Origin of the sequence: Hymenobacter segetis (assembly GCF_038448715.1) — a bacterium.
In the GTDB taxonomy this organism is placed as follows: Bacteria; Bacteroidota; Bacteroidia; order Cytophagales; family Hymenobacteraceae; genus Hymenobacter; species Hymenobacter segetis.
This window is the reverse complement of the sequence record NZ_JBCEVZ010000041.1, coordinates 1-46,066: the sequence shown is the minus strand read 5'-3', so window position 1 is coordinate 46,066 and position 46,066 is coordinate 1. Positions and strand designations below refer to the sequence as shown.

Genomic DNA, 46,066 nt, shown 5'->3' with positions numbered 1-46,066 from the left:
TCGGTGAGTAGCCCCGCTTCCTGGCCATCATCAGTGCGAATCATCTGCTCAATTTCGCCCACATTGGTGGATATCACGGCTTTGCCGCAGAACAGGTACTCCGCGATGGAATTGGGCAGGCTTTCTTTCAGGGACGAGGCCAGAATGCCCACATCGAAAGCGGCGGCACAATCGACGGGGTTGTTCACGAAACCCAGGAAGCGCAGGTCCTCGTCGGCAGCATGGGTGGCCCGGAGCTGGTCGAGGAACGCACTGGCCCCCACCAGCACCAGTTTCATGGGGCGTGGCACGGTGGCGCGCAGCTGCTGAAAAGCACTGATAACGGGCTCCCAACCCTTTTCCGGCACGCCGCGCGCCACCATACCAAACACCAGTTCGTCGGGGCCAATGCCCAGCGCCGCGCGAGTGTAGCTGGCGGCTTCGCTGGAGAAGCGGCCTTCCATGCCATTGTAAATCCGGCGTACCTGAATGTGGGTGGCGGGGCCAATGCCGGCGGCGGGCTGAATTACCTCCAAATTTTGCTCCGACAAATACGCGATGCCGTTGATGCGGGCAATGGTTTCTGCCAGCTTTTGCGGGTAGTTGGGAATGGCGTACTGCTGCTGTTGCCGGTAAAAAACCAGGAACTGTTCGTAATCACCGTGCATGGTCACCACCAGCGGCACACGCGGAAACGCCTGGAGCGCCTGCGCCTGCAAATGGTCGCACTTGAAGGTATTGCTGCTGACAACGTCAATTTTCCGGGTCCGGATAACCTCGCGCAAGTGTTTTAGCAGCACCCGTTTGCGCAGGCTTACCGCCCAGCCCTTGCGCTGGAACCAATCGTCGGCGCGGGAAATCAACAAATCCAGCTTTTCGTTGGCCGGCTGGTACTGCAGCAACTCCACATCCGGGGCCAGGCGCTTAACCAAATCGTGCTCCGTGTACTGCCAGTACATGTTGTATAAATACACCTTGTTTCCGGCCTCGTGCAGGGCCTGAGCCAGACGTAAGGCAAAGGTTTGGGCACCTCCAATACGAAACTCCTCAACGGCAACCAGAATATTCATCATCAATTATTTGGGGTGGCAGCCGGCAAATGCGTGAGGCCATAATTACGGCCGGCCGACTGGTTTTCCAGCATTCGGACCACGGCTATTTCGAGCATGTTTACCTCTACCGGGTACTCCTTACCCGCCCGCATGTTGCCACCGACCACCACGTCGTAGTAATGCATGCCCAGGGTATGGGCTTGCCAGTAGTATTCCGGCATCAGGCGATTGCGGGGCATAATTTCAATCACATGCCCTTGCGCGTAAGTCATGAAAAACTGTTGAATCAGGCCAGCCCCGGTCAGGGCTACCAAATACTTGGTTTCCTGAAAGAGGGCCGCCTGTTGCTCAATATTCAGGTTCTCCGCAAAGACTTCTTCGAAACCGTGGCGCTTAAGCATGGCCACTACTTCGTCTTCGTTGTCGAGGTAGCGGCCATAGCGCCGCCGGTCGCGGTTGAGAAATACCTTGCGCCACGGTGCATTGTTTGGCAAATTATAGAGCGCCCGCATGTTGCGCCACGATGCGGGGCTGAAGGCGGCGGTATTAAACTTGTACAGCTTTTTTACCTTCACCCACTCCTTAGGGCCTACCACATACCAGTTTAGCTTCTGCATTTCGGGGCTGCGCCGATACAGATACTGGAAAAAATCCATTTCATACATCTGCCGGGTAATAAGCAACGGCGTATCCGCTGGCAAACCACTCTGTTCCAGCAGTTGCAGGCTGCTCAAGGCGTCCACGAAGTGGTGGTAATAATTACGTGTTGCCGACCCGTCGTACCAAATAGCCACATCAAAGCTGGTGCACTTAGCCGGGCGCAGCAAATTGGGCAATATGAACGGATATTGCCGGTCGTGCTTATACACAATGGTTTGCTCCACTAGCTGGCGGCCTTCCCGGCTCCCCAGCAAACGCTCGGGCTCCAATAGCACATCCGTCACTTCCACAATCGTGCTTTCCTGCATCGTCCACCGTTTGGTGTCCTTCGCAATAAACTCGCTAAAGCCGGGGTCCGTGAATTGCGTTGGCATGCCGGCGAATACATCGTCGGTCTGACGGAATAAGAAACGGAATCCATCCCCCTGCTCCCGATTTTTCCAGTAGCGAGCAGCGATGTACTGCCCCAAACCAGTACGCCAAAGAAAGGAGCGGGTAGCTTTAGTGAAAAAGTTGGTACTAGTGGTCATAGAGCTGAAGCGAAGGCCTAAACAGGGTGAGCAGATTAGGAATTAATAAACAAATAACGCCGGAAACGTTCGGGGATGTATTCACCCAGGGGCACACGCAGGTACAGTAGCCACACAAATGCCGCCATGATGCCCGTGGCGACCACGCCGGCCGGCGCAAACCACAGCCAGTGATTGAACGCCGGCTGCCGGGCCACCAATTGCACCAGCAGATATACGCCCGTTCCGGCAAGGCTAATGCCCAATACCGGCCAGATAATTGGCCGCACCACCGAGTCCATGGGCGCAATGTCCAGATGCTTATAAAGCAGATAAGGCACGTACCAGAACGATGTAAGCAGCGAGGCCAGAATGGTGCCGAGCAGAATCCCGCTCATCCCCATCTTGTATCCCAGCCCAATGGATAGCGCCAGATTGAGCGCGGCTTCGACCATTGCCACGAAGCTCAAGGCGCGGGCAATGCCTTTGGCATTGAGGAAAAAGGCCCCCGTGCGGGTAATAGTTTGCTGCACCATGATGATGAGGGCCAGCACCAGCACCTGCTGCCCGGCAAAGAAATCGGCCCCCACCCAGAGCCGGATAAACCATTCATCCAACGCCAGCATCAGCCAGAAGGCCATCATGCTCAGCGCCACAATCAGCAGCATCATGCGGTGGAAATAGAGCCGGGCCCGGGCCGGCCCTTCGTGCACCACAATTTCGGCTACCGCCGGGAGTGAGTTTTCAGTGATGCGCCCCAGCAGACTCATGCCCACTTCCGGAATACGCACCGTGAGCGAGAACACCGCTACCAGTGCCAGCGACAATACTTTGCCAATTACCAGGCGGTCGGTGTACAAAATCACCTGCGTGGCCAGCCCCTGCAGGAACATAAAAAACCCATAGTCGAGCATGGATTTGGTCAGTTCCTTATCGTAAAAGCGCGGCCGGATGCGCAGTTCCGGATAATACATGTGTAGCAGTACCAGTTGCATGGCAAAGCTGGTCAGCATCTGAAAAACGTTAGCGTACACAAACGTCCAGAGGCCCACCCCGCGTGAGAGCAACAGCAGCGTGAGGCCGGTAGTGAGCAAGCTCACCACAAAGTTGGGCGTAGCAATCAGCGTCTGCCGATGATGGGCGAAGAAAATGCCTCCCAGCCCCCGCTGGATAAACTGCCCGCCCACCAGCAAGCTCAGGGTAATCACAATGGGAATAGCCGGGGCAGCTAGGTCGGCACGCAGGTGGTAAACATGGGGCAGCAATGGCGCAAAGCAAATGCCTATCACCGTCACCAGTAGCCCAAAAGCCGCCGCCACCAGCACCCCCGTCGACATGATTTTGTTCACCATCAGCCGGTTGTGGTCGTCATCGCCCCGATGCAAAGCAAGGTTGCGGATTACGGCCGTCGACAGCCCAAAATCAAACAGGGCCAGATAGTTGATTATTTGAAAGAAAATAATGGATAGCCCATAGGCATCTTTATCCAGATACCGCACCATCAGAGGAGTGCTGACGATAGACACCACCATCGAAATAATGGTGAATGCCTGGGTAGATATTATTCCCCAGAAAGCAGATTTGGTACGAGAAATTTCAGGCATGAGATATATGTTTCAACTGCTATTACGCGATGAGTGCCGCTACGTATTGATATGCATATTTCAGCAGGTCACCCAAAGCTCGGCTGGGTCAAATTTGGTAGAAGTGCAAATGTCAGATACAATCGTTTACAATTCGCATCAAATCCACGCTGCTTTTCCTACGCTTTTTTACGTGAATTAATGATGTTTATACCAATTAATAATGCGTTGCCCCGAATATCTTATTTGTTTTATCCAGCTATATCGGGCTGTCGATAAATGCTGCGGCGAGTGCAATAATTGTTTCATTACCAGCGAATAATCTTCCATTATCAGGTCAAGCATCTGTGTCTTGTATTCCAGCAGAAAGCTATCAAGACGAATCGCGTCCATTCTGGACAACATTTGCAAACAATCAAGTAGTTGCTTAAGTAATTTCTGCTTCACTTCGCCTTTAAATTCTTTTCGCAAGTAATAAATAGCTTCAAAATACATGATAACCCGGCCAGAATCGTCTTGACGAGTCCAAATTCCTCCATCATGAATACGATAAGCCCCCATTACGTCTGGGAAATACATGACTTTCCCGTGCCGTGCAGCGAGCATGTGCAAGCAATAGTCCCCTATTTTAGTATGCACGAACCAATCAGGTAATCCAGTAGGATTTGGCCCGGCAGTGAAAGTATTACGATAAATGCAGGAAGCAGTTAATAACACATTAGCAATAGCCAGGTTTTCCAGCGTATAAGTTGTCGGGATTTTTTCAGGACGTATTAAATCATTGATGGCCTTACCAGCAGCATTGATTACACTGAGATTGTGGGCACTTACAGCATAATCGGGATTATTCTCTAAAAAATCGACCTGTTTCTGGAGTTTATGCGGTACCGTCCAGCAATCATCTCCCTCTAGCATAGCAATATACTTACCTTTACAAGCTAAGAATGTTCTCGTAAAGTTCTGCTGCGGACCCACATTAGGCCCTTTTGGGATTAACCGAATACGCTTAGGATAACGCCGAACATAATCCTCAATTATCCCTCTGGTATTGTCAGACGAGGCGTCTTCGCCCACCACTAATTCTACTTGAAAATTCGTCTTTTGCCCAAGAACAGATTCAATTGCTTTTCCAATATATGCTTCATGCATATAAGTAATCATGCAAACGCTAACGGTAGGTTCCATTAATAAAAATTGATTCAAGTTCTAGCAAATGACGGCTACGGTCTCGTATTTTACGAGCGGGAACACCACCTACTAATGTAAAAGCGGCGGTATCATGTGCCACGAGAGAATGAGCCCCAACTGCAGTGCCTTCTGCGAGGGTAACTCCTGGCAAAACGGTAGAGCCTGTGCCAATAAGTACATGCTTCCCCGCAATAACAGGGGCAGTTATTGTACCCAGTAACTCGCGTGGTATAGTTGCGTTCGCTAAATGCTTACCGCTATAATCATCAGATGAGGTGAATATGCTTACATAAGGGGCCGTGGTGAAATAATCTGAGAGAATAATATCACCCATCCCATTAATGAAATTGAATGCTGAAATCTGCGAATTATTACCAATAACTAATTTCCCTGTCCCCGATGGTGCAATGACACAAAAATTATCAATCCGAACATTATTCCCAATGCTAATATTACTCAAATTATAGATAGTAGCCGTTTTGGAGATAAGTACATGCTCCCCTACGGCAGCAAAACCTAATTCACGCAGTTCCGCATCGGAATAGTAGCCTATCATATAAAAAAATTTAAAAAATCACGCTATCCACAATCTAGTATCCCAACTATGATTGCAAATTGCAAATGCTGATTGCATTTGCAATTTAACACAATTAATATACATACTATCCTTCCGCTGCTCGAAGAGAATAGCTCTGAAGAAGGCTATGAATCTCAGGTTTAGAGTTATGCATCAACGCATCGACTATTGAAAGCCCGGGCACGAATTCACCATTTTTCACTTGCTGTGGATAGGGCGGCAACTCGGGTTGAATAAATTTGAGGGAAATGCCCGCTTGTTGAAATGTTTCCCCATCATAGAGCGCGCGCCCACCCATTGCGTTGATGTAGCAGGTTGCCCCTTCCTGCTGGCAGATATCGACTACCCGCGCTTGCGCGCGAAGGTGGGCATTATTGTAAATATCAGAGCTTGGAATGAGTTGCACGGGCAGGTTTAGATATTGCACTATTTGCTGTAGGCTATTACGAACTAAATCGGCGATGGTACGGGCATCGGCCTCAAATATTTGTTTAATCAGTTCAAAGACCGGTTCGTAGTGAGGGGCCCGCCGATAGTTCTGACTTATGGTTTGCAATAACTTTGGCTGCCACAGGTCGCGTGGCCGCAATTCAATGTCCCGAATTAGTCGATTGGGGCTAGGCTGGTCAAGCGGCACGGTGAACATCCACGGCTGGCCATTGACTAACAGTTGATTACGATTTATCCATCCGCCCTTAATAAACTGCACATCATCATACACGACAAAACGGTCGGCAGCTGTCAGCAATTGAAAGTAGCCCACGTATGGAAACAAGTAAGGCTGCATAATGACGAGATTCATCGGCAGGCTGCTTGGATAAGTTGGGCAATGCGCCGGACATCTGCGGGTGCCAGGTCCTGATAGAATGGCAGGCACAGCACGCGCCGGCTGATATCTTCGGAAATGGGGCAATCGGCTCCGGTGTGGTACGGCAGCTTATTGAGTGAAGGGAAAAAGTAGCGGCGCGTACTGATTTCGTGGCTCAGGAGATACTCTTTCACCTGATGCATCTGGGATTCGCTGGCAAATACAATGGGGAAGTAAGCGTAATTATATTCCAGGCTCGGCTCGGCCGGCGCGGGATATTGCAAGCCCAAACCGGCCAGTTCGGAGGTGTAGATAGTGGCTAGCTGCTGGCGCTGGCGAATAAATTCCGATACTCGTGGCAGATTACAGAGGCCCATCGCAGCATGGAATTCAGAGTTTTTGCCATTCACCCCCAAGGTAAAATACTCATCGCCAATGTGCCCAAACGACTTGTAGAGCCATACGTTGCGTGCCAGCTCTTCGTCGTTCATCACGATAGCACCGCCCTCTACAGTATGAAAAAGCTTGGTGGCATGGAAGCTACAAGTAGCCAAATCGCCGTAGCTAAGAAGTGGGCGGCCATGCACGCGCACCCCAAAGGCGTGGGCACCATCGTAAATCACTTTCAGGTTATGACGTTGGGCAATAGACTCTATTGCCAGCACATCGCAGGGGTATCCGTACACGTGCGTAGCCAGAATTGCTGTAGTGCGGGGGGTAATTGCGGCTTCAATTTTAGCAGCATCTATGCAAAAGGTCTGGTCTTCGATATCTACGAATACAGGCTCGCAGTTCTCCCAAAGTATAGCAGTTGTTGTGGCAACGTAAGAAAACGGAGTGGTGATAATCTCTCCCGATAAATCCAGCGCTTTGATGGCAATTTGCAAAGCAATTGTGCCATTAGACAGGAATTGAACCTGTGAGCCATCCAGGTACTGATTCAAGTCGGTTTCAAGTTGCTGTACCAAAGGCCCGTTGTTAGTAAGCCACCCTCTTTCCCAAATGCCTTCTAAGTATTGGGAGTATTCTGCAAGCGGCGGCAAATATGCTTTTGTAACATTTATCATAAACAGAAAGTCGATTCAAGACATTGAATCACATAGTACCCTCGAAGGTAATACATGCTTACCAGTGTACTCCGGATGGTATATCTGAAGTGGCCGGTCAAAGCGGGATAGAATGGAGTCGCAACTTTCCTTACGTTCGAAAGACAGGGCAATACCAGACAAACCACGCAAGCATGATGCGGCCTTCCACGCCACAGCCTTGCTTCTGGACGACTGGACAAGCAGAGCACTCAATCGAGTTTTTTGAACTAGAGAAATGGTCCTCGTCACCGATTCTCCCGACTATTCTACTGTAATCACCATTGCTGACACTTCAGCATCAGCGACAAAACTTCCTGCGCCACTCATCAGCACTTCAAATAACTGCTCAGCCTGCATTCTTTTATATCCGAGGCTTAAGGGCCAACAGTTGGCGTATCACTTTGTAACTTATTCCCAAACGGGCCAGGACCCAGAATACTCCTATCTTATTGCTCTTTGATTCGCGAAAGGCATACCATAGTTTTTCTCGGGCTGCAGGGCCTACGCTGGCGTAATAGTGTTCGGCCTGGTCGGCCAGATTGTGGCGGGCGGCGGCCCATTCGGAATCCCCCTCGAAGTAAGCTTTGTTGTAGATGCGGAAGTATGTCTCGTTCAAGGCTACCCGGTTGGTATGAATCGCGGAAGCGTTGTGCACCCGATACCCCCCCAGACTACCTGGCAGGTAGGCAAAGCGAAAGTGCCGGGACAGTCGCAACCACATATCAAGGTCTTCCGAGTAGAGCGACAAATCGTATTCCCCTACCTTATCCAGCGCACTATGGCGAATGGTGGTGGTGAGTGCGGGCACATAAAACCCCTTTAGCAGGGGGACGATGAGGTTGCCTTGGGGTGGGTTATCGGCGAAGGAAGGGTCAAAAAATTGCAGAAAGCTGGGTGCAATCACTTTCCCTGTGGAGTCGATAATCTCACAATCACCATATACGGCTCCGCAGTCCGTGCCCTGGCGTTCAAACTCGGCTACGGTTTCGGCCACCATAGTGGGGTGCAGTACATCGTCTGACCCCACCCAGCTCACGTACTCGCCGTGGGCATGAGTCCGGCACTCGCTGAAGGTTCTGACGATGCCTTGGTTGCGCTCGTGCCGAATAAAAGTGGCCGGGTAATTAGTACGGGCTAACCAATTGGTAATTACTTCAACCGATTTATCAGTAGAACAATCATCCACTACAACCAGTTCAACCAATGGATGCGTCTGATTACGAACACTATCCAGCATCTGCTCAATATAATGAGCATTGTTGTAAGATGCTATTCCGATAGTAACCAGAGAGGGAGTATACATCCTGTTTGAGTAGTTTTATTTAAGTTTCAGTAATACTGGGTTTCCAAGACTAGAAAGGCATCATGAAAACATGCCCAGCGTATTATTTTTTCTAATTAAATATTTAAAAGCAGTACGTTGAATAGATTATACCTATTTGGTACAGATAACTATTTTGGCACAGCTAACCATTTATTATGAATAACAAGCAAACACATGGGTCGTATTGCCAAGCCGAAAACCCAGCTTTTCGCAGGTGCGGAACACTGCCCGGTTCGTTGCCTGGGTAGTCATCAGGACATTGGATAACTGATTGGTGGCGGCCCGACGGACGGTTTCGGCTACCAGCTTCACATGCCAGCCCCGGTTCTCGGGGCCTACCGCAGTGAGCAGCACCCGGGAGTAGCCACTATCGGCGATGAGAGGGTCCGGCGCGGTGTCTCCGATTGCCAGAAAGGAGTCGACCACTAAGTCGTCTTCAGCGGGCACCAGCACTGTATCGGCGTACGTGCCCGCCACAGCGGCCTCAGCATAGCGGGTGAGCATTGCGGCCGCCCGTTCTTCGCCAAACCAAGGGTCGGCATGGAAACGGTCGTAGTCGTTACGGGCTTGGGCCGATACCCGGCCGAGATGACTGGCCTCGTCGGGGCGGGCGGCCCGCACCAAAGCCGGTGGCACCGGCAAGGGTTCAGCCGTGGGACGATAAAAATTTAACCTGGTTTCAATCAGCCCCCATCCGCCCTGGGTCAGTGCTTGGATTAGCTGAATATCCTCGGCTGGTACGATGCTGAAAGCATAGTATGCGCCGCGCTGCGCAAGTTCGGCTCGCAGCTCGCGTGCCGCCTGGGCTAAGGCATCAGGGGAAGTAGCCGTGGCAAACAGCCCTGTGAATAATCGGTAGGTATCGACCCCAAAAAACGCCGTGTCCCAGGCCAAGTGTTGTACCAGCCACTGTCCGGCAGCCGCATCAGCCATTGGCAATACCTCTTCCCCGGTGCCTGTTCCGAAACGCTGGGCCGCCCCGGTGCCATATTGCTCTTGTTGGATGGCAAGTGGGATATGCCGCAGGAAGCTGGTAGGCGAATACAGGCCCAATGCTTCCGCTCTTTCCTCAATTAAATCCGGCCTTGGCACAACATTTATTTGCTCTGCCATATTTCTTTGAAATCGGTATAACTACGAATGTAATCATCCTCGTTATAAACGTCGGAAGCTAGGACAAGCTGAACAGCCGCATGCGAGTACTGCATGGTATGCCAGGCGTGGGGGGGCACGTAAAGCCCTACATTGGGATTTTCCAGGCGGAATATCTGAATGGTGCCATCGCTCAGCTCCGTGGTGACGGTAATGCGCCCGGCAACGGCAATCAGCACTTGCTCGGTTTTATGATGCGCGTGCCGGCCACGGACGATGCTTTCCGGAGTGTAATACGTCCAGAAAAGCCGCTTCACCTCAAAGGGAACCAGGGTATTTTGCTCAACAACAGAGATGTAGCCAATCTCTGGGTTGCCCATTTTAGGAAACTCTATCAGGTGCGGGTTTAGCATTGAGCAGTTGTGTAAAAGCAAGGTTACCCTCTATCGCCTAAAAAGCTTCGGATGGCCTTGGCTACCGCCAAAACGTGCTCCTCCGTCATTCCGGGCCACATGGGCAAGCTCAAACACGTCGCCGCCAGTTCTTCCGCCAGCGGATAAGTGCCCACCGGAATTGCCAGATGAGCATAAGCCTGCTGCTGGTGGGGCGGGATAGGGTAATGAATGAGCGTGCCGATTCCCTGCTCCGTCAGGTATTGCTGCAAAGCTGCCCGTTGAGTGGTCCGCACCACATACAGATGGTACACGTGCGTGGCCCCGGGAGCAGTTGCGGGCAGCTGCAAGTCAGCTATTCCGGCAAGGTGCTGGTTGTAGAGTTGGGCAACGTTTTGCCGCTGGGCAGTCCATTCCGGCAAATAGTTGAGCTTAACCCGCAGGACAGCCGCTTGTAGCTCATCGAGCCGCGAATTATGGCCGATTACTTCGTTGTAGTATTTCTGCTGCGAGCCGTAGTTGCGCAGCACCTGCACTTTGTGGGCCAGGTCGGCATCATTGGTGGTCACAGCCCCGGCATCGCCGAGGGCCCCCAAGTTTTTGCCGGGGTAGAAGCTGGTACCGTTCACGGCGCCGAAGCTGCCGGTCAGGCCTCCCTCCCACGCGGCGCCCTGCGACTGGGCATTGTCCTCCACTACCCACAGGCCGTGTTTGCGGGCAATATCCATGATGGGGCCCATTTCGCAGGCTTGTCCATACAGATGGACCGGCATAATGCCCTTGGTGCGCGACGTGAGCGCGGCTTCGATACGGGCCGGGTCAATGTTGTACGTGTCGGGATTGGGTTCGACAGGCACGGGGACGCCGCCCACGAAGGAGATGGCCAGCCAGGTCGCGATGTAGGTGTTGCTGGGGACAATAACTTCGTCGCCGGGCTGTACACCCAAGGCTTCCAGGGCCAGATGCAGGGCATCGAGGCCATTGGCTACCCCGATGGTATGGGCTACGTGGTTGAAGGTGCTGTATTCGGCCTCAAAGGCTTTCACCTGCTCGCCAAGCACGTACCATTGCTTATCGTAAACATCAGCAATAGCACCCAGCACTTCTGAGCGAATGGGATTGTGTTGAGGAGCAAAAGACAGAAACGGAACGGTCATAAAGCAGGCGGAAGGCGACTATCGAAGCTGCAAAGATAGCAGCCCCGCTCCAACCAATTGCATTTATACGATTCTCCCACCTTGGCGGCACCCGTCAATGGGCCATGTATTGTTGGGCCGATTGAGTGAGCAGAAATAAAAAAACAGCGGCTTGTCGCAGGAAATTGATGTTGCTTCAGACCGCTTTGCTTAAGGCGTTCGTGGCATTGGTAGCCGCACCTAGATAGGACTGACAGGATGATTCTTGAAAAGGCAGATTCAGGCAGTATTATTGTGCTAATCAGACCATAATATCAGTCGAATATTTCGCGAACCACGTACAGTGGCCGCTTCCTGGCTGCATCCAGCCCGCGCCATACGTACTCGCCAATTACGCCCAGCGCAATCATCTGAAAAGCTGACACGAACAGCATAACCACCATAAGCGTGGTCCACCCGGCGGGCTCATCGGGGCGGGCCACCTTGAGGGCAATCACATACACACCGTACAGGAGGGCAATGAGGCCCAGCCCCAGGCCCAGCACCGAAATGGCGCGGATGGGCACAAAGGAAAAGGCCATCAGCGAGTCGATGAGTAGCTTGATTTTCTTGTTTAGCGTCCAGCGCGACTTCCCGATTTCCCGCTTGCGGCGGGTGTAGGGAATGTTGACATAGGCAAAGCCCAACCACACCATGAGGTAGAACACATTGGAGTTGCGCTCGTGTAGCTTCAGCACCTCGGTGGCTACCTGCCGGTCAAAGAACACGAAATCGAAGCCACCGTCAGGGATGTTGCGCAGGGCCAGGTTCTTCATCAGCCAGTGAAACAGCTTGGCCATGGCTACGGAAAGGCCTTTCTCTTCGCGGTCCTGGCGGTTGCCGATGACCAGCTTAATGCCTTGTTGCCAATAGCCGTACATCTGCACCATCAGCTCGGGTGGGTCCTGCAGGTCAGCGGTGATGACGGATAGGCAGTCGCCGGTGGCATGGGCCATGCCGGCCACGATGGCATTGTAGGAGCCCACGTTACCCGCTAAATCCACGATGCGAATGCGGCCGGGATACAGGGCCTGCGCCCGGCGTAGCGCACCGAGGGTGTCGTCGCCGGAACCGTCGTTCACGAAAACGTATTCGAACGTGACTTCGGGCGGGAAATTCGCTTCGTTCGCCACAAGTTCGCGGGTCGTCACCGGAATGTTATCCTCGTTAAAATAGCAGGGAACGATGACGGAGAGCTTGGGCATGGATTGATTGGATAGAATTGCCGCTGGGCCGCACGGGTGGGTACGCTCAGCCGGAGCTTTGAAATGAAAAGAAGGAAAGCTGATTAGAATGTTAGAATGCGCGAATGGTGTCGGCCACGGCCAGCAACGCACCCTGTAACTAGTCGAGGCGGGAATAATACCCAGAACGGTTATCAGCAGGGCTTTGGGCCGGCAGTGCGGGCACGGGGCTCCGTTTCAGCCATTGGCTTCGCGTCAACTTCGGTTGGCCAGACCTGAGCCAGCCGTAAGCGGCTCAGGTTTGTTGCGCCCATCGCTCCCGAAAGGCGGCGTATTCGCGGATATAATCTTCCTCAGCATAAGCCTGCGAGGCCAGCACCAACTGCACCGCGGTATGCGAGTACTGCATGGTATGCCAAGCCGAAGGCGGTACATAAAGTCCCACGTTAGGGTCTTCGAGGCGGAAAATCTGAATATCACCGGTGGCCGTTTCCGTGGTGACGGTGATTCGGCCCGCCACGGCAAACAAAAGCTGCTCGGTGCGATGATGGGCGTGGCGGCCCCGCACGATGCTTTCTGGGGTGTAGTACGTCCAGAAGACCCGCTGCACCGCAAAGGGCAGCGGGTCTTTGGCGTTTTCGCCCACGGAAATGTAGCCAATGCCCGGTGCCCCCAGCCTGGGGAACTCGATAAGGTGTGGGGCAGGATAATCGGCCATCGGAAGCTATTTGACGTGTTCTTTGAAATACTCCAGCGTGCGACGCAGGCCTTCAGCGCGGTCCACCTTGGGCTCCCAGCCCAGGATTTCCTTGGCTTTGGTGATATCCGGGCGGCGCTTCATGGGGTCGTTTTCGGGCAGGGCCTGGTAGGTCGGCTTGAATTCGACGCCGGTGAGGCGCGCGATTTCTTCACCAAACTCCTTGATGGTGATTTCCGACGGGTTACCAATGTTCACGGGCAGGTGGTAGTCACTGAGCAGCAGACGATAAATACCTTCCACCAGGTCGTCCACATAGCAGAACGAGCGGGTCTGCGAGCCGTCGCCGAACACGGTCAGGTTCTCGCCGCGCAGAGCCTGCGAGAGGAAAGCCGGCAGTACGCGGCCGTCGTCCAAGCGCATCCGCGGGCCATAGGTGTTGAAAATGCGGATAATGCGCGTTTCCAGGCCGTGATGGTTGTGGTAGGCCATAGTGATGGCCTCCTGGAAGCGCTTGGCCTCGTCGTAGCAGCCACGCGGGCCCACGGGGTTCACGTTGCCGAAATACTCTTCCACCTGGGGGTGGATTTCGGGGTCGCCGTACACCTCCGAGGTGCTGGCAATCAGCATGCGGGCACCTTTCACGCGGGCCAGGCCCAGCAGGTTGTGCGTGCCGAGCGAGCCCACTTTCAGGGTCTGAATCGGAATTTTGAGGTAGTCGATGGGCGAGGCTGGCGAGGCGAAGTGCAGGATGTAATCCAGCTTGCCGGGCACGAACACGAACTTGCTCACATCGGCCTGATGAAACTCAAAATCGGGCCGGCCAAACAGGTGCTCAATGTTCTGGATGGAACCCGTAATCAGGTTGTCCATCGCCACCACGTGGTAGCCCTCTTTCAGGAACCGGTCGCAGAGGTGCGAGCCCAGAAAACCGGCCCCGCCGGTGATGAGGACGCGCTTTTTTTCTTCGGAAGTATTGGTCATAGTATCGGTATTGGGTCATTAGAACGTCATGCTTCGCTACGCTCCGTATGACACTCTTTTCAAAAAATTAGGCGGCCGGCTCCTTGTGGTCGGTTTTGATGCCGATGCAGTGGTACACGAAGCCAAGCTCTTTCAACTCCTTCACATCGTAGATGTTACGGCCGTCGAAAACAACTTTCTGCTTCATCAGGCGGCCCACAACGTCAAAATTGGGGGAGCGGAAATCGGGCCATTCCGTGACGATGAGCAGGGCATCGGCGTCAATCAGGGCCGCAAACTCGTCTTTGGCGTAGCTGATGCTGTCGCCGAGCGAGTGCTTGGCTTCGGGCATGGCCACGGGGTCGTAGGCGGTGACGGTGCAGCCGGCGGCCAGCAGCTTCTCGATGATGACCAGCGAGGGGGCCTCACGCATGTCATCGGTTTTGGGCTTGAAGGACAGGCCCCACACGGCGATTTTCAGGCCGCGCAGGTCGCCGCCGAAGTGCTTGCTGACTTTGTTGAAGAGCACCGATTTCTGGTCTTCGTTCACGCTTTCCACGGCGCGGAGCACCTGCATGTCGTAGCCGTTTTCTTGGGCGGTTTTGATGAGCGCCTTCACGTCCTTGGGGAAGCACGACCCCCCGTAGCCGATGCCGGGATAGATAAACTTGGTGCCGATGCGGGCATCGGAGCCGATGCCCCGGCGCACCATGTTTACGTCGGCCCCCATGATTTCGCACAGGTTGGCCACGTCGTTCATGAAGCTGATTTTGGTGGCCAACATGGAGTTAGCCGCGTATTTCGTCATTTCGGCCGACGGGATATCCATGAAGATAATCGGGTGGCCGTTGAGCAGGAAGGGCTTGTAGAGCTTGGTCATCACCTCTTCGGCGCGCTCCGAGGCGATGCCGACCACGATGCGGTCGGGCTTGAGGAAGTCGTCGATGGCCGCGCCTTCTTTCAGGAATTCGGGGTTGGAAGCCACGTCGAACTCGACGTTGGCCCCGCGCTTGGCCAGGGCCTGCTCGATTTCGACGCGCACCTTAGCGGCTGTGCCCACGGGCACCGTGCTCTTCGTGACGATGACACCGTAGCTATTCATGCTCTCGCCAATACCGCGGGCCACGGCCAGCACGTATTTCAGGTCGGCCGAGCCGTCTTCGCCGGGAGGCGTACCCACCGCAATGAAGGCCACGTCACAGTCTTTGATTGCTTCGGCCAGATTGGTAGAGAAGTGCAACCGCCCTTTTTCCACGTTGCGGGTAACCATTTCTTCCAGGCCCGGCTCGTAAATCGGCAAAATGCCTTGGTGTAGATTCTCGATTTTTTTATGGTCGATATCAATACACGTCACCTCGATGCCAACTTCGGCAAAACACGTGCCCGTTACCAAACCGACGTAGCCGGTGCCTACAACTGCTATTTTCATAAGATGCGGAATGCGTGGAGATTTATACTCAATGGAACAAATTTAGGTCTTTACGGTCCACCCTACCGGACCTCGCGGTTAGTCCTTATTCTCACGCCAATGAGCAAGCAGCAGAACGCAGGGGTAAATCAAATGATTATAAGTCAATTATCATTACGAATAATCTGAAAATTGATTTCATGATTTTGCAGAACAGCACGCTGCGAGGCACTATGGCCTTCAAATTGATAGGCGGGATATTTCATAAAGTAAGGACTATCGGCCACTACTTTGCCGGGGTTCAAGTGCGCAGGCCGGTAACAGTTGATTGGGTATAGATAGGCGAAATTCAGCAACTGAAAAGTGGGATTTCGATGCTTTTGCGTCACTTGGCTGCGCAGGCGTGGCCCAAATAATCGATAAAATATGAGGTGCTCGTCGCATACATTGACCTGGCTTATCGCAACCTGCGCATAATCATAGATGTCTGCGCGGTACGCTACATCGCAAGGATAATCAATGGGGAGGTAGCTGGCTACAAATACTCCGAAATGCCACAGGGCAATGCCGCCACTACCCCAATAGAGCCAAGTGCGGGGTTGTCTAGGGCGACCAACCGTGCGCAATGCCACCAGCGCCCCCATGATGATGAATGGCACAAAAAAGTGCAGCGTGCGCCCGTAGAACACCAACTTATGGCCCACCTGAACCACCAAAGCATAGCCCAGCCACGCCAAAAAGCCAACCGTGAGCAGGCGCACAAGCCCTCGTGTGGCTCCGCCATCGGCGGCAAACCAGCCCGAGCACCAACTCAACCCTAACCCAACCCCGAATAGCACCAGCAGACCAATGCCGAGCCAGCCTTCCACATGCCAGAAATAGCTACCGAGGAAGCTAAACCCTTCGGCAAAGCTGCCTTGCGTGACGGTAGTGGCAATGTAGCGGCTGCTGTTCCAGTACGAAGTGTGGCCTAGGCGAGCCAAGCCTTCAAAGGCCAAAAGCACCGTTAGCAGGCCAGCCAGTTGGGCAGCGGCGGGCTTTGCAGCACGAAGCCAATCCGGACGCGGGGCCTCGAAACCGGTCATGAGCGCTAAGGTCAGCAGCAGCACAGGCCCCATAAAGTAGCCGGGATAAATGGCGTAGCTAAGGCCGCTCAATACTCCTGCCAGTGTCTGAAGCTTGAGGCCGACGGCTGCTTTGGGCCGCAGCAACACTGTAAGCGCCAAGAAAAAGAAGAACAGGGAATGGTCGTAGGGCAGCAGATGACGCAAATATAAGTTAGTGTTTACCAAGCCCGAATACAGCGCAAGGCCCAGCAATGCCAGGCCAACATTGAAAAAGCGCCGGTAAATGTGGTAGAGCAGCAGGGCATTTAGACTTACGATGAGCACGTTGAACACCTGAGGGACTTGCAGCGAGGGCGGCGCGTTGGGGTTCAGGTCGAAGACCCGCAGCAGGATGGCTTGGCCCAGACCGGGGATGGCCCGCCATATACCGTCGCCCGGGCGGGCGCCCATGGAGTTGATATAGCGCAGGAATTCCTGTCCGTGACCTTCGCTGAGCGAGCGCAGGCCCAGCATGGCGTTGACGTAGCGGGACTCATCCACAAACGCCATGGTGCCTTTGCCAACTAAGCTGAGGCGCACCAGCGTGAACAAGACACCAAATAGAAGGGCCAGCCGTTGCGGCCGGCCCACTAGGTACCACCAATCATGAATTTGACAAAATGCATTCACATTCAACAACTTACTTCGTTTACTGCTTCCACCAGGTCTGGAAGACGATGAGGCCCCAGATGCGGGCGTGCACGTCGCCGGGGCTGCGCGAGAACAGCTGCGCCTTGAGGGCGCGGATGGCCTGCACGTCGAAAATGCCCTGGGCTTCGATGAACTCGTCGCGGAGCAAATCATCTTCGATGAGGCTGCGCAGCTCGCCGCGCATCCATTTCAGCAGGGGCACTTCGAAGCCGTGCTTGGGGCGGTCGTAATTTGGTTACAATTATTCGACTTTGATTGCTTTTCTGTCTTGAGAAGGTATCGTATAAATCTGAAACTGATATGGCCAAGTTTTTAACAACTGACGTTCCCGGGAATTATATGCCTCATATTGGTACGGAAGGAATTCTGACATATCGTCTCCTTGTGCCAGCAGCACACCACGGTTCCGTATATCGACCAGAGTGTTGTGGCAACGAATAGGGTAAAGTGTACCAAAATTCACAAGTAGAAGCGTATCATTTGCATTGGCTGCTGCAAGATTTGGTCTGTCGCTGTACTTAGCCTGAAAAGGTTCATAATCATAAACATCGTTTCCACAGGCCGTATTATAGCGTATTACGTGTGCGGGAAGCGGCGCAAAAATCTTATTATCAAATGCAACGTCTTTCACATAAATAACTTTGGAGTAGCCTATAAAGAAATACAGGAATGATGCGACACTGATTAGAATCAAAATATATCTGATGCTGCTGTGCTTAAAATTAGCAATACCACAAATACAAACCAGTACCAGCATCGGCATAAACAGATGCAGAATTCGCCCATAAAAAACCAATTTGTGCCCCAAATAGACCAAAGATGCGTAACAGAGCCAACCGAGCATCAGCACAATCGTCAGTAATACCCTTTGCTTCCGGAATTCAACTGTTTCAGTTACACCAAAACGAGTTGGCCACAGTATTGACACCAGCGACCATAGAAGCAAAATCAGCAACAGGCAGCCCAGGCCCCTTTCAACATTAATTAAATAAGATGCCGCAAAGGAGTACCCCTCCGAAAAATCTCCTTGTGTAATAGTAGAAGATAAAGTACTACTACTCATGAGGTAACTCACGCCCCCTATTCTGGCAGTTATTTCAAAGGCCATTATCACCATACCAAAACCGAGTACGTAAACAGCTCCTCGTACCAATAACCGTTGCAGGCTACTTTTAATAATTGGTAATTCAATCATCATCAGGCCCAGCATGGCTGGTGCCAGGAAGTAGCCGGGATATATAACAAACACTATTCCGGAGAAAACACCGATTTTAAAAGCAGGCAGCTTATTAGTGAATAATTTTCCTTTATAATCCTTAATAATCAACCAGAGTGCTAGTAAAAAAAAGCACATAGACATGTCGTACGGCAGGATATGCCGCAGGTAGATGTTGGTATTGGCCAAGCAGGCATAAATGATGACTGCTACTTTACTCCACCTATTATTGAAAAGCGCATTTGCAATTTTGTAAAATAAGACTATATTAATTATTAGCATGGCCCAATTCATCCAAGCAGCCGTTACCAGTGATGTCGGCGTATTGGTGTTAATATGAACCACCTTGAACATTGCGGCCTGTACCACCGCAGGAATCAACCGGATAAATGCATCACCTGGCCTTCCTTGAGTTGAGTTAAGCGCAACAATGCCCTGCGTGAAGTGTCCTTGGGAAAATTGCTTTACAGCATCTAATGTACAGAAATAGCGGTATTCATCTATAAACGAAACCAATCCCTTACCTATCAAGGTTGTCCGAAGGATAAGGATAGCAACTATAATAAAATAGAAAAGGAGATTTTCCTTATCTATTTTATTATAGTTTGATTCAATTGATAAAGTAAAAGTATTATTTCCCATTGCCTAATTATCTAAACTCCCCTTACACACCAGAATGCTATGCAAACAAGCCATATTTAATAATGCAATAGATAGCCCGAACACCGTCGCGCCAACCTATTTTCTTGCCCTCGGCATATGTGCGCCCATAGTAGCTAATGCCAACCTCATAGATACGAACGTCTTTCACACGCGCTACTTTGGCGGTAACCTCGGGTTCAAAGCCGAATCTTTTTTCCTCCAACTTAAGCCCTTGAATAATATCGCGGCGAAACAACTTATAGCAGGTTTCCATATCTGTCAGGTTCAAGTTATTGAACCCATTGGAAAGCTGCGTCAGCCATTTGTTGCCGATGCTGTGCCAGAAAAACAAGATGCGGTGCGGACGCCCCCCCATGAATCGGGAGCCGAAAACAACATCTGCAAAGCCCTTAATAACAGGCTTTAATAGCACATTATATTCTTCGGGGTCATACTCAAGGTCGGCATCCTGAATCACAACGTATTCACCGGTTGCTACCCTTATACCTGTGTGCAGGGCGGCACCTTTTCCCATGTTTACCGCGTGGGCGTGATATACAATCGGTACATTGGGGTGTTCGCTCATGTAGCGTTGCACAGCAGCTTCCGTGTTGTCCGTTGAGCAGTCGTTAACGATAATTATTTCTTTTTCAATTCCACCAACCAATTGTACTGCATCAATCAAATTGAGTATCTCGTGAATGGTTGGGCCTTCGTTATAGGCTGGTATTACAATGGAAAGCTTCATATATCAGATTGAAATGCAAATCAGAATTATTGCGTTGAAACAAAGTTATGTCGAAACAAAGTTAGCTTAGGCCATATACTGCTTCCACCAGGTCTGGAAGACGATGAGGCCCCAGATGCGGGCGTGCACGTCGCCGGGGCTGCGCGAGAACAGCTGCGCCTTGAGGGCGCGGATGGCCTGCACGTCGAAAATGCCCTGGGCTTCGATGAACTCGTCGCGGAGCAAATCATCTTCGATGAGGCTGCGCAGCTCGCCGCGCATCCATTTCAGCAGGGGCACTTCGAAGCCGTGCTTGGGGCGGTCGTAGAGCTCGACGGGCAGCTCGGAGCGGAAGGCGTCCTGCACGATGCGCTTCTTCATTGTGGCGTCGACCTTGCTGGTGACGGGGATGGAGAAGGCGAAGTTGACCACTTTGTAGTCGAGGAAGGGAGTGCGCACTTCCAGCGAGTTGGCCATACTCATCATGTCCACTTTCGTGAGCATGTCGTAGGGCAGCACCAGGTTCATGTCGGTGAGCAGCACCTCGTTGAGGTCGCCGTCGGCGTGCAGGTGCTCCAGAATGTCTTTGCGGCGCTTGGCGGCGGCTTTTTTGCCCACTTTGCGGCGGCTGGCGGCGCTGAGCAGGGTGTTGGCATCGCTGGCCGAGGCGAAGCTGGCCCAGTCCCAGTACCGGTCTTTCACGCCGGCCGTCATGCCGCGCGAGAAGCGCTGGAGTTGCCTTACGCGGTTGCCGAAGAAGCTGTTGCGCGACTTGGGCAGGGCGTCCCACACGAAGCCGAGGGCCGTGACGGCTTCGGCTTTCACGCCGCCCTGGCGCACCTTGAACTCGCCCATGTGCTTATTGTAGCCGCCGAACATTTCGTCGGCCCCGTCGCCGCTCAGGGCCACGGTGACGTGCTGGCGGGTGCGCTGGCTGAGGATGTACACGGCCAGGGCCGAGGAATCGGCAAACGGCTCATCGAGGTAGTCCAACATGCTGTGGATGTGCTCGTAGAGGTCGTCGTTGGTGAGCGAGAAAACCGTGTGGTTGGTCTTGTGGCGGGCGGCCACGAGGTTGGCGTACTTGGTTTCGTCGAAGAAGGGCTCGTCTTTGAAGCCGATGCTGAACGTGTTGAGGTGCGGCGTGTGGCGGGCGGCCAGCGCGGTGATTACGCTGGAGTCGATGCCGCCGCTGAGGAAGGCACCGAGGGGCACGTCGGCCACGAGGCGACGCTGCACGGCTCCGTCCATCAGGTCGACCAGCTTTTTCTGCTGCTGCTCGTAGCTGAGCTTGTTTTTGGCGACCTTTTTGGGGTCGTAGGGGATTTTATACCAAGCTTTGCCCACCACCTTGTTGTCCTTGATATACAGGTAGTGGCCGGGCAGCATCTTCTTCACGCCCTTGAAAATGCTGGCGGGGCCGGGGATGTAGTTGAGCTGCAAATACTGGCTCAGGGCCACGTAATCGAGCTTGCGCGGCACGCCCAGGGCCATGATGGACTTCATTTCGGAAGCCAGGAACAGCTTGTCCTCGTCGCGGTAGATGAGCAGAGGCTTCACACCAAACCGGTCGCGGGCGATGAGCAGCGAGTTTTCCTCCTTGTCGTAGATGGCAAAGGCGAAAAAGCCGTTCAGCTTCTTGATGAAGCTGCGGCCCTCGGTGATGTACATCTGGAGAATAACCTCCGTATCGGTCTGCGAGTGAAACTTGCAGCCGCGCTTAATGAGCTTTTCGCGCAGCTCGCGGTAGTTGAATATCTCGCCGTTGAAGACGATGGTGTAGCGTCCCGATTCGTCGGTCATCGGCTGGTTGCCGTCGGCCGAGAGGTCGAGGATGGCCAGCCGGCGAAAGCCCAGACCGCATTGGTCGTAGACAAAGTGGCCCTCCGAGTCGGGTCCGCGGCGAATGATGGCGTCGGTGGACGCTTGCAGGTTGGCCAGCGACTGACGACCTGTTTCCGTAAAGGCAAATACTCCAGTTATTCCGCACATAGTTGCCCGCAAAAGTACGACCCCGCAACCTAAAGGCCCACCGCAGGGTATTGTCATTAACGCAAATGGCACCGAATTCCTGCCAAAACCCCGCCGTAGCGGCCCTGCTCCTCTTTTTCCAGCCCTCCTTTTTCAATCATGAACATCGACGAACAATTCCAGGCTGCGGCCGAACAAGTAAATAACCTGCCCGGCGACGTGGCCGCCAAGCACATGACCGAGCTTTACGGCCTCTACAAGCAAGCCACCGAGGGCGATGTGAACATGCAACCCGGCGAAGTAGACGCCGCCGCCGCCGACCAGGCCAGCGGCCCTGCCGGTCTTTCGCAGGCGCAATGGGACTCGTGGAACCAGTTCAAGGGTGTGTCGGAGGAAGAAGCCAAGCGGCGCTACGTGGCCAAAACGGCCGAAATAACCGGCGGCGCTAAACCGGCCACCGAGGCCAGCGAAGTGCCCACCGACAGCCAGACCGGTGCCCCCAAAACCACCGACCACGGCGGCCTGCGCGGCGATATCAAAGCCGGCAGCCCATATGGCGGCGAGGACAAGCTGAAAGGCCAGCAGGCGGAATAAGCCGCACTATTCCAGCGCTACTGCGCTTGATATGTTAGTCAAACAAAAGCCAGTTCTTAGCAGAACTGGCTTTTGTTTTTATCCAGAAGCCGGCGGCCAAAAACTTGTTGGTACGGCGGTAGTTGTCGGGCTCCCGGCGGGCAGTATTATTGCCAGTCGGCGGCCGATGGCCGCTTCTCCCCTACTCCGTTTCTGCTTTTTATGGACCGTCGTCTTTTCCTGAATCAAAGTACCCGCGTGGCCCTCACGGCCGCCCTCCTACCCGCCGTGGCCTGCCAAACTACCCCCGGCAAGCCCGTAACGGACGCTCCGGCCGGAGCCCCGGCAGCGGAAGAAACGGCAGGGACCGGCGCGGCCGACAACTTCGAGCTGCACGAGCTGACCGTGGCCGACTTGCAGGACCGCATGGCCAAGGGCACGGACACCGCCCGCAGCCTGAGCGAGAAATACCTCGCCCGCATCAAGGCGCTTAACGAGGCGGGGCCGATGCTGCGCGCCGTCATCGAAACCAACCCCGATGCGCTGAGCATTGCCGACGGCTTGGACCAGGAGCGCAAGGCCGGCAAGCTACGCGGCCCGTTGCACGGCATTCCAGTCCTTATTAAAGACAACATTGATAGCGGCGACCAGATGATGACCACGGCCGGCGCTTCGGCCCTCAGCGGGCACAAGGCGAAGCAGGATGCCTTCATCGTGCAGAAGCTGCGGGCCGCCGGGGCCGTGCTGCTGGGCAAAACCAACCTGAGCGAATGGGCCAATTTCCGGTCCTCGCACTCGGTGAGCGGCTGGAGCAGCCGGGGCCGCCAAAGCCGCAACCCCTATGTGCTGGACCGCAGCACCAGCGGCAGCAGCTCGGGCTCGGGGGCGGCGGTGGCGGCCAATTTGTGCGCCGTGGCTATTGGCACCGAAACAGACGGCTCGGTGGTGTCGCCGGCTTCTTGCAACGGCCTCGTGGGCCTCAAACCCACGGTGGGCCTGCTGAGCCGCAGCGGCATCATCCCGATTTCGAGCACCCAGGACACGGCCGGCCCCATGGCCCGCACCGTGCGCGACGCGGCCATTTTGCTGAGCGCGCTGGCCGGCCCCGACCCCGCCGACCCCGCCAAACTACCCATTCCCAAAGGCGCGCTGACCGATTACACCACGTTTCTCAAGTCGGATGCCCTCCAGGGCCAGCGGCTGGGCGTGGAGAAAGCCCACCTCAACGGCCCGCCGGCCGTGGCCGCGCTCCTGAAGCAAGCCGTGGCCGCGCTGAAGGCAAAGGGCGCAACCATTGTGGAAGTGGAGCTGAATAAGCTGGTCAACCCGCTCGGCGAGGCTGAGTTTGACGTGCTGCTCTACGAGTTCAAGGACGGCGTGAACAAGTACCTGGCCGATGCCGGCGCGACCGTGAAAAACCTGGCCGAGGTCATCGCCTACAATAAGGCCCACGCGACCGAAGCCATGCCGTTTTTCCAGCAGGAAACCCTCATTCGGGCCGAAGCCGCTGATGGCCTCAACAATCCTAAATACAAGGCCGCCGTGCAAAAAACCGTGGCCGGAGCCCGTCAGGCCATCGACGGCCTGCTGAAGACCCACCAGCTCGCGGCCATCATCGGCGTGACAACCGGCCCGGCCTGGTGCATCGATTGGGCAAACGGCGATTACTCGACGGGGGTAGATTTTTCGTCGCCAGCGGCCATGGCGGGCTACCCACACCTCACCGTGCCCATGGGGCAGGTGCTGGGGCTGCCGGTGGGCCTGTCGTTTGTGGGGCCGGCGTACCACGAAAGGCTGTTACTGGCCCTGGGCTATGCCTATGAGCAGGCCACGCACAAGCGCGAGGCCCCGAAGTTTTTACCGACGGTGGCCGTATAGCACGAGTACCCCGAATTTTTATTTCGGGCCGTTGAACAATTGATGTTCACGCAGCCCAAAATAAAATTTCGGGGTACTCGTGCTATACGCCCCTCACTTAAAAAATCTTGCCCGGGTTCAGGATGCCATTCGGGTCGAATACGCCTTTGATGCCGCGCATCAGGTTCAGGTTGGCCTCAGCCAGGGCGATGCCGATGTAGCCTTTCTGCACCAGCCCGATGCCGTGCTCGCCGGAAATAGTGCCCCCCAGCTTCACGCACAGTTCGAAAATTTCGGTGATGGGCTGGCGCAGGCCCACGTTCCACATCTCGTCGCTGAGCTCGCCGCGGATGATGTTGACGTGCAGGTTGCCGTCGCCGGCGTGGCCGTAGCACACGCTTTTGAAGCCGTAGCGGGCTCCTATTTCCTTCACGCCTTTGAGCAGGGTGGGCAGCTCGGCGCGGGGCACCACGGTGTCCTCCTCCTTATACACGGAGTTGTAGCGCACCGAATTGCCAATGTTGCGGCGAATTTTCCAGAGGTCGTCCTTCTGGCCGGCGGTGTCGGCGAGGAGAATTTCGCCCACGTCATACTTTTCCAGCACGCCGTACACCTGCTCGGCTTCCTTATAGAGCTGGTCCAAATCCTGGCCGTCCAGCTCAATAAGCAAATGAGCCAGGATATCCTCAGGCAGCGTGAGCGGGATTTTCAGATAATCGGAAGACCAGGCAATGGCCTCACGCTCCATAAATTCCATGCCCGACGGGATAATGCCGGCCCGAAACACCGCCGAAACTGCCTCCGCCGCCTGCTCCACCTGCCGGAAAGGCACCAGCATCAGAATATTCTGCTGCGGGAACGGCAGGAGCCGGAACACCACTTTGGTGATGATGCCCAGCGTGCCCTCCGAGCCCACCATGAGTTGGGTCAGGTTGTAGCCAGTGGAATTTTTGAGGGTGTTGGCGGCCGTCCAGATGATGTCGCCGGTGGGCAGTACCACCTGCAGATTCAGCACGTAGTCCTTTGTGGTGCCGTATTTCACGGCTTTGGGGCCACCGCTGCTGTGGGCCAGGTTGCCGCCCAGGAAGCAGCTGCCCTTGCTGGCCGGGTCGGGCGGGTAGAACAGGCCCACTTCCTTCACGGCGTTCTGAAACGTCTCGTTCACCACGCCAGGCTCCACGGTGGCTTGCAGGTTGCGCTCGTCAATCTGGATGATTTTATTGAGCCGCTCGGTGCTCAGCACCACGCCGTGGTGGATGGGCAGCGCGCCGCCGCTCAGGCCCGTGCCCGCCCCGCGCGGCGTGACGGGAATGCGGTGCGCGTGGCACAGGCGCATAATCTGGCTGATTTCGTCGGCATCGGCCGGGCGCAGCACTACGTCGGGGGCAAACTGGAGGTCTTCGGTGTGGTCGCGGCCGTAGTCGGCGTAGGCATCGGCGGTGGCTGTGGCCTCGGCGCGCTGGGCGGTGAGGACGTGCGCCGGGCCAACGATGGCCTCAAAAGCAACAATTAATTCGGCGGTAAGCGCGTTAAAATTCATGAGCGGTAAAGCTGAACAGGCCGCGCAAACTATCTTTGCGGCCGATGGGGAGGGTGACAACGAAGATACTACCGCTGCTGCTGCTGACTTTGGTCTTGTTAGCCGGCTGCCACCGCAAGCTTAACTATCGCGACGGCCAGTACCGCTCGGCCCGCGAAATGGTGCGCCTGAAAAAGGGCGGCCGGGTGAGCCCGACCGGCAAATCCAAAGTCGTCGTCGCGGCCCCCAACGGCTCCAAAACCAAAGTGGTAACCAAGCGCCCCGCCCGCGTGGGTAGCGCCACCGGCACCCTGGCTTCCGTGATTGAGGCTGCCCGCTCCTACCAGGGCACCCCCTACCTGTTTGGCGGCACCACGCGCCTGGGACTCGACTGCTCGGGGCTACTACAGTTGTCTTTTGGCGAGGCGGGTGTCACTATTCCGCGCTCGTCCAACGAGCAAGCCGTGTGGGGCGACCCCGTGAAATCCACTGACTTACGGCCCGGCGATTTAGTATTTTTTGGAGCTTCGCCCGGCAGCCGCACCATCACCCACGTGGGAATGGTGACCGTGGCCGACGATGAAGGCGTGGATTTTATTCATGCCTCAACTTCGCTGGGCGTGGTTGAAAACAGCTTAGAGTCTGACTATTACCTCAGCCGGTTCATTCGGGCCGTGCGGCCCCGCCTATGAGGTATCGGCCCATTACCTTTGCCGGACAAATACCTGATTCCGGCGATATTAATCAATGGTAAAATTTACGTAATATTGGCCCTTTCGGCACCGTCGTACCTTTGTCCCGCTTTTACAAAGCTCACTGTTTCCACCAACCTTTTTCAACATGAATAATTTACGTTTACGCCACCTGCTACTGCTGGCGCTGATGCTCCTGACGGCCCGCCTGGGCTGGAGCCAAGGCGCGACCACAGCAGCCATGAGCGGAGTTATCTCCGATAAAAACGGCGCGGGCCTGCCCGGCGCTACCGTAATTGCCATTCATACCCCCACCAACACGCAGTACGTAGCGCCCACCAACTCCGATGGCCGCTTCAACATCCAGAACATGCGCGTGGGTGGTCCCTACACGGTTCGGGTCACGTTTGTGGGCTACAAAGACATTTCCCGCGAAGGCCTGTTCCTGAGCCTGGGCCAGAACCAGCGCTTCGACCAGACCCTGAGCGATGCCACCACCGAGCTGTCGGAAGTAACCGTGAGCGGCCGCCGCGACCCGGTTATCAACGCCGGCCGCACGGGTGCCAGCACCACGGTGCAGCGCGAGCAAATCGAGCGCCTGCCTTCGCTGAGCCGCTCGTTTGCCGACTTCACCCGCCTCACGCCCCAGGCCAGCGGCACGGGCAACAACAGCTTCGGTGGCCGTAACGGCAACTTCAACAACATCACCATCGACGGTGCCATCTTCAACAACTCCTTCGGCCTGAGCGGCACGGTGGGCGGGCAGGCCAACGCGCAGCCCATCTCGCTGGACGCCGTGCAGGAAATTCAGGTGAACCTGGCCCCCTTCGACGTGCGTCAGGGCTCGTTCACGGGTGCCGGCGTAAACGCCGTAACCCGTTCGGGCACCAACGACATCTCGGCTTCGGTGTACGGCTTCCGCCGTTCCAGCAGCTTGGTGGGCACGAAAGTGCGCGACATCGACCAAGTTTTCCCCGATTTCTCGCTGACCCAGCTGGGTGCCCGCGTGGGTGGCCCAATCATCAAGGACAAGCTTTTCTACTTTGTGAGCGTGGAAGGTGAGCGCCGCGACGACCCGCCCGGAACCTACGTGGCCAACCGCGCCGGTCTGCCCATCCCCAGCCCCAACAGCACGACTTCGGCAGCAGCTGCCACTGACCTTGACGTCCTGTCAGGTTTCCTGCAAGACAAATACGGCTACAGCACAGGTGCCTATGAAGGTTACAAGCTGGCACAGAATTCGGATAAGATTACGGCCAAGCTGGATTGGAACATCAACTCCAAGAATACCTTCTCCATCAAGTACAACTACCTGAAGTCGTACCGTGACGTACAGCCATCCAACTCGGGCTCGCCGACGGTAACGGGTGGCCGCGGCATGTCGACCAACACGCTGCCTTACCAGGCTGCTTTCTACCGCATCAACAACAACCTCAACTCGTTTATTGCCGAGTTGAACTCCACCTTCGGCAACGGTATTTCGAACCAGCTGCAGGCCGGCTTCACGGCTCAGCGCGACTTCCGTTCGTCGCTCGGCGGTGCTCAGTTCCCCTTCGTTGACATCCTGTACAACGCCAACGGCCCTGGTGCCAGCGGCAACGAATTCACTTCGTTCGGCTACGAGCTGTTCTCGCCCATCAACATCCTGAACTCGGATATCTACCAGTTGTCTGACAACATCAGCAAGACGGTGGGCAACCACGTGCTCACGCTGGGTACTTACAACGAATACTACAAGTTTGAAAACGGCTTTGCCCCGGACCTCTACGGCCGCTACCGCTTCAACTCGCTGACCGATTTCTACAACTCAGCCGGCTATAACTACGACCCTGCAGCAGCTATTGGCAGCCAGATAACGGCCCGTCCAGGCGGTGCCCTGGCTTCGGCTACCAACAACTACACGGTACGCTACCCGCTGAACGTGGATAACGGCAACCCCGGCCTGAGCTTCCCGCTAGCCCAGACCAAAGCGGCCCAGCTGGGCTTCTATGCCCAGGATGAGTGGAACGCCAAAACCAACCTGAAAGTGACGGCCGGCCTGCGCATCGACGTACCGATTATCCTCAGCGACCTGCAGCGTAACAACGACGCGGCCAGCATCAAATTCCGCGACGGCTACCAGATTCTGACCGACCAGGTGCAGAAGTCTTCGGTGATGTTCTCGCCCCGCGTGGGCGTGAACTGGGACGTGAACAACGACGGCAAAACCCAGCTGCGCGGCGGCACGGGCATCTTCACCGGCCGTGTGCCCTTCGTGTGGATTTCGAACCAAGCCAGCAACAACGGCCTGCTGGGCGGTGTGTACAGCGCCGGTGGTATTGCCTTCAACTCTACGCCGGGCTTCCTGCCTGCTACGGCCAACATCGACCAGACCAAACTGCCCGCTACCTACAACCTGGCCGTGACCGACCACAACTTCAAGTTCCCGCAGGTATGGCGCACCAACATCGGGGTTGACCAGCGCCTGCCCGGCGACGTGGTGCTGACCCTGGACGCTATTTTCACCAAAGACATCAATGCGGTGTTCTTCGATAACGTGAACCTGCCCAACCCCTTGGGCAACGCCAAAGGCGCCGACACGCGTCAAATCTACCGCGAGCCCACGGCCCTGAACCGCACGACGGCGGCTCCCCGCCTGTCGGATTACCAGGTGAGCCCCAAAATTGTGAGCAGCGACGGAGCCATCGTAATGCGCAACACCAATAAAGGCTATTCCTACAGCCTGACCGCCATGCTGCAGAAGTCGTTCAGCAACGGCCTGGCCGCCAGCTTGGGCTATACCTACTCCGATGCCCGCGACGTGGCCATCGGTGGCTCGACGCCCTTCTCGCTGTGGTCAGCCCGCCCCATCTCGGGCGACCCGAACGCCAACACCCTCGGTTACTCGGATTTCCTGCGCTCACACCGCGTTATCGCTTCGCTTTCGTACCGCAAGGAGTACATCGGCCACTTGGCCACCACCCTCTCGGGCTTCCTCGATTTGGGCCCCAACGGCCGCTACTCGTACGTGTATAACGGCGACATGAACGGCGACGGCGTAGGCAACAACGACCTGATGTACATCCCCCGCAGCCGCAGCGAAATCAACCTGACCAACCTGACGCTGTTCAACGGCACGCCCCAGCAGAGCGTGTACACGGCCGACCAGCAGTGGACGGACCTCGACAACTACATCAACCAGGACAAGTACCTGAGCAAGCACCGCGGCGAAATTGCCGAGCGCAACGGCGCCGTGCTGCCCTGGGTTGGTTTTGTGGATGCCCGCCTGTTGCAGGACGTGTTCACCAACATCGGCAAGAACCGCAACACCCTGCAGTTTAGCCTGGACGTGTTCAACATCGGCAACCTCATCAACCGCAACTGGGGCGTGAGCCAGACGCAGCAGCGCAACTCGCCGCTGTCGTTCGTGGATTACGACCAAGCTTCGGGCCAGCCGCGCTTCAACTTCAACCCCATTGTGAACTCGCGCACGGTATTCCCCGACGGCACGGCCACGACCAGCGTGCAAACGCTGAACACGACGAACCGCTACGTAACCACCGAATCGTCGCGCTACCGCATCCAGTTGGGCCTGCGTTACACCTTCAACTAAGCGCGTAGTCGCCTTCACTTCGTAATCAACGCTAGTATGAAACAGTTAATTTTTGCCCTCCTCGCTGGCCTGACCCTGGCTTCGTGCTCGGAAATCAGCACCGACCCGGCCCCGGCCCGCGTGACCCGCACGGCGCAATCGGTGGCCATCTCCTATGCCCTCACCGCACCCACCGCCCTTGTCGGTGATACCTTGCTGCAAGGTGCCCGCGTGGATGTGTACACGCTGGCGCCGACCGTCAATGCAGATGGTACCATTACCTATCCCGCCATCACGTCGGCCTCAGTACCAGTCTTTACTACCACCAACGTTACCACCACCGCTCAGACGTTCACCATTCCCTTGGCCAGCAGCCTGACCGTGGCGGAGAACACGCCCAACCTGGGCATCCGCGTCGTGCTGAGAACGACTAACCGTCCCGGCCGTCGCACCACCGCTACGGGTAACCCGTTCAACTCGCAACGCCTGACGGCCTCGGTGATTATCAACGGCGCAAGCAAAGCCACCTTTATTCACCAGGGCACGAACTTCTCGAAGACGGCAACGGCCAGTGGTGGATTCTTCACCACTACCACGGATACCAATGTCGCAGCTTACGTTTTCTAGAGCGCAAGCTTTAGCCCGGTTCTCTTAGTTGAGAATTGAGTGCTGGCTTAAACGCCCGCTGTCTTTTGGCAGCGGGCGTTTTGCGTATCAGAAGTAGTTATAACAACGGTGATATGAACCTTTGATAACACCGGCCCCACTCCTTTGCCCCATGAAGCGCATCATCGGTTCATTAACCTCGACATTTTTTGTAGCTGACTTTATGGCAATTGCGTCATTTATCAGAAAATAATGCGTCCAGCACTTGCCAAACCAATATTCGCCCGTACTTTTGTCGAACCAAAGCGCAAATGGCACGGCGGTAAATAACCAATCAGGGGGATTAGCTCAGCTGGCTAGAGCGCTTGCATGGCATGCAAGAGGTCATCGGTTCGACTCCGATATTCTCCACTGAAGAAGTGAATAAAGAAAAAGCCCGTTCAGTTTGCTGAACGGGCTTTTTCTTTGCCCTCCGTCCCTGTCAACGAAAAACGCCCCCAGAAATAAATCCAGGGGCGTTTTCGGTAGTAGTTCGGAGCCGGTGGCTATACGAACAGGCCTTCCACCGACAGGTACCGCTCGCCGGTATCGTAGCAGAAGGTGAGCACGCGGCTGCCCTGCGGCATATCGGGCAGCTTCTTGGCGATGGCGGCCAGCGAGGCCCCCGACGACACCCCCACGAAGATGCCTTCCTCGCGGGCAGCACGGCGCGTCATTTCGTAGGCTTCGGCCTGCGATACCTGGATGGTGCCGTCGAGGATGTCGACGTGCAGGTTATCAGGGATGAAGCCGGCCCCGATGCCCTGGATGGGGTGCGGCCCCGGCGCGCCGCCGCTGATAACGGGCGAAGCCTCGGGCTCAACGGCGAAGGTCTTCATGTTGGGAAAATGCGGTTTCAGTGTTTCCGTCACGGCCGTGATGTGGCCGCCGGTGCCCACGCCGGTGATGTGGAAGTCGAAGCCCTCGGGGGCATCGCGCAGAATTTCCTGGGCCGTGGTTTCGGCGTGGATTTTAGGGTTGGCGGGGTTGGAAAACTGCATGGGCATCCAGGCCCCGGGGGTGCTAGCTACTATTTCGCGGGCTTTCTCGATGGCCCCTTTCATGCCTTTTTCGCGGGGCGTGAGTTCCAGATTGGCCCCGTAGGCGGCCATGAGGCGGCGGCGCTCGATGCTCATGCTTTCGGGCATCACGAGGGTGAGCTTGTAGCCTTTCACGGCGGCTACCAGGGCCAGGCCCACGCCGGTGTTGCCGGAAGTGGGCTCCACAATCAGGCTGTTTTTGGTGATGATGCCGTCCTTCTCGGCCTGCTCAATCATGCTCAGGGCAATGCGGTCTTTGATGGACCCGCCGGGGTTGGCGCGCTCCAGCTTCACCCACACTTCCACATCGGGGCGGGTGGCGGCAAATATGCGATTGAGGCGCACCAGCGGTGTGTTGCCGATGGTGTCGAGAATAGAATTGGCTTTCATGCGGCGAAATGGTGATGTGTGAGATAGTGAGTTGAAAGACCGTCATGCAGAGCATTGTGCCTGATGCGCAGAATGCTCTGCATGATGGTCAAGACCTAGATGGAAAAAACCAGTTCGGCGGCCGGGTCGACGTTGCGCGAAATCTGGATGTGGGCCCGGTGGTACACCCGCGAATGCGAGGGTACGCTTTCGGTCAGCCACACGTTGCCGCCGATGATACTGTGTGCCCCCACCACCGTGCTGCCCCCCAGGATGGTAGCGCCGGCGTAAATAACCACATGGTCTTCAATGGTGGGGTGGCGCTTAGTGCCCTGCAAGCCCTTGGTGACGCTGAGCGCGCCCAGCGTCACGCCCTGATATATCTGCACGTTGGCCCCGATAATGGCCGTTTCGCCGATGACGAGGCCCGTGCCGTGGTCGATGCAGAAGGCCGGTCCGATGTGCGCCCCTGGGTGAATATCGACGCCGGTGCGCTGGTGGGCATACTCGCTCAGCAGGCGCGGCAGGCGCGGCAGCCCCCGCTGGTGCAGGGCGTGGGCCAGCCGGTAGAGCGCCGTGGCGTAGAAGCCCGGGTAGGAGCTGATGATTTCGGCCAAGCCCTGGGCGGCCGGGTCGCTGGCCAGAATGGCGCTGGCATCGCGCAGCAGGGCCGCCCGCAGGGCTGGCAGCTGGGCCGTGAACTCATCGGCCAGGGCGGCGGGGGTGGCGGGCAGGGCGGGCACATCGGCTAGCAGCACGGCCAGCTCGGCCCGGAAGTATTGCAGTTCGGCCTCCACGGCATCAGCATTGGGCAAGGGCCGCTCGGCACGCTGCGGGAAGAGCAGGGCGAGCAGGCCATCGGCGAGGGCGCAGAAGGCCGCACCGGGCAGGGCGTCAGGGGCTACGGAGTGGGCGTGCGCCAACTCTTCGGCAAAGGAATGGGGAAGCACGGGGGCTAGAAACATAAGCAAAAGAACCAGTGGAATCAACCAGCAGCGGAGGGGAAGGTTTTGGACGATGGGGCAACGGCGGCGCGGCCTTCGCCGTTTAGCCAGTGCCCCGCCGACCATTGTGGCCGCCGGGCCAAAAGATACTCTTGTTTTTCTCCTTTTCCCGCATTGTCATGGCCGCCGATACCTCCATCACCAAAGTTGATTCGCAGTACTCCCCTACCGGCCCCAACGGCGAGAAGTACCTGGCCTCGGGCACGCACATCGCCATGCGCATGTGGGAAAACGAGCAGCCGGGCGAGCCCAAAGCGCCGGCTACCCGGCCCTACGAAACAGTAGGCTACGTACTCAGTGGCCGCGCCGAGCTGCATCTGGCGGGCCAGATGGTTATTCTGGAGCCCGGCAACTCCTGGGTAGTGCCCAAGAATACGGAGCACACTTATAAAATTCTGGAAAGCTTTTCGGCCGTGGAAGCCACGTCGCCACCGGCGCAGGTGCATGGCCGCGAGGAGAAATAAGCAGCGGCCTCAGTACTCCTGCCTTGCGGGCCCAGCGATGAGCGCCAGGCCGTGGCTACGCCGAAACTGGTGAACCGTTAGCATGGCCGCCAAAAGTTAGTCGGCGGCGCGGGCCGGGGCCACCACGGCCCAGTCGTACACCATTTTCAGCAGGGAGACTTCCTGAAAAGGCTTGGTGAGGTAGTCGTTCATGCCGGCGGCCAGGCACTTGGCCCGCTCGCCGGTGATGGCGTTGGCGGTGAGGGCGATGATGGGCACGGTGAGGCCCATTTCCTGGCGCAGGATGCGGGTGGCTTCGTAGCCGTTTTTGATAGGCATCTGCACGTCCATCAGAATCAGGTCGAAAACTTGAGTGCGGGCCATGTCCACGGCGGCCTGGCCGTTGGGGGCTTCCGTCACGCTCATGCCGGCGTTGGTGAGGAAACTGTTGGCCAGCATGCGATTGAACAGGTTGTCTTCGACCAGCAGAATGTGCTTGCCGTGCAGCTCCTGCTGCAAGCCATCGAGGTCGCCGGGGTCTTTCGTCGAGAGGTGGTGGGCAGTGCCCACGGGCAGGCGCAGGGTGAACCGGCTGATGGTGCCGTGGTTTTTCCGGCTTTCGATGCGCAACTCGCCGCCCAGCAGGCGCACCAGCTTTTTGCTGATGCCCAGGCCCAGCCCGGTGCCGCCAAACTGCCGCGTCACGGTGGAATCTTCCTGGCTGAAATCGTCAAAAATGTGGCTCAGGTACTCGGCTTCGATGCCGATGCCGGTATCCTCAACGGTGAATTCGGCCAGCGCTTCGTCCGGATTGGAATGGTTGAGCCGCTGGCAGCGGATGCTGACCGTGCCCTGCTCGGTGAATTTCACGGCATTGCCCACCAGGTTCAGCAGTACCTGGATGAGGCGGAAGGGGTCGCCGAGCGCCACCTCGGGCATGGCCGGGTCAAGGTTCGCGATGAATGTGAGGCCCTTTTCCTCAGCTTTGTATTGCAGGGTTTTCTTGACCTGGGCACAGACACTCCCGGGGCTGAACCCGATGTGCTCGATGGCCAGCTGACCGGCATCAATCTTCGAGAGGTCGAGGATGTCGTTGATGATAACGAGCAGGTTTTCGGCCGAGGCCGTGATGGCGTGCAGGTAGCTGGCCTGCGGCGCCGCCAGCGGGGTTTTGGCCAGTAGCTGGCTCATGCCCAGAATGGCGTTCATGGGCGTGCGGATTTCGTGGCTCATGTTGGCCAGGAAATCCTGCTTGGCGCGGGTGCTGCTTTCGGCCTGCACTTTGGCTTCGCGCAGGCTGGTTTCGAGGTGCTTCTGGATGGTCACATCGAGGTAGATGCCAATGGAGCCGATGTGCCGCTGGTGCTCGTCGTAGAGCGGAGCGCCGCTCACCAGCAGCCACTTGCGCTCGCCGGCTTTGGTGGTCACCACAATCTCATAGGAATCAGAAATACCGTGCTCGCGGGTGCGCAGCTTGCTTTCTACCAGCTCTAGGTCGGGGCCGGTGAGCAGCAGCGGCGAGAGTCGCTGGCCGGCCAGCTCGTCGGTGCAGTAGCCGGTCATGTCGCAAAAGCTCTGGTTGGCGTAGAGCAGATGGTCGTTCAAATCGGCCTCCACCAGCCCCAGCGACATGTTTTCGATGATGCCCCGGTACTTTTCCTCGCGGCGCTTCAGGTCCTCTTCGGCCTTGATGCGGGCCGTGATGTCTTCGTACTTCCAAAGGTGGCCGATGTAGCGCGGGCCGTCGAAGATGGGCGTGAAGGCCCGCTGAAGGGTGCGGCCGTCGCGCAGCGGAATAATATCGCCGGTGGCGGGCTGGCGGCGGCGCAGCAGGGCCGCGATGCGGGCCACGTACTGGTGCGGCTTCTTCACATACTTGCGGGAGCCTTCGGTGAGCCAGGCCCCGTTGCGGCCGTGCAGCTGAGCAGGAGCCACGGGCACCTCCAGCAGCTGGCAAAAGGCCTCGTTGGTGAACACGATGCGGCGGGTTTCGTCTTCCAGCACTAGGCCATCCTGGAAGTGCGCAATCACGGCAGCCAGCTGCTGGTTCGACGTATCGAGGGCTTCTTCGGCATCTTTCTGGGCCGAGATATCGCTGTGCAGGCCGCTGAGCATCAGGGGCTGGCCGGCGGCATCCCAGACCGTGATGGCGGCGCGGCTCAGCACCCATTTATAGTTGCCGTCGTGGCAGCGCATGCGGTATTCGGCGGTGGCCATTTTCCCGCCGGCAAGGACGTAGTTGCGCACTATCTTCTGCACCTGCTCCAGGTCATCGGGGTGCACATGCGTGAGCCAGTTTTCGTAGTCGTTCGGAAAATCGTCCTCCTGATAGCCCAGCATGGCTTTGTATTCCGATGAGAACGAAATTTTATGGGTGCGCAGGTTCAGCTCCCAGCCCCCGTCGCCGAAGCCTTCCATGGCCAGCCCCAGCCGGAGGTTGCTGTCGCGCAGGGCGCTTTCGGCCAGCTTGAGGGGCGTCACATCAAGCAGAATTCCGCTGTACGTCACCCAATCGGGGCCAAAGCTGGTCACAATCGAGCTGCCCCGCAGCCAGCGGATGGGCTGGCCAGGCACCACAATGCGGCCTTCGTACACCCACGGAGCACGGTTGCGGGTAGCATCGTCGAGGGACTGCAGAAACCCTTCCAACTCTTCCGGATGGATGAAATCAGTCATCCGGCTCAACTCCTGCGGGGCGATGCCGAACAGCTCCTGCACCTTGGGGCTCACGTAATCGAAATAGAAGGTGCCGTCGTTCTTTTTACGCCACTCGTAGAGCACGCCGGGCACGTTTTCGGCCAGGTCTCGGAAGCGCCGCTCGCTGTCCACCAGCCGCAGCTGGGCTTGTTTCCACTCCGTAATGTCTTCGAGCAGGCCCACGAAATGGACCACGCCATCGTCCGTTCCTGCCACCGGCCGCACGTTCACGCGCAACCAGCCCCCCGAGCCCGGCCGCGGATTAACCACCTCGTATTCAAACGGCTCGTGCCCCCGCAGGCTGTCGCGGATGTGGGCCACCGTGGCCGCATCGCGCAGGCTGGGGCGCAGGAACGATTCGGGCTTTTTGCCAACTACTACGCTCATTTCCAAGCCACAGAGCTTCGTAAAGCCCTTATTTACCCACTGCACGTAGCCGTCACCATCGGTCAGCACCACGGCCGTGTGCTGTTCTTCGAGCAGGTAAGCCAGCAGGCTGGGCGGCACATAAGCCGCCGCCGGGGGCGCGGTGGCTACCGCCAGCTGGGCCCGCAGGGCCGCATTCGCGGCTTGCTGCTGGGCTAATGCTACTTCAAGCTCGGCATGGGTCATAGGAATGCGTCAGCTAAAAGTTCTTCGGTAGGTGAATGAACGCTGCGTAAGAGACGATGCCGAGGCCAGGGCTGGACAGAGCGCGGGCCAACGAGAAGCCAATCAACATTTAGCCAATCCATTAGTACTACGACACTATTGGCCAAGCATACGAGAGTCAGAACCGGCGCGGACTTTAGCGGCCGGTTTTTCTCAGCGCCCGGCCTTAGTCGGGCAGGGTGCGCACGTAGCTGTGCTGCACCGGCACCGGGCTGCCCACGCCCTGCTGGGCCAGGGCCCGCTGGAGTTGCTCGATGAGGCGGCCCTGGGCCGGGCCACTGCGCCCGGCCGGCGTGTAGGCCCGGAAGGCCACCGTCATGCCCCCCGGCTTGAGGGCCGTGACTGCTACCTGCGGGGCGGGAACTTGCAGCACGTCTTCATCGGCCTGCAGCAGCGGGATGGCCCAGCCGCGCAGCGCCGCCAGGTCGGTGGCGTTGTCGAGGTCGGCCACGATTTCGACCAGGGCCTTGTTCTGGGCCGTTTTGTTGATAATGACGTTGTTGGACGTAGCGCCGTTGGGCAGGATGATGGTGTCGCCCTGCGGCGTGACGAGGATGGTATTGAAAATCTGGATTTCCTTCACCTCGCCCGATTTGCCCTGCGACTCAATGGTATCGCCCACCACATAAGGCTTGAAAATGAGGATGAGTACGCCGCCCGCGAAATTGGCCAGCGTGCCCTGCAACGCCAAACCCACCGCCAGCCCCGCCGCTCCTAGAATGGCTACAAACGACGTGGTTTCAAAACCCACCATACCGGCCACCGATATGAGCAGCAGCACTTTGAGCACGATATTGACCAGGCTAGTCAGGAACGAGGCCAGCGACACATCGAGCCGCGTGGCAGCGGTGGCAATAATGCGGCTGGCCCAGCCAATGAGCCACCAGCCCACCACCAGCGCCACCCCGGCCATGAGCACGCGGGGCAGGTAGAGAATTGCCAGAGCTTGCAGTTGCTGGGCGTAGGTGCTGACTTGGTTCATAGCGGCAAAGGAAGAGGAAAGGGAAAAGAATGGAAAGTAGAAACGTCATGCTGAGCACAGCCGAAGCATCTCTACTGCAATAGTAAACCTAATCGATTGGATTATTACTGCGGTAGAGCTGCTTTGGCTGCGCTCAGCATGGCGTTCTTATTCCTTACTTCCGCTCCCCGGCCCCACCAGCTCCACGCCCAGAATCTGGTCGCCGATGTCGAGCTTGTGCACCACGTCCATGCCGCCTACTACCTGGGCAAAAATGGGGTAGCGGCCGTCCAGGTGCGGCGTGGGCGTGTGGGTGATGAAGAACTGGCAGCTCTCGGTGTCTTTGCCGGCCGAGGCCAGGCCCACGCTGCCTTCCTCGTAGCGCAGGTCGCCGAACTCGGAGCGCAGGTTGTAAGGGGCGCTGCCGTTGCCATCGCCGCGCGGGTCACCGCCCTGGGCCACGAAATTTGGCACCACGCGGTGGAAATACAGGTTATCGTAGAAATGCTGGCCAATGAGCGTGACGAAGCTGGCCACCGCGCCGGGCGCTTCCTCGGGCTTCAATTCCAACAAAATAATGCCCTTGCTGGTGCGCAGCCGCACTTGCTGCCCCAGTGGCACGCCCTGCACCACCGTCCAATCGATGGGGTGCTGCGCGGCCGTGGCCAGCGGCGAAGGGGTAGGCTTCGGGGCTTTAGTTAGTTTGTCGAGGGCTTGCTGAAGCCCCTGCCAGGCTTCGATTTCGGTGGGTAGCTGCAATTTGGTCTGGGCGGCGCGCAGGGCGGCGAGGTCGGCCGGCTGCGCTTCGGGGTAAAGCTTGGCATCGGCCAACGCCTCGGCGGCGGTGCCGAGCTGGGCCACGTCGCCGCTGGCCAGGGCCTGGCGCATGGCGGCGGCAAAATCGGCTTGCCGGCCGGCCGGAAAATCGGCACTGCGGCGCATGGTGAGCAGTGCCCCCAGCGCGTAGCCCGCCACCACCGGCGACTGCCCCGCCGCGAAAGCCTCGGTTCGCACGAAGTCGAACGCGGCCGGGTCTTCGCTCAGCGCTTCCAGCAAAAAGCCCTTTTCATATACCGTGGGCGCCGTTGGGTAGCGTTTCTCAATGGTTTCGACGAGGCTGGGGCGGGCCGCCGGGCTGGCGTGGCGCACGGCCGCTCGCAGCAAAGCAGCGCGCACCCGCACCGAAGCCTGCTTGTTGCCATCGGCCAAAGCGGCTAGGGCCGCGCCCGATTCGCCTTTAGCGTGAGCCAGCAGCCACTCGGCGGCCGTGAGCGCCACGGCCGGCTGGTCGCGGTTGAGGGCCGTGAACACGGCTTTACGGCTGCCCGCATAGTTTTCTGTATCAAAAGGCAACGCCCGAATGGCGCTGAGCCGCACGCGGTAATCGGGGTCTTTGGTGGCGAGACGAGTGAGCACAGCGGCCGATGCTCCGACCTTCGCCGGCGTAGCCACGGGCGCAGTAGCAGCACTGGGCACCACCGCCGCGATTCGGCCCAGCGTGGTAACGGCCGCTGCCCGCACGGCATACGACCGGTCTTTCTGAGCCAGGCGCAGCAGCGTGCTTTCGGCCAGTCGGGCCAAATCCGCATCGAGGCCCCGGGTTCGCGAAAGCGCTACTACGGCAGCCAGCCGGCCGCGCCCGGGCAGCTTGGGCGAGTTCAGCACGGCCACCGTGCGCCGGATGGTTTCGGGCGAAGTGAGGCCGCGCAGGGCGGCGCGGCTCAGACCCCAGGCCAGGGCGGCAGCGCGGGACGTGTCGTTCAACATCTCGACGCGCCAGAGCTCGGGCAGGCTATGGCGGGTGACGGTGCGGCCCAGCGCCTCATGCACGTAGCGGCGCACGAGGCCGTCGTTTTCCTTGAGGACGCGCACGCGCAGGCTGTCCACGGCGGTGCTGTCGCCGGTCTGGCCCAGGGCGTAGGCGGCGGCGCGGCGCACGCCAGAGTCGGCATCGCGCAGCAGCGGAATGAGGCCGGGCACGGCTGCCGGGGCCTGCACCGAGGCCAGCGCCAGCGCGGCCTCGCGCCGGTAGGTGGGGTTTGAATTCGTCAGAAAAGGCAGAATGGCGGCGGTGTTGCGCTCGTCCTGCGCCGTACCGATTTGGCGGATGGTGGCGTCGTGGTATTTGTTGGCGAGGCCGGTGCTGGGGCGCGGCGTGCGGGCGCAGGCGGCCGCCAATAACAGCAGCGGCCAGAAACGAAGGGTACGGAAAGGCATAAGGGAGTTGTAACGCGTGCTTTAGCTTGCGCTTACGGGACAAGGGTAGTTATGGCTGGACCGGGGCGCAAGCTAAAGCATGCGCTACTCGCCACCCCAGGATTCCTCCTGCGGCGCGGCTTCGCTGGGCAGATATTCCGTTGCAATGTCCTTCAGCAGCGCATCCAGCCCGGCAAACAGCACGTTATTTCCTTTCTGCCGATAGCCAGCCAGGGCCGTTTCAAAGTTGCTCAGGCCGTAGAGAAACGCCCGCAGGTTATCGGCCGTGATGGCCTCGAAATGCCGGCCGTAGCCCATTTGCTGCACTTCGGCCGCATTCAGCCACTGCTCGAACTGGGCCGGAATGGGAATGGCGCAAATGGGCTTGTGCAGAAACACGGCCTCCGAAATCAGCGAGAAGCCGCCGTTGGTGACCACGGCGCGGGCGCTGGCCAGGTCGGCAATAAAGCCGGCTTCGGAAAAGGCGCAGAGCTGCACGTTGCCGTGACTTTCCTGCTTATTGAAGCCGTAGACGCGAAATTCCTGGTCGGGCAGTTGTTGCAGCAGCGGCACCAGGTTCTGCTGCGTGGTAGCTGATTGATAGACCAATACGTGCTGGCCTTTGGTGGGCATGGCAGCCAGAATCTCGGGCCGGATGATGGGCGGCACCAGCGTGGTGCGCTGCTTGGCCAGCGGCAAATCGAAGAAAGTGGTGACAAAATAGTGGCGGCTGTGCGGCAGCTTGGCCCGCACAATGCTTTTGGCCACCCGGTAGTTTTCGCGCTCCGCTTTCGGCACGGCCACATTCAGCTTGGCCCTGCTGATAATCTGCATATTATCAATGCTGACAATGGGCAGCCGGCGCAGCTTCGCAAACAAAAAACTGAACGATTCAAAATCCGAAACCACCACTTCCGGCTCGAAACCACCCAGCAGCTCACGGTACCGAGCAAAGTTGACGCGCAAATCCTCGGGCGCGGTGCGAAGCGTGAGCACGGCCGTGCGCAGCTTGCTCACCGCCAACCCATTATACGCCAGGTGAAAGCCTCGGATTTCGTGCACCCGGCCGGGGAACGCGGCTGCCAGCATGGTATAGGCGCGGCTGCTGCTCACCACGCGCACCTCGTGCCCCTGCGCCAGCAGGTGGCCGATGACAACTTTGCTGCGGGTGGCGTGGCCCAGGCCCTCACCGGGCACTCCGTATAGAATCTTCATGGGCGCAAAGATGGGCGGTAAAACCCTGTCATTGCGAGGCGAAGCCGAAGCAATCCGTCCTGTACCACGTGCTAAGCCCTGAGATGTGAAAAGCCCCGGTACTGTGCAGTGCCGGGGCTTTCTGGGACAAGAAAATGTCTGGGTTTAACGGGACGGATTGCTTCGCTACGCTCGCAATGACAAATACTTACTTCACCATCAGCTTTTCGCTGCGAGTCCCTTCGTTCGACTCCAGCCGCACGATATAGATGCCGGGAGCCACGCCCGCCAGCGGCAAAGGCAGCTGCTGCGGCCCGGCCGGATACGCTTTCTGGCGCACCACGGCCCGCACCAGCCGGCCGGTGGCATCGAGCAGCGACACCGTGACGGGGCCGGCCCGCTCCTGCTGGAAACTGATGCTGCCGCTGCCGCTGGCGGGGTTGGGGTACACGGCCATCTGCACGGTGCCGGGGGTGGTGGCCACGCCGGGCGCGGTGCTGAGCACGATGTTTTCGTCGCCGGCGCGGTAGGGCAGCAGGTCGAAATAAGTGAGCAGCATTTCGGCCGTCGTGCTCTCGCCCCACTGCGTGGTGAGGGGCGGGTTGTTGGGGTTGCGCGGGTTTTGGGCGGTGTTGTCGTACACGGCATCAGCCATGAGGCGCGAGCCGGCCGGGATTTTCAGCGGCGCGGTGAAGCGGAAAATGCCCTGCCAGCGAAAATCCCAGTCATTGATTTTGACCAACTTAATGGTGTCGCCGTTGGGCTTCACTACCCACACTTTCCAGCTTTTGCTGAGCAGGTGGGCGTGGGGCGCGGTGCTGAGAATGGTGACATCGGCCGGCACGTTGAGCTGGGCGTGGAAGGTGCTCACCTGGTTGGCCGGAATGATAAACGGCCCGTTGCTGAGCGTGCCCGGCGAAATAGCCGGCACCGTTTGGATGTAACGCGTGACGGGCTGGCGGGCAAAAAACACGTTCACCACCGACGAGTCTTTTTGCGTCACGTAGTTGGGGCCGTAGTGCACCTGCACCAGTAGCGAGGCGTGACGATAGAGCTTCTTGCCCATGCCCGAGGGATAAAACCGCGACTGCATGCCCGGCACCCAGGCCGCGAAGTTGGTTTCGAGGGGGTTGAAGCCAAAGCCGCCAAACTGCGTGTAGCCATAGCCGGGTGCGGCCGCATCCAGGGCCTGAGCCTGCTGCGTGGTATCCATGCCGATGATGACGTGATGCACAATGCCCTTGTTACCAGGCCGGAACTCGATGGCGGCGATGTCACGGTCGGCGGGCATGTTCACGGGCAGCACGAAAATGCGGTACATGTCCTGGCCATTGCCCTGATGCGTGAAGGCCTGGGCCATCGGAATCACCATATCGGGCGTGCCCAGCTGCGAGCCGCTGGGGTAAGTGGGCAGGGCCGGCGTGAGGGCGGGGTTACCCTGCGGCGTGCCGGCATCCACCCAAGCCCGGATTTTGGCGATTTCCGCGTTGGTCAACGTGTTTTCGTCGAGGTAGTGGCGGTAGTTGGGGTCGGGCTTCCACGGCGGCATGTAGCGCGTGCCGGTCACGTACTTGATGGTCTGGGCGTGGCTCACCACCTCGGCATAGGTGGTGAGTGGGAACGGAGCTACTTCGCCGGTGCGGTGGCAGGGCGTGCAGTGCTGGTACACCAGCGGCGCAATGTCCTGGCTGAAAGTGTACTGCGGAGTGGTTTGGGCCTGCGCCCGGGGGACAGCCACCCACAAAGCCAACAGCAGGAGCAACGGAGAGAAGCAGTGTTTCATGAGGTTTGAATGGCAGAGTTTAAGCAGAACGTCATGCTGAGTGTAGTCGAAGCATCTCGCGTGTGGTAGTAATTCAATCGTTGCAAAGGGTTAGCGGTGGCACCCGAGATGCTTCGGCTACGCTCAGCATGACGTTCATTGTGTTAAAGTTAACCCCCCAGGCTCTCTCCAAATCTACTCAATAAAGCAGCCCACCGGCTCGGTGCGCGGCACGGCAACCGGCTGGCCGGCAGTCACGGCGGCCAGCGCATCGGCCAACTCGTGCTGGCGCGTCACGGCGCGGTGCTGCCCCAGACCGGCGTAGGCATCATCGAGGCGGCCCTGGTAGAGGACGGTGCGACCGTCGGCGGCCACCACCACGACTTCGGGCGTGACGCGGGCGTGCAGCTTTTTGGTGAGCTGGTGGCCGGCATCGGCTTGCAATGGGAAGGCCAACTGGTAGGTTTTAGCGAAAGCCGCCAGCCCGGCCGGATTGGTTTCCCTGGCTGGAAACACACCTACAAACCGCACGCCCTGCGCCCCGTAGCGGCCGTGCAGCTCCCGCAGCGGCAGCGTGGCCGCCTGGCTGATGGGGCAGGTTTCGGCCAGAAAAACATAAACCGTGGCGCGTGGTACGGGCCCCGGGCCTGTTCCGAGAAAATGCAGCAGAAGAAGTAGCAAAAGCGGCATAGGCGAATTCTGAGAGAAGCAATTAGCAAAGAAAATTTTCATTCCGATGCCGGAGGAATCTGATAATTTGTTACTCAGATTCCTCCGGCATCGGAATGAAAAGCGTTTATCAGACACCTGCCTGATGGGCCGGGTTCCGACTTTTCGGCCCGGTTTTCGTTTACGCCGCTACAACTTCTCAACTCAACTATGAATACCGCTGTTTTACGCTCCCGCCTGCGGCCGTGGGGCACGGCTTTGGCCGCTGCTTCCCTCCTGCTGGCCACTGCCTGCTCGGCCCCGCGCGCTATCATCGCCACCGGCAAAGTCACCCCCCAGGGCGAGTTCCGGGTGGGCTACAACCAAGGTTTCAACCTGGCCACCGCGCCCCTGGCCAAAGCCGGCAGCGCTGTAAAGGAAGCCGCCAGTCAGGCCGCTACCCAGCAAAAAGTCGACTACACCGACGCCACCACGCAGCTGCAAGCCGCCGCCCTGGCCTACATCCTCGACCCGGTGCAGCCCACCGCCGACCTTAACATCCGCTACGGCATCGTGCCGCGCCTCGATGCCGGTTTCAAATACGCTTTCGGCTCCTATGTATTTGATACGCAGTACCAGCTACTCGGCCCCACCGGCTCGCCCGAAAACCCCGACCGGGGCGCGGTGAGCGGTACCACCTACGCCAGCATCGGCCTGCAGTTTGCCACCCAGCGCGCCAAGCTGCCCAGCCTGCCCTTCCTGTCCGACATCAACTCGGTGCTGAATTTCAGGGCCACGCGCAATGATTTGCTGGTGCCGCTCACCTTCAGTCAGTCGTTTGGGCCGGAGGAGGAAATCGGGGCCATCAGCTACGGCCTGGTGTACGCCCACAGCTGGGTGAGCTACGGCTTTGCGCCCACCAAAATCTACAACGGCTCGGTGCAGGTGCCCGAGCTGCCGCTGCAAAGCCGCAACTTTTCCTCCTTCGGTGGCTTCGTCAACCTCAAGCTGGGCTACCGGTATTTGTACGTCATCCCGGCCGTGTCCGTCTTCTACCAGAATTACGGCGACTACGCCCTGCTGAACGGAGCCAGCACCTCGCTGAGCGGCGTCACATTTGTGCCTTCTATTGGCCTGCAGCTGCGCATTCCGAATTTGATGAAATAGTCGCTCGCTATCCATCTTATCTGGCCCGAGTAGTGCGCCCCGAGCGGGTACGCTACTCGGGCTTTGTGTTGAAACCCATTTCCAAAGTTGGTTGGCAGCGAATATGGTATTCCGTCGCTTTCTTTGTTGCCCGTTTTTCAAAACTTTACGCAGCCTCTGCCGCTCACCTTTTCCGCCCCACCCATGGAAGCTCCCAACCCCGAATTCATGCGCGAAGCCATTCGCCTGTCCATCGACCAAATGAAGGCCGGCCACGGCGGCCCCTTCGGCGCGGTGGTGGTGAAGGACGGTAAAATCATTGCCCGCGGCTTCAACCAGGTCACCACCACCCACGACCCCACCTGCCACGCCGAAGTCGATGCCATCCGCAAAGCCTGCAAGGAATTAGGCACTTTCCAGCTCGACGGCTGCGACCTCTACACCAGCTGCGAGCCCTGCCCCATGTGCCTCGGGGCCATCTATTGGGCCCGCCCGCGCCGGGTGTTCTACGGCAACACCAAGGCCGATGCGGCCGCCATTGGCTTTGATGACCAGTTCATCTATGAAGAGCTGGACCAGCCCATGGAAAACCGTAAATTGCCCATGACGCAGCTGCTGCGCGATGAGGCTTTGGCCGGGTTTAAGGCCTGGACGGAACTGGAAGGCAAGACGGAGTATTAGTAGTTGATGAATACAAAGGCGGTCATGCTGAGCGCAGTCGAAGCATCTCTACCGCAGTAGTAATCCATTAAATTGAGTTAGTTGCGCGGTAGAGATGCTTCGACTGCGCTCAGCATGACGTTCCCATTGCTTTCTGATTTATGATTGAGTTTCTCCTCAACGACCAGCCCATTCGCACCAGCGAGGCCCCAGCCAGCGCCTTGCTCGATTTCGTGCGCTACCACGAGCAGCTGAAGGGCACCAAAATCGGCTGCCGCGAGGGCGACTGCGGGGCCTGCACTGTACTAGTGGGCGAGCTGAATGCCGACGGCCAGACCGTGAACTACCAGAGCATGACCAGCTGCCTCACGCCGCTGGGCAACGCCCACGGCAAGCACATCGTGACGGTAGAGGGCATCAACGCGGCCGGCAGCCAGCTCACGCCC

The 46,066-nt window shown here is 57.6% G+C and carries 37 protein-coding genes, 1 tRNA gene and 1 pseudogene; 10 read left to right on the top strand and 29 right to left on the bottom strand.

Going from position 1 to position 46,066, the window contains the following annotated elements:
* The 20 genes and pseudogenes from AAFH49_RS15460 to asnB all read right to left on the bottom strand — a co-directional run.
* Positions 1-1,049, bottom strand: a 1,049-nt coding sequence (locus AAFH49_RS15460; RefSeq protein ID WP_342299581.1) for a glycosyltransferase family 4 protein, incomplete at its 3' end; no start/stop codon positions are given.
* 2 nt (positions 1,050-1,051) lie between these two features.
* Positions 1,052-2,065: a glycosyltransferase family 61 protein gene (locus AAFH49_RS15455; RefSeq protein ID WP_342299579.1), complete on the bottom strand. Its 1,014-nt coding sequence runs from the start codon at positions 2,063-2,065 to the stop codon at positions 1,052-1,054.
* A 191-nt stretch (positions 2,066-2,256) separates the two neighbouring features.
* Complete coding sequence (locus tag AAFH49_RS15450) at positions 2,257-3,804, bottom strand: lipopolysaccharide biosynthesis protein (RefSeq protein ID WP_342299577.1); 1,548 nt, start codon at positions 3,802-3,804, stop codon at positions 2,257-2,259.
* A gap of 177 nt (positions 3,805-3,981) precedes the next feature.
* A complete protein-coding gene (locus tag AAFH49_RS15445) occupies positions 3,982-4,968 on the bottom strand; it encodes a glycosyltransferase (RefSeq protein ID WP_342299576.1) in 987 nt (328 codons plus the stop codon).
* On the bottom strand, positions 4,952-5,527 hold the full coding sequence (locus tag AAFH49_RS15440) for an acyltransferase (protein ID WP_342299573.1): 576 nt from the start codon (positions 5,525-5,527) through the stop codon (positions 4,952-4,954). The genes AAFH49_RS15445 and AAFH49_RS15440 overlap by 17 nt, the downstream gene beginning before the upstream one ends.
* 106 nt (positions 5,528-5,633) lie before the next feature.
* On the bottom strand, positions 5,634-6,350 hold the full coding sequence (locus AAFH49_RS15435) for a WbqC family protein (RefSeq protein WP_342299570.1): 717 nt from the start codon (positions 6,348-6,350) through the stop codon (positions 5,634-5,636).
* Positions 6,347-7,423: a DegT/DnrJ/EryC1/StrS family aminotransferase gene (locus AAFH49_RS15430; protein WP_342299568.1), complete on the bottom strand. Its 1,077-nt coding sequence runs from the start codon at positions 7,421-7,423 to the stop codon at positions 6,347-6,349. The genes AAFH49_RS15435 and AAFH49_RS15430 overlap by 4 nt, the downstream gene beginning before the upstream one ends.
* A gap of 382 nt (positions 7,424-7,805) precedes the next feature.
* Positions 7,806-8,747, bottom strand: coding sequence for a glycosyltransferase (locus tag AAFH49_RS15425; RefSeq protein WP_342299567.1), 942 nt, complete (start codon positions 8,745-8,747; stop codon positions 7,806-7,808).
* Between the two features lie 174 nt (positions 8,748-8,921).
* Positions 8,922-9,701, bottom strand: coding sequence for a GNAT family protein (locus AAFH49_RS15420; protein ID WP_342299565.1), 780 nt, complete (start codon positions 9,699-9,701; stop codon positions 8,922-8,924).
* Positions 9,702-9,865: 164 nt separating this feature from the next.
* Positions 9,866-10,273, bottom strand: a complete 408-nt coding sequence (locus AAFH49_RS15415) for a sugar 3,4-ketoisomerase (RefSeq protein ID WP_342299564.1) — start codon at positions 10,271-10,273, stop codon at positions 9,866-9,868.
* 23 nt (positions 10,274-10,296) lie between these two features.
* Positions 10,297-11,409, bottom strand: coding sequence for a DegT/DnrJ/EryC1/StrS family aminotransferase (locus AAFH49_RS15410; protein WP_342299562.1), 1,113 nt, complete (start codon positions 11,407-11,409; stop codon positions 10,297-10,299).
* Positions 11,410-11,702: 293 nt separating this feature from the next.
* On the bottom strand, positions 11,703-12,632 hold the full coding sequence (locus tag AAFH49_RS15405) for a glycosyltransferase family 2 protein (protein ID WP_342299560.1): 930 nt from the start codon (positions 12,630-12,632) through the stop codon (positions 11,703-11,705).
* A 274-nt stretch (positions 12,633-12,906) separates the two neighbouring features.
* Positions 12,907-13,329, bottom strand: a complete 423-nt coding sequence (locus tag AAFH49_RS15400) for a sugar 3,4-ketoisomerase (RefSeq protein WP_342299559.1) — start codon at positions 13,327-13,329, stop codon at positions 12,907-12,909.
* 6 nt (positions 13,330-13,335) lie between these two features.
* Entirely contained in the window at positions 13,336-14,292 is a 957-nt protein-coding gene (locus tag AAFH49_RS15395; RefSeq protein WP_198066916.1) for a UDP-glucuronic acid decarboxylase family protein, read from the bottom strand.
* A gap of 67 nt (positions 14,293-14,359) precedes the next feature.
* Entirely contained in the window at positions 14,360-15,700 is a 1,341-nt protein-coding gene (locus tag AAFH49_RS15390; protein ID WP_342299557.1) for a UDP-glucose dehydrogenase family protein, read from the bottom strand.
* Between the two features lie 143 nt (positions 15,701-15,843).
* Entirely contained in the window at positions 15,844-17,337 is a 1,494-nt protein-coding gene (locus AAFH49_RS15385; protein WP_342299554.1) for a hypothetical protein, read from the bottom strand.
* Positions 17,338-17,434: 97 nt separating this feature from the next.
* Positions 17,435-17,653: pseudogene (locus AAFH49_RS15380) on the bottom strand (asparagine synthase-related protein); the annotation flags it as partial.
* Between the two features lie 24 nt (positions 17,654-17,677).
* The gene (locus tag AAFH49_RS15375) at positions 17,678-19,294 is read right to left on the bottom strand and encodes a hypothetical protein (protein ID WP_342299551.1); all 1,617 of its coding nucleotides are present in this window, start codon (positions 19,292-19,294) and stop codon (positions 17,678-17,680) included.
* Positions 19,295-19,331: 37 nt separating this feature from the next.
* Entirely contained in the window at positions 19,332-20,042 is a 711-nt protein-coding gene (locus tag AAFH49_RS15370) for a glycosyltransferase family 2 protein (protein ID WP_342299550.1), read from the bottom strand.
* Between the two features lie 66 nt (positions 20,043-20,108).
* Positions 20,109-22,013 (bottom strand): asparagine synthase (glutamine-hydrolyzing), encoded by a 1,905-nt coding sequence (gene asnB, locus AAFH49_RS15365; RefSeq protein ID WP_342299548.1) that lies wholly within the window; start codon positions 22,011-22,013, stop codon positions 20,109-20,111.
* Positions 22,014-22,151: 138 nt separating this feature from the next.
* Here asnB and AAFH49_RS15360 point away from each other — a divergent pair, with 138 nt between their 5' ends.
* Positions 22,152-22,586, top strand: coding sequence for an acyl-CoA-binding protein (locus AAFH49_RS15360; protein ID WP_342299546.1), 435 nt, complete (start codon positions 22,152-22,154; stop codon positions 22,584-22,586).
* A 201-nt stretch (positions 22,587-22,787) separates the two neighbouring features.
* The gene (locus tag AAFH49_RS15355) at positions 22,788-24,443 is read left to right on the top strand and encodes an amidase (RefSeq protein WP_342299543.1); all 1,656 of its coding nucleotides are present in this window, start codon (positions 22,788-22,790) and stop codon (positions 24,441-24,443) included.
* Positions 24,444-24,540: 97 nt separating this feature from the next.
* On the opposite strand, the gene AAFH49_RS15350 is transcribed toward AAFH49_RS15355, so the two are convergent.
* The gene (locus tag AAFH49_RS15350; protein WP_342299541.1) at positions 24,541-25,962 is read right to left on the bottom strand and encodes an FAD-binding oxidoreductase; all 1,422 of its coding nucleotides are present in this window, start codon (positions 25,960-25,962) and stop codon (positions 24,541-24,543) included.
* 89 nt (positions 25,963-26,051) lie between these two features.
* On the opposite strand from AAFH49_RS15350, the gene AAFH49_RS15345 reads away from it, so the two are divergent.
* The 4 genes from AAFH49_RS15345 (at position 26,052) to AAFH49_RS15330 (ending at position 31,221) form a co-directional block, all read left to right on the top strand.
* Positions 26,052-26,633 carry a C40 family peptidase gene (locus tag AAFH49_RS15345; protein WP_342299539.1) on the top strand — a complete coding sequence of 194 codons (582 nt, stop codon included), beginning with the start codon at positions 26,052-26,054 and terminating at the stop codon, positions 26,631-26,633.
* Positions 26,634-26,781: 148 nt separating this feature from the next.
* Positions 26,782-30,225 (top strand): TonB-dependent receptor, encoded by a 3,444-nt coding sequence (locus tag AAFH49_RS15340; RefSeq protein WP_342299537.1) that lies wholly within the window; start codon positions 26,782-26,784, stop codon positions 30,223-30,225.
* A 36-nt stretch (positions 30,226-30,261) separates the two neighbouring features.
* Complete coding sequence (locus AAFH49_RS15335; RefSeq protein WP_342299536.1) at positions 30,262-30,831, top strand: hypothetical protein; 570 nt, start codon at positions 30,262-30,264, stop codon at positions 30,829-30,831.
* Positions 30,832-31,147: 316 nt separating this feature from the next.
* Positions 31,148-31,221 (top strand) — tRNA-Ala (locus tag AAFH49_RS15330).
* Between the two features lie 134 nt (positions 31,222-31,355).
* Here AAFH49_RS15330 and cysK read toward each other — a convergent pair.
* Positions 31,356-32,279 carry a cysteine synthase A gene (gene cysK / locus AAFH49_RS15325; protein WP_342299535.1) on the bottom strand — a complete coding sequence of 308 codons (924 nt, stop codon included), beginning with the start codon at positions 32,277-32,279 and terminating at the stop codon, positions 31,356-31,358.
* 95 nt (positions 32,280-32,374) lie between these two features.
* Positions 32,375-33,208 carry a serine O-acetyltransferase gene (locus tag AAFH49_RS15320; protein ID WP_342299533.1) on the bottom strand — a complete coding sequence of 278 codons (834 nt, stop codon included), beginning with the start codon at positions 33,206-33,208 and terminating at the stop codon, positions 32,375-32,377.
* Positions 33,209-33,381: 173 nt separating this feature from the next.
* Between AAFH49_RS15320 and AAFH49_RS15315 the strand changes: the two genes are divergently transcribed.
* Complete coding sequence (locus AAFH49_RS15315) at positions 33,382-33,726, top strand: cupin domain-containing protein (RefSeq protein WP_342299531.1); 345 nt, start codon at positions 33,382-33,384, stop codon at positions 33,724-33,726.
* 96 nt (positions 33,727-33,822) lie between these two features.
* Here AAFH49_RS15315 and AAFH49_RS15310 read toward each other — a convergent pair whose 3' ends face one another.
* The 6 genes from AAFH49_RS15310 to AAFH49_RS15285 all read right to left on the bottom strand — a co-directional run bounded on the left by AAFH49_RS15310 (position 33,823) and on the right by AAFH49_RS15285 (position 43,856).
* Complete coding sequence (locus AAFH49_RS15310; protein WP_342299529.1) at positions 33,823-37,014, bottom strand: PAS domain S-box protein; 3,192 nt, start codon at positions 37,012-37,014, stop codon at positions 33,823-33,825.
* Between the two features lie 205 nt (positions 37,015-37,219).
* Positions 37,220-38,035 carry a mechanosensitive ion channel family protein gene (locus AAFH49_RS15305; protein WP_342299528.1) on the bottom strand — a complete coding sequence of 272 codons (816 nt, stop codon included), beginning with the start codon at positions 38,033-38,035 and terminating at the stop codon, positions 37,220-37,222.
* Positions 38,036-38,182: 147 nt separating this feature from the next.
* Entirely contained in the window at positions 38,183-40,231 is a 2,049-nt protein-coding gene (locus AAFH49_RS15300) for a peptidylprolyl isomerase (protein ID WP_342299527.1), read from the bottom strand.
* Positions 40,232-40,315: 84 nt separating this feature from the next.
* Entirely contained in the window at positions 40,316-41,425 is a 1,110-nt protein-coding gene (locus AAFH49_RS15295; protein ID WP_342299526.1) for a glycosyltransferase family protein, read from the bottom strand.
* Positions 41,426-41,612: 187 nt separating this feature from the next.
* Complete coding sequence (locus tag AAFH49_RS15290; RefSeq protein ID WP_342299523.1) at positions 41,613-43,187, bottom strand: T9SS type A sorting domain-containing protein; 1,575 nt, start codon at positions 43,185-43,187, stop codon at positions 41,613-41,615.
* Positions 43,188-43,361: 174 nt separating this feature from the next.
* On the bottom strand, positions 43,362-43,856 hold the full coding sequence (locus AAFH49_RS15285; RefSeq protein ID WP_342299521.1) for a redoxin domain-containing protein: 495 nt from the start codon (positions 43,854-43,856) through the stop codon (positions 43,362-43,364).
* Between the two features lie 189 nt (positions 43,857-44,045).
* Here AAFH49_RS15285 and AAFH49_RS15280 point away from each other — a divergent pair, with 189 nt between their 5' ends.
* The 3 genes from AAFH49_RS15280 to AAFH49_RS15270 form a co-directional block, all read left to right on the top strand.
* Positions 44,046-44,981, top strand: coding sequence for a hypothetical protein (locus AAFH49_RS15280; RefSeq protein ID WP_342299519.1), 936 nt, complete (start codon positions 44,046-44,048; stop codon positions 44,979-44,981).
* A gap of 183 nt (positions 44,982-45,164) precedes the next feature.
* On the top strand, positions 45,165-45,641 hold the full coding sequence (locus tag AAFH49_RS15275) for a nucleoside deaminase (protein WP_342299517.1): 477 nt from the start codon (positions 45,165-45,167) through the stop codon (positions 45,639-45,641).
* A gap of 140 nt (positions 45,642-45,781) precedes the next feature.
* Positions 45,782-46,066: 2Fe-2S iron-sulfur cluster-binding protein (locus AAFH49_RS15270; RefSeq protein ID WP_342299515.1), on the top strand; the 285-nt coding region annotated here is incomplete at its 3' end.

Excerpts from the sequence above, each read along its gene's own strand:
- AAFH49_RS15420 (WP_342299565.1), bottom strand. The coding sequence starts at position 9,701 with ATGGCTGATGCGGCTGCCGGACAGTGGCTGGTACAACACTTGGCCTGG.
- AAFH49_RS15425 (WP_342299567.1), bottom strand. The coding sequence starts at position 8,747 with ATGTATACTCCCTCTCTGGTTACTATCGGAATAGCATCTTACAACAAT.
- asnB (WP_342299548.1), bottom strand. The coding sequence starts at position 22,013 with ATGTGCGGAATAACTGGAGTATTTGCCTTTACGGAAACAGGTCGTCAG.
- AAFH49_RS15455 (WP_342299579.1), bottom strand. The coding sequence starts at position 2,065 with ATGCCAACGCAATTCACGGACCCCGGCTTTAGCGAGTTTATTGCGAAG.
- AAFH49_RS15450 (WP_342299577.1), bottom strand. The coding sequence starts at position 3,804 with ATGCCTGAAATTTCTCGTACCAAATCTGCTTTCTGGGGAATAATATCT.
- AAFH49_RS15310 (WP_342299529.1), bottom strand. The coding sequence starts at position 37,014 with ATGACCCATGCCGAGCTTGAAGTAGCATTAGCCCAGCAGCAAGCCGCG.
- AAFH49_RS15300 (WP_342299527.1), bottom strand. The coding sequence starts at position 40,231 with ATGCCTTTCCGTACCCTTCGTTTCTGGCCGCTGCTGTTATTGGCGGCC.
- AAFH49_RS15305 (WP_342299528.1), bottom strand. The coding sequence starts at position 38,035 with ATGAACCAAGTCAGCACCTACGCCCAGCAACTGCAAGCTCTGGCAATT.
- AAFH49_RS15390 (WP_342299557.1), bottom strand. The coding sequence starts at position 15,700 with ATGAAAATAGCAGTTGTAGGCACCGGCTACGTCGGTTTGGTAACGGGC.
- AAFH49_RS15335 (WP_342299536.1), top strand. The coding sequence starts at position 30,262 with ATGAAACAGTTAATTTTTGCCCTCCTCGCTGGCCTGACCCTGGCTTCG.
- AAFH49_RS15290 (WP_342299523.1), bottom strand. The coding sequence starts at position 43,187 with ATGAAACACTGCTTCTCTCCGTTGCTCCTGCTGTTGGCTTTGTGGGTG.
- AAFH49_RS15355 (WP_342299543.1), top strand. The coding sequence starts at position 22,788 with ATGGACCGTCGTCTTTTCCTGAATCAAAGTACCCGCGTGGCCCTCACG.
- AAFH49_RS15360 (WP_342299546.1), top strand. The coding sequence starts at position 22,152 with ATGAACATCGACGAACAATTCCAGGCTGCGGCCGAACAAGTAAATAAC.
- AAFH49_RS15280 (WP_342299519.1), top strand. The coding sequence starts at position 44,046 with ATGAATACCGCTGTTTTACGCTCCCGCCTGCGGCCGTGGGGCACGGCT.
- AAFH49_RS15350 (WP_342299541.1), bottom strand. The coding sequence starts at position 25,962 with ATGAATTTTAACGCGCTTACCGCCGAATTAATTGTTGCTTTTGAGGCC.
- AAFH49_RS15370 (WP_342299550.1), bottom strand. The coding sequence starts at position 20,042 with ATGAAGCTTTCCATTGTAATACCAGCCTATAACGAAGGCCCAACCATT.
- AAFH49_RS15275 (WP_342299517.1), top strand. The coding sequence starts at position 45,165 with ATGGAAGCTCCCAACCCCGAATTCATGCGCGAAGCCATTCGCCTGTCC.
- AAFH49_RS15410 (WP_342299562.1), bottom strand. The coding sequence starts at position 11,409 with ATGACCGTTCCGTTTCTGTCTTTTGCTCCTCAACACAATCCCATTCGC.
- cysK (WP_342299535.1), bottom strand. The coding sequence starts at position 32,279 with ATGAAAGCCAATTCTATTCTCGACACCATCGGCAACACACCGCTGGTG.
- AAFH49_RS15405 (WP_342299560.1), bottom strand. The coding sequence starts at position 12,632 with ATGCCCAAGCTCTCCGTCATCGTTCCCTGCTATTTTAACGAGGATAAC.
- AAFH49_RS15285 (WP_342299521.1), bottom strand. The coding sequence starts at position 43,856 with ATGCCGCTTTTGCTACTTCTTCTGCTGCATTTTCTCGGAACAGGCCCG.
- AAFH49_RS15430 (WP_342299568.1), bottom strand. The coding sequence starts at position 7,423 with ATGATAAATGTTACAAAAGCATATTTGCCGCCGCTTGCAGAATACTCC.
- AAFH49_RS15340 (WP_342299537.1), top strand. The coding sequence starts at position 26,782 with ATGAATAATTTACGTTTACGCCACCTGCTACTGCTGGCGCTGATGCTC.
- AAFH49_RS15435 (WP_342299570.1), bottom strand. The coding sequence starts at position 6,350 with ATGAATCTCGTCATTATGCAGCCTTACTTGTTTCCATACGTGGGCTAC.
- AAFH49_RS15395 (WP_198066916.1), bottom strand. The coding sequence starts at position 14,292 with ATGACCAATACTTCCGAAGAAAAAAAGCGCGTCCTCATCACCGGCGGG.
- AAFH49_RS15295 (WP_342299526.1), bottom strand. The coding sequence starts at position 41,425 with ATGAAGATTCTATACGGAGTGCCCGGTGAGGGCCTGGGCCACGCCACC.
- AAFH49_RS15415 (WP_342299564.1), bottom strand. The coding sequence starts at position 10,273 with ATGCTAAACCCGCACCTGATAGAGTTTCCTAAAATGGGCAACCCAGAG.
- AAFH49_RS15315 (WP_342299531.1), top strand. The coding sequence starts at position 33,382 with ATGGCCGCCGATACCTCCATCACCAAAGTTGATTCGCAGTACTCCCCT.
- AAFH49_RS15375 (WP_342299551.1), bottom strand. The coding sequence starts at position 19,294 with ATGGGAAATAATACTTTTACTTTATCAATTGAATCAAACTATAATAAA.
- AAFH49_RS15440 (WP_342299573.1), bottom strand. The coding sequence starts at position 5,527 with ATGATAGGCTACTATTCCGATGCGGAACTGCGTGAATTAGGTTTTGCT.
- AAFH49_RS15400 (WP_342299559.1), bottom strand. The coding sequence starts at position 13,329 with ATGGCCGATTATCCTGCCCCACACCTTATCGAGTTCCCCAGGCTGGGG.
- AAFH49_RS15445 (WP_342299576.1), bottom strand. The coding sequence starts at position 4,968 with ATGGAACCTACCGTTAGCGTTTGCATGATTACTTATATGCATGAAGCA.